The organism is Mesocryomonas lacus, assembly GCF_055730135.2.
In genome coordinates, this window is record NZ_JBUZWE020000012.1 from 113283 (window position 1) to 167926 (window position 54644).

The following is a 54644-nucleotide window of genomic DNA, read 5'->3' on the forward strand; positions in this document are numbered from 1 at the left end:
GGCCGCGGCCGTAGATCGTGCCATCGTCGACGAGGCCGAAGGGCGTGTCCTTCCAGCGGGTGGTGATGGCCGCTGCGGTGGCGTCGGCCTCCGCGTCCGAGCGCGGCGCGAGGCGCCAGACCAGGGCACCGGTCCGGGCCCGCGTGTCGGTAAAGCGGTTGGCGCGCACGCCGACGGTGATCACCGGAATGCCGGCGGCCGAGAGTTTGGGGAGCGCGGTGGTCAGCGCCTCGGTGCAGAGGAAGCCGACGGCGATCTCCACCTTATCGGCGATCAGCTGCTCGGCTGCCTTTGTGCCGCCGTCGCCGGAACAGTCGGTGTCCGCGCGGGTGACGTCGGTCGCGTCGTCGGCGGCGGTCCGCATGCCGGCGAGGATCTGCTCGCCGAGGATGGCGGACGTTCCGGAAAACGGTCCGGCAACCCCGATGCGCACCCGCTCCGCCGCCGGGGCGGCAGCTGTTGCGGCAAGGACGATAGCGAGGGCGAGGGACGTCCGGAAATGGGGCATGCCGGAACCTAGCCTCGTTCGCGGGAGAATTCGAGCCTTGTCGCCGGCGGGAGCCCGCCATCGCGCTGCGAAGATCTTCTTGGGTTTCACGTCGACAGTCATTTTGCTTGCGTCGGGCTGGCGGACCCGTCGGCGCCGCTGGCGGGGCGGTCTTGCGAAAGGGGCGGGACGGCGCCTATCTCAAGACAACATTATCGCATCGTCATGAGCTGAGCGGATACGGCGGCGAGCGAGACGCGGAACCTCCGAGCCGATCGTCACTTGCCGGTGCAGTGGTTTCTCGGGCCGTCTGCGCCGTGATTTCAGCGGGCTGATATCCACTGGTTGCGCTCATCCGGCGACGGGTTCGGCAATAAATGTACGACACGAAGGAGAGTGGGATGGACGGCACGATCGAGCTCGACGTTCTGGCGACGGCGGAAGCCTGGGCGAGGGACGGCCGGCGCCTGGCGCTGGCGACGGTGGTGCAGACCTGGGGCTCGGCGCCACGGCCGACCGGCAGTCATCTCGTGATCGACGCCGAAGGCAATTTCGAGGGCTCGGTCTCCGGCGGCTGCGTCGAGGGCGCGGTGGTCAGCGAGGCGATTGAGGTGATCGAGGCGGGAACGCCTCGAATGCTGGAGTTCGGGGTCGCGGATGAGACCGCATGGCGCGTCGGCCTTTCCTGCGGTGGGCGCATCCGGGTCCTCGTCGAGCCAATCCGGGCAGGCGCCTGATGGATCTTTCACTGCTGACCGAGCTGAACGCGGAAAGAACGGCCCGGCGGGCCGTCGCTGTTGTCACCGACATCGCGGGCGGCAGCCAGAGGCTGGTGCGCGAGAGCGAGGCTCCGGGCGATCCGCTGGCGTCGGCGCTTGCGACGGCGTTTCGAACCGGCAAATCCGGCATGGTCGACGCGCCGGAGGGGCAGAGCTTCCTCACCCTTTACGTGCCACCCGCGCGGATTCTGGTGATCGGGGCGGTGCACATCAGCCAGGCGCTGGCACCGATGGCGCGTCTTGCCGGCTACGACATCGCCGTCGTCGATCCCCGCACCGCCTTCGCGACGCCGGAGCGCTTTCCCGGCACCCCGCTGACGGCGGAGTGGCCCGAGGATGCGCTTAAGGCGCAGCCGCTCGACGCCTATACCGCCCTCGTCGCGCTGACGCACGACCCGAAGATCGACGACGTGCCATTGCTGGCGGCGCTCGAGGCCGGCTGTTTCTACATCGGCGCGCTCGGTAGCCGAAAGACGCATGCCGGCCGGCTGGCGCGGCTGGAGGCAGCGGGCGCGCGGCCGGAGGATCTCACACGGATCGAGGCGCCGATCGGGCTCGACATCGGCGCGGCGAGCCCCGCCGAGATCGCCGTTGCGGTTCTCGCCTCGGTGATCCAGGCGCTGCGCAAGCGACGCACCGGGACGGCCACGTGAGGTTCGGCCCGGTTCCGGTGGCGTCTGCCGAGGGCGCTATCCTCGCGCACGCGCTGCGCCTTTCCGGGCGGCGTATCGCCAAGGGCACGCGGTTGAGCGCTGCGGACGTTGCGGAGATTGGGGCGGCGGGCATTGCCGAGGTGATTGCCGCTGTCCTCGGTCCCGCCGATCTCACCGAGGATATGGCGGCGGCGCGCATTGCGGCCGTCGCCAGCGGGCCGGGCGTGACCGTCGGACCGGCAGCGACCGGGCGTGTGAATTTCTTCGCGGCGTCCGCCGGCTTGTTCCTGCCGGACCGCGGCATCGTCGACCGGCTGAACGCCATCGACCCCGCGATCACGCTGGCGACGCTGAAGGAGTTCGAGCCGGTGGTCGCCGGGCAGATGCTGGCGACCGTCAAGATCATCCCGCTCGCCGTCGCGGGCGACGCGGTGCTGGAAGCGTCCGCCTTGCTGGCCGAGCGGCCGGCGTTCCGCCTGTCGCCCTACCGCGCCCAGACGGTGGCGCTGATCCAGACGACGCTGCGCGGGGTGAAACCGAGTGTGCTCGACAAGACGCGGGAAGTCCTGAGCCGCCGGCTCGCCGTCGCCGGGGCGGTGATCGCCTCGGAAACCCGCTGTCCGCATGAGACCCTTGCCTTGGCCGATGCGATCCGTGCCGCCGGGACAGCCGACATCGTCATCGTCTTCGGGGCCTCGGCGGTGATCGATGCCGGCGACGTCATTCCCGCGGCGGTGGCGGCGGCCGGCGGTGCGGTGCTGCAACTCGGCATGCCCGTCGATCCCGGCAATCTCCTGCTGCTCGGCTCGGTCGCCGGCCGGCCGCTGATCGGCGCGCCCGGCTGCGCCCGCTCGCCGAAGGAGAACGGGTTCGACTGGGTGCTCGGCCGGCTGCTGGCCGATGTACCGGTCACACCGTCGGACATTCGCGGCATGGGCGTCGGCGGCCTGCTGATGGAGATTGCGAGCCGTCCGCAGCCCCGCGAGCGTCGGCCGGAGAAGCCGGCTCGGGCGGATGGCGGCCGGTCGACGCGGGCCGTCGCGGCGGCGCCGCTGGTCGATGCCGTGATCCTCGCCGCCGGACGGTCGAGCCGCATGGGCGGGCCGCACAAGCTGCTCGCGACCTTCGACGGCGTTCCGCTGATCCGGCTTTCGGTGCTGACGGCTCTGGCGAGCCAGGCGCGCCGCGTGCGCGTGGTGGTCGGCCATCGCTCGGCCGAGATCAAGCGGGCACTGGCCGGGCTCGACGTCGACATCACCGAGAATCCCGCCTTCGCCGAGGGCCTGTCGACCTCGGTCATCGCCGGCTGCGGCTCCGCCTTTGACGCAGGGGCGGACGGTGCGCTTGTGATCCTGGCCGACCAGCCAAGGCTCGGCAGTGGCGATCTCGATCGCCTGATCGCCGTTTTCGCGCGCGACGGGCGCGGCTCGCTCGTTGCCGCGACCGATAGCGGCCGCCTGGCCAACCCGGTGGTGCTCTCCGTGATCTACCGCAGCCAAATCGAGGCCCTGGTTGGCGACGTCGGCGCACGGCGCCTTTTGAGCGCGCATCCGGACGCCCTGCAGACCGTCGAGATCGGCGAGGCCGCCGGGATAGATGTCGATACGCCGGAGGCGATGGCGGCTGCAGGCGGCGTGTTGGTCGGGTGATGCGATGATTCCAGGCCGCGTTCTAAGCATCTGAATTCATCATCTTTTCTGCCGGCGGACTTAGCAGCCCGTAAGCCGCCCGAAAGGAATGGCCAGCCGCGCTCTCCTAGCCGTGTGTGCAGGAAACCCACCTTGCCCTTGAACCTCCGGTCCATCCGCGCATCTGCGCTGGAAAAGGAGAGTTTGAGCATGGGCAGATATTTGATCGTCGGTGGACAGGGCGGCATCGGCGAAGCTGCGGCCAAGCGCCTTGCTGCGGCCGGGCACGAGGTGGTCATTACCGGCCGCGATGTTGAAGGAATTGCGGCTACGGCGGCCGGTTTGCAGGCGACGGGCGTCGTGTTCGACGTGCTCGACGACAGCGCACAGGCTGTGCTCGCAGAGGCCGCAGGCGATCGTCTGGACGGGCTGATCTATGCCGCCGGGACGATCAACCTGAAACCTTTCGAGCGACTGACCGATCAGGATTTCCTGAACGATTTCAGCGTGAACGCGCTGGGAGCGGCGAAAGCGATTCAGGCTGTCCTGCCGGCACTGCGCAAGGCCGAGGCGGGGGCGGGCATTGTGCTCTTCTCCAGCGTCGCGGTCGACCAGGGCTTCGCCGCGCATGCTTCCATCGCCATGGCCAAGGGAGCGGTGGCGGCGCTGGTGCGCTCGCTCGCCGCCGAGTTCGCGCCGCAGATCCGGGTGAACGCCATCGCCCCGTCGCTGGTCGACACGCCGCTCGGGCGGAAGGTCGCGAGCAGCGACAAGATGGCCGAAGCCGTGGCGAAGATGCACCCCCTGCCACGGCTCGGCGATGCCGACGAGATCGCGGCGATGGCGGTGATGTTGCTGGGTGCCGAGGCTGGATGGATCACCGGTCAGGTCATCGCGATCGACGGCGGCCGGTCGACGCTGAGGATCCGCAGCTGAGGTGCTGTGCTTCGTCCGCCTCGTGGCTCGCCATGAGGCGGAGAGCGCGTCTTTCCAACGGATTGGCAGCGTTAACGCCCCGTTAACCAAACCGGCGCAGCATTTGCTAGCCGGCTTATGGCGCCGGCCCGATTTGGAGAGGCTCGATGCGCAGGCATGTTGCAGACCCGGATTTCCAGAAGATGCTCGGCGGCTACGGCCTGACCACCGCCGAGGTCCTATACCGCATGCCCGACCATCCGAGCTTCCTGCAGACGTTTCACTGGCAGTTCGCCGACGTCGCGCCCGACTACCCGCGGCTCAAGACATTTCTGGCGCACTGGGAGCGCGAGATCGAGGCGGTCATCCATTCCGTGCGGGTGATGCATTCCGGCCTGATCGGGCCGCGAGAGGTGCGGCTGGTGCGCGATCTCGGCCATCTTCACTGAGTTTGCTCGGGCTGCGTCAGGCGGTGAGCATACGAGGCGTCTTCCGCTGAGCTGCCCTACATCAGCTTCAGGCCCTTGAGGCTGGCATGGCCGGCGCGGCCGATGATGATGTGGTCGTGGACAGCAATGCCGAGCGGCTTGGCGGTGTCGACGACGGTGCGCGTCATCTCGATGTCGGCGCGCGACGGCGTCGGATCGCCCGAGGGATGGTTGTGGACGAGGATCACGGCGGTGGCGGAAAGCTCCAGCGCCCGGCGCACGACCTCGCGGGGATAGACCGGCGTATGGTCGACCGTTCCTTGCTGCTGGATTTCGTCGGCGATCAGCGTGTTGCGCTTGTCGAGAAACAGGATCCGGAACTGCTCGCGAGTCTCGTAGGCCATCGCCGCCTTGCAGTAGGCCAGCACCTGCGCCCAGGACGACAGGATCTCGCGGCTCTTCAGCGCGGAGAGCATTGCCCGCTCGTTGACGGCGGCGATCAGCTTGAGATCGAGCGCCGTGGCGGGGCCAATGCCCGACACTTCCGCCATACGGCGGGTCGGTGCGTTCAACACTTCCGGCAGCCCGCCGAAATGGGCGAGCAGCGCCTTGGCCAGCGGCTTCACGTCGCGCCGCGGGATGGTGCGGAAGAGCACCAGTTCGAGGAGCTCGTAATCGGCGAGCGCCACCGCGCCGGCCTCGGCGAAGCGCTCGCGCAGCCGGTCGCGGTGGCCGTCATGGTGCTTGGCGTCCTTGCGGGGGGCCGATGTGTCGGCTGCGGACGCGGCGCGGTCTCCAGCGGCGCGGGGAGGCTGGGTCTCGTCGAGGCCGGGAAGGGACGCCTCGTCGTGACCCATCGCCTCAGCCGACCGTCTGGGCAGGCCGGGAGAAGGCGATGCCCGGGGTGTCGAGGCCGCCGGGCGAACTGGTGAAGATCTCGAAGCCGGTATCTGTGACGCCGACGGTGTGCTCGTACTGCGCCGAGAGCGAACGGTCACGCGTCACCGCGGTCCAGCCATCCTTCAGCACCTTCACGTGCTGACGTCCGAGATTGATCATCGGCTCGATGGTGAACACCATGCCCGGCCGCATCTCCGCGCCATCGCCGCGGCGGCCGTAGTGCAGGACGTTTGGCGCATCGTGGAACAGCCGGCCGACGCCATGGCCGCAGAAGTCGCGCACGACCGAGCAGCGCTCGGCCTCCGCATAGGTCTGGATGGCCGCGCCGATATCGCCCATGTGCGCGCCGGGCTTCACCGCCTCCATGCCGAGGACCAGCGACTGATAGGTAATCTCGCACAGCCGCTCGGCCGCACGCTTGATCTTGCCGACCGGGTACATGCGCGAGGCATCGCCGTGATAGCCATCGACGATCAAGGTGACGTCGATGTTGACGATGTCGCCCTCGCGCAGCGGCTTGTCGTCGGGAATGCCGTGGCAGACGACGTGGTTGATCGAGGTGCAGACGCTTTTCATGTAGCCGCGGTAGTTCAGCGTCGCCGGCAGGGCGCCGTTGTCGAGCGCGAACTTGAAGACGTAGGCGTCGATCTCTTCCGTGGTCGTTCCCGGCTTCACGAGGCCGGCGAGATCGTCGAGGCAGCGCGCCGTCAGCTGGCAGGCCGTCCGCATGCCCGCAAAAGCCTCGGCATCGTACAGCCGGATGGCCCCGGTGTTGCGGGCGGGCTGGGTTTCGGCTTGCAGGTAGCTGGTCATGGTGGCGTCGGCGGTCCCGGGAGATGTTACTGTGCGTCCGTGCTGTCCGTTGATGTCGCACCGAAGCGGCGTGTCTTCAAGTCCAAAGCGGGGGCGGGCAGGGCGCGGGCCGTCGTCGACGCCCCCTGAGAAGCGGCGCAGCGCAAGGGGGGCTGGCACGGCGGGGCCAGATCGGGCTCACGCCTTGACCCTGACATAGGAGCCGGGGGCATCCTCGATCGGCTTCATCTTGCGCCCACCGGGCCTGCGTGGCTTCACGCGCGGCCCGCTGAGCGGCTCGATCCAGGCCTGCCAGTGCGGCCACCAGGAGCCCGGTGTCTCCACTGCCGTCGCCATCCAGTCGTCGAAGCTGATGTCATCCGTCGGTCTGGCGCCCGTCCAGTACTGGTATTTCCGCTTCTCCGGCGGGTTGACGACGCCGGCGATGTGACCGGAGCCGGCAAGCACGAAGGTGACGTCCCGCCCGAGCAGGCGACCGCCGACGAAGACGCTGAGCGCCGGGGCGATATGGTCTTCCTTGGTCGCGAGGCTGTAGACGGGAATGTCGATCAGCGAGAGATCGACCGGCATCCCCCCGATCTCCATCTCGCCCTTCGCCAGCCGGTTCTCGAGGTAGCAGTTGCGCAGATAGAACAGGTGGTTGGCGCGGGGCATGCGGGTCGAATCGGCATTCCAGTAGAGCAGGTCGAAGGGCAGCGGCGGTTTGCCCTTGAGGTAGTTGTTGACGAAATACGGCCAGATCAGATCGCCGGCGCGCAGCATGTTGAAGGCCGCGGCCATGCGGGCGCCGTCGAGATAGCCCTTCGTCGCCATGCTCTCGGCGAGCGAGCCCAGCTGGCCCTCGTCGACGAAGATTTTGAGATCGCCAGCATGGGTGAAGTCGACCTGGGTGGTGAGGAAGGTCGCCGACTGGATCCGGCTATCGCCCCGCGTCCTCAGATGGGCGACGGCCGCGGCGAGGAGGGTTCCGCCGACGCAATAGCCGATGGCGTTGACCGATGTCTCGCCTGTGGCCTTCGCTACCGTGTCGAGACCGAAGACGATGCCCTCATCGATGTAGTCGTTCCAATCCTTGTCCGCATGCCGCTCGTCCGGATTGACCCAGGACACCACGAACACCGTATGGCCGGCGGCGACGGCCCAGCGGATGAAGGATTTCTCGCGGTTGAGATCGAGGATGTAGAACTTGTTGATCCAGGGCGGCACGATCAGCAGCGGGCGCTTCAGCACGGTCTCGCTGGCGGCTTCATATTGCAGGATCTGACAGAGGGCGTTCTCGGCGATCACCTTGCCGGGCGTCACCGCCATGTCGCGGCCAACCTCGAACCTTGCATCGTCGGACTGCCGCAGCTTCAGCGTGCCGTGCCCGGCGGCGATGTCCTCGGCCAGCATCCGCATGCCGCGGACGAGGTTGGCGCCGTTGGTGGCGACCGTCTCGCGCGCCAGTTCCGGATTGGTCAGGACAAAATTCGAGGGCGACAACGCCGCAGTGAGCTGCCGGACGTAGAAGGCCGCCTTGCTGCGGGTGTGGGCGTCGAGACCCTCGGAATGCGCGACGAGATCGTCTGCCCAGCGCGAGGTCGAGAGGTACATCTGCTTCATGAAGTCGAACAGCGGATTGTTCGACCATTCCGGATCGGCAAAGCGCTTGTCGGCCGAAGCGTCCGGCGGGCCGGCCGGGTTGGCGGTGCCACCCTGCAGGCGCTGGAGCGACTGGTTCCAGATATCGAGATAGCTGGCAAAGAGCGTTGACTGCGCTTCGGCCGCACGGACAGGCGCGCCGAGCCAGAACTGCGATACCTGCGACAGCGTCGACATCATGTCGATGACGCCGACCGGACCATCATCGATCACCTCGCCCCGCTCGCGCGGTTCGATCCAGGCCGAGGCTGCCTTGCCGAGTTGCTCCAGCACTTCGGCCATGTTGCGCGCGAAGGCCTCGGGGTCGCGGACCACATAGGCAGCGTCCGCATCCTGTTGCGGTCCGCCGTTCGGCTCGGTTGGCGCCATGACGTCTCCTCCGCCGGACATCAAAGCACAAAGCATGGCGATTGTCCGTCGTCGCGCGATGGCGTCACTGCCGGGATGGAGTTTTTCTCGCATCCCGCCCGGCTTTCCGGGCCGGATCGTTTGGGCTATGAGGGGGATCATAGCGATGAAGGGTATCTGGACGATGACACACCCGCGCGACCTGCGCCTCGTGGCGGTTCTCGCCCTGATTCCGCTGATGGCTGGCTGCGGCTCGCTGGTGCCGGCGGAAGGTCCGTCGAAGCTCGCCCAGCGACCGAGGATCGACAGCGGGCCTTCGGCGCAGCGCCAGGATGCGGACGGCTATCCGGTGCTCGGGGCTTTTCCGAAATCGGCGTCCGCGCAGTTGACGGAGCCGGAGGTGATCGCCGAGCGCGGTTCGCTGAAGGCAACCGGCACCCGGCAGAACGTCGGCGTCGGCACGGCGGCCTCCGACTACCGGCGCAGCCTGGCCGAGGCGGCGGCGGTGCGGGCGCAGGCGCGCCGGCAGGTCGATGCCGCCGTGGCGAAGGGCGCCGGTGGCTCGGCCGCCGAGGCGGATGCCGATGGCGCGGACGTGCTTCGGCAGATCGAAGGCAATTAAAGCATAGACGATTGCCGGACTGACCCGATCGAGGAAAGATGCTCTAGTTTCAAAACGATGGAGCGTCCCTTGCGAGTCTTTCGGACGCAAGGCGCTCGAGGCACCCATGCGGACCGTTCAGGCCGGGATATGAGACAAGACGCGACAGCGGGAGAAGGCCGGGCGGGATCCTGGTCGGGGGACGAGAGATGACCGAGGAATTCCATAAGGTTCGCAGACTGCCACCCTACGTGTTCGAGGAGGTCAACCGGCTGAAGGCCGGCGCGCGCGCCCGCGGCGCCGACATCGTCGACCTCGGCATGGGCAATCCCGACTTGCCGACGCCGTCCTTCGTCATCGACAAGCTGTGCGAGGCCGTGCGCGACCCGCGCACCCACCGCTACTCCGCCTCCAAGGGCATTGCCGGCCTACGCCGCGCCCAGGCGGCGTATTATCTCCGTCGTTTCGGCGTGAAGCTCAATCCGGACACCGAGGTCGTCGCGACGCTCGGCTCGAAGGAAGGCTTCGCCAACATGGCGCAGGCGATCACCGCGCCGGGCGACGTGGTGCTCTGCCCGAACCCGACCTATCCGATCCACGCCTTCGGCTTCCTGATGGCCGGCGGCACTATCCGATCGATCCCGGCCAAGCCCGATGACGATTTCCTCGCGGCGATCGACCGCGCGGTGCGCCATTCCATCCCGAAGCCGCTGGCGATCATCCTGAACTATCCGTCCAATCCAACCGCTTATGAAGCCGATCTCGACTTCTACGCAGCGGTCGTGGCCTTCGCCCGCAAGCACGAGATCATCGTCCTTTCCGATCTCGCCTATGCCGAGATCTACTTCGACGGTGCTCCGCCGCCATCGATCCTGCAGGTGCCGGGCGCGATCGATGTCGCGGTCGAGTTCACCTCGATGTCGAAGACGTTCTCCATGCCAGGCTGGCGGGTCGGCTTCGCCGTCGGTAATTCCAGACTGATCGCGGCGCTCGCCCGCGTGAAGTCCTATCTCGACTACGGCGCCTTCACGCCGATCCAGGTGGCGGCAACGGCAGCGCTCAACGCAGACGACAGCGCCGTGCGCGAGGTGCGCTCGATCTACAAACACCGACGCGATGTGCTGGTGGATGCCTTCGGGCGGTCCGGCTTCAAGGTGCCGCCGCCGTCCTCGACAATGTTCGCCTGGGCGCCGATTCCGGACCCGTACAAGCATCTCGGCTCGCTGGAGTTCTCCAAGCTGCTGATCGAGAAGGCGGACGTCGCGGTCGCGCCGGGCATCGGCTTCGGCGAGCATGGCGATGATTTCGTCCGCATCGCGCTGGTTGAGAACGAACACCGGATCCGCCAAGCGGCGCGAAACATCAAGCGCTTCCTTGCGCCCTCGGCGGAAGCGGGGCAAAACGTCGTTCCGCTCAGCAAGACAGCCTAGTATCCCGGCGCCGCTTCTCCGCGCAACCGCACGTGGCGACGGCGCCACCCATTAACGTTTCCGGCGGTGCCCTCGACGGGCGCCGGCCCGAACACATCGAGACAAGAGGTAGTATGGCTCGCCCGATGAGACTCGGCCTTGCCGGTCTTGGCACCGTCGGCGCGTCGCTGGCGCGGCTGATCGACGACAAGCGCGACATCTTCACCAAGCGCACTGGCCGCACAATCGAGGTCGCGGCCGTCTCGGCGCGGGACCGGCAGAAGGACCGCGGCATCGACGTGTCCGGCTTCGCCTGGTTCGACGATCCGGTCGAGCTTGCCGCCAAGGCGGACATCGACGTCTTCGTCGAGCTCGTCGGCGGTTCGGAAGGGGCGGCGCTGGACTCGGTCAAGGCGGCACTGAACCGCGGCTTGCCGGTGGTCACCGCCAACAAGGCGCTGCTCGCCCATCATGGCGTGTCGCTCGCCAAGCTCGCCCAGCGCAAGAACACCACGATCCTGTTCGAAGCCGCGGTCGCCGGCGGCATCCCGATCATCAAGACTTTGCGCGAGGCCCTGCGCGGCAACACGGTGAGCCGCGTCTACGGCATCCTCAACGGCACCTGCAACTACATGCTGACCCGCATGGAGAAGGAGGGGATCGCCTTCGAGGACTGCCTCGCCGACGCCCAGCGCCTCGGCTATGCAGAAGCCGACCCGACCTTCGACATCGGTGGCTTCGACGCCGCGCACAAGCTGACTATCCTCACCTCGCTCGCCTTCGGCTGCGAGATCGATCTGGAATCGGTGTTCATCGAGGGAATTTCCTCCGTCACCAACGACGACATCGAGGCGGCGGCCGAGCTCGGCTTCCGGATCAAGCTGCTGGCGGTCGCACAGCGCACCGAGAGTGGCATCGAGCAGCGCGTGCATCCGACGATGATCCCTGCGCATTCGGCACTGGCGCAGGTCGACGGCGTCACCAATGCGGTCGCGGTCGATACCGACCTCCTCGGCTCGATCCTCCTCGCCGGGCCCGGTGCCGGCGGCAAGGCGACGGCGTCCGCCGTGCTCTCGGACATCCTCGACCTCGCCACCGGTGTGTCGATCCCGACGCTCGGGATCGCGCCGGCCGAACTGCAGCCCTACAAGCGGGCGCGGATGCGAGCGCACGAAGGCGGCTACTACATCCGCCTCACCGTGCTCGACCGCGTCGGCGCCTTCGCCTCGATCGCCCGGCGCATGGCCGAAAACGCGATCTCGCTGGACTCGATCGTCCAGCGGCGGCGCGCCGGCGAGGACGAGGGTGATACGGCCCCGGTGGTGCTGATCACCCACGAGACGACGGAGGCGGCGGTCCGTAAGGCGCTCGACGCGGTCTCGCGCGACGGACATCTGGCGGGCGAGCCAAGGATGATCCGGATCGAGACGCTAGACTGAGCCTGAAGGCCGCCGCGGGTCGCCAGGCCACCGGCGGCCCAGACCGCTGGCGGCATCGACCAATGCACAGCTGTCGAACGCGACATTGCGCTTTCACGGTCGCAGTGCATATGACCTTCCGGACGACGGAGACAGGGCGATGAACGAGACGACCACCGTGGCGGAACCGCTGGACCGCGTCCTGTCGATCGAGATCGCCCGGGTGACCGAGCGGGCAGCCGTCGCCGCGGCAACTCTTCGGGGGCGCGGCGACGAGAAGGCCGCCGACCAAGCCGCCGTCGACGCCATGCGCTCGGAGCTGAACTGCCTCGACATCGACGGGCGCATCGTCATCGGCGAGGGCGAGCGGGACGAGGCGCCGATGCTGTTCATCGGCGAGGAGGTCGGCACACGGCGCGGGCCGAAGGTCGACATCGCCCTCGATCCGCTCGAGGGCACGACGGTCTGCGCCAAGAACCTGCCGAACTCGCTCTCGGTCATCGCGGTGGCGGCGCGCGGCAGCCTCCTGAATGCCCCCGACGTCTACATGGAGAAGATCGCCATCGGCCCCGGCTATCCCGAGGGCACGGTGCAGCTCGGCTTGCCGGCAGCGGTGAACCTGGCGGCGCTGGCGAAGGCCAAGGGCGTGCCGGTCGGCGAGATCACCGCCTGCATCCTCGACCGGCCCCGGCATGCCCAGCTGATCGAGGAGATACGCGCGGCCGGTGCGGCGATCCGGCTGATCGGCGACGGCGATGTCGCGGGCGTCATCCACACGACCGATCCCGACGAGACCGGCATCGACATCTACATGGGCGTCGGCGGTGCGCCGGAAGGCGTGCTCGCGGCGGCAGCGCTCCTCTGCATTGGCGGGCAGATCCAGGGTCGGTTGCACCTTAACACCAACGAGAAGCGGGCGCGGGCCGAGCAGATGGGGATCAGCGACCCCTATCGCATCTACACCCTCGGCGACATGGCGTCGGGCGACGTGATCTTCTCGGCGACCGGCGTCACTGACGGCAATCTGCTGGACGGCGTGCGCTTCTACCAGGACCGGGTCGAGACCCACACGCTGGTGATGCGCTCGATGTCACGCACGGTGCGCGAGGTCCGCGCCCGGCACTATAACCGCGCCAAGCTCGGGCTCTGACGCACGACAGCGCCTCGCCCGCGAACAGTGCGGCGCGTCGCAAAGTGGCGCGGCATCGGTTGAAAGCAGTTGAACAGGCATGACCGGACGTACCTTCCTTGCCGTCGAGGCGTCGCTGAGCGGCCGTCGCTGGCTGCACGCGCTGGATAACCGCGCCGAGGCGGTGGCGCTCCGGATGTCGCAGGATCACGGGCTGCCGGACATCGTCGCACGGGTGCTGGCGTCGCGCGGCGTCGCGGCGGAACTGGCGCCCGGCTTCCTCGCGCCGACGCTGCGTGACCTGATGCCGGATCCCTCGACGCTGACCGACATGGACGCGGCCGCCAGCCGCATCGCCGATGCGATCGACCGCAGCGAACAGGTGGCGATCTTCGGCGACTACGATGTCGACGGCGCCTGCTCGTCGGCGCTGATGTGGCGCTATCTCGCGCATTTCGGCCTCTCGCCGGAAATCCGCATTCCCGACCGCATCACCGAGGGCTATGGCCCCAACGGCCAAGCGATCCAGGAGCTGATCGACGGCGGGGCAAGGCTGATCGTCACCGTCGACTGTGGCACCACGAGCCATGAGGCGCTCGACGTCGCCGCCAGGGCGCGCTGCGACGTCTTGGTGCTAGACCATCACCAGACCGCTGCCAGTCTTCCCACGGCCATCGCCATCGTCAACCCGAACCGACAGGACGATCTCTCGGGGCAAGGGCATCTAGCGGCGGTCGGCGTCGTGTTCCTGACCCTGGTGGCGGTGTCGCGCGAGCTGCGGCGGCGTGGCCGCCGGCAGAGCGACCTGCCGGACGTCCTCGCCATGCTGGATCTGGCGGCGCTGGCGACGGTCTGCGACGTCGTCCCGCTCGTCGGCTTCAACCGGGCACTGGTGGTCAAGGGCCTCGCCGTGATGCGGCAGCAGCGCAATACCGGCCTGCGGATGCTGGCGCAGGTGGCCCGCATTTCCGGGCCGATCGACGCCTATCATCTCGGTTTTATCCTCGGACCGCGGATCAATGCCGGCGGGCGGATCGGCGAGGCGCATCTCGGCGCGCGGCTGCTGACGGTCGACGACGAGAACGACGCGCGGGCGCTGGCCGACCAGCTGCATGTCCTCAACGAGGAGCGGCAGGCGATGGAACGCGCGATGCTGCTCGAGGCCGAGACCGAGATCGCTGCCGAGATCGGCGGAGGGGACGGGCCGCCGGTGCTGGTGACGGCCCGGCCAAGCTGGCATCCGGGCATCGTCGGCCTCATCGCCGCCCGCCTGAAGGAGCGCTACCGCCGCCCGGCCTTTGCCATCGCCTTCAACGCCGACGGCAAGGGCACCGGCTCCGGCCGGTCGATTCCCGGCTTCGACCTCGGCCGGCTGGTGCGCGGGGCACTGGAGGCCGGCATCATCGTCAAGGGCGGCGGCCATGCGATGGCAGCGGGCATCACCATCGAGCGCGACCGGCTCGGCGACTTCCGCGGCTATGTCGAGGAGAAGGCGGCCGCGACGGTCGGCGATCTCCGCAAGGTCGACGCGCTGAAGCTCGACGGCGCCGTCAGCGCCATGGGGCTGACGCGTGAACTGTTCGAGCGGCTGGAAAGCGCCGGGCCCTATGGCTCCGGCCATGCCCAGCCCATCCTGGCGCTGGCGCGGCACCGGATCGAATCCTCCGGCATCGTCGGCAACGGGCATGTCCGCGCGACGCTGAAATCCGCCGATGGCGCCGGCATCTCGGCGATCGCCTTCCGGGCAGAGGAGACCGAGATCGGCCGGCGGCTGCTCGAGCGCCGCGACCGTCCCGTTCATGTCGCGGGCACCGTGACGCTCGACCGCTACCGGGGCCGGGAAACCGTGGGCTTCCGGATCGTCGACGTAGCCGAGGCTTTCGATTGAGCGGCGGGCAGTTGGATTTATCGGGAACAGGCCCCATCTAGGGCTTTGGCATCCAGCCGAAGGAAAAGACATGAGCGTGGCATTCGTCCGGGAACCCAATGAACTCCAGTCGGTGGAAAGTCTGCCGGACCGGGAGCTCGGCACCGACCCGAACTTCGTCACGCAGCGTGGCCTCGGGCTCATCGACAAGGAGCTCGAAACGCTGCGCGCGGCATTGGCTGAGGCACAGAAGATCGACGACAAGAACCTGATCGCGACGGTCAACCGGGATCTGCGATACTGGAACGCGCGCCGCGCCTCCGCCGAGGTGATCGAGACGCCGGCGGATGCCGACGAGGTCCATTTCGGCAGCCGTGTGACAATCGAGCGCGATGATGGCCGGCGTCAGGAATATCGCATCGTCGGCCAGGACGAGGCGGACCCGACCAAGGGACTGCTCTCTTACGTCGCCCCGCTGGCGAAGAGCCTCGCCGGCAAGCATGTCGGCGATGTCGTGACGGCAGGCCCCGGCGAGGCCGAGATCGTCCTCATAAAGGGGTAACCCGCACACCCTTGTTGCGCTGCGCGCCGTTCACGGGCGCCCTATCGTAGTTACAAAGGCCGGGCCCAGCCCGGCCTTTGGCTTGTCAGCGGTTGCGGATTGCGAGGGGCGGGACCGGTGCCGTGAGCGTGGTGGGAACAGAGGCAGCCCGCGGCACCACGGCTGCCATGGTCTGCAGCGCCGGTGCCGCCAGCGATGCCGACTCGCCAGCCAGGAAGGTCCCGTCGACCCAGCCCTCGCCATCGTCGGCCCTGACATAGCGCCACTGGCCCGCGGCTCTCAGCACCTCAACCTGCATGCCCGCGACAACCGACCCGACATGCTTGCCGCTGTCGTCGGGCGCGTCACGGATGATCAGGAGCCGCGTCGCATGGCGCAAGCCCCCCGCTGGCGCCGCCGAGGGCGCCATGGCGACCGGCGCCGCCGGACGGGCGGCAGAAGGCGTCTCAGTCGGCGGCAGGACGCGCATCGGCCGACGGGGCTCTTCTCCGTCGCCCTCGCGCGGCATTCGCAGGGGTGACAGACGCGGCGCGGGCGATGGCGAGATCGCCGCCACATGGGTCGGCACGACGGCGGGTGGGCGGGGCGATCGCGCGGTAGGGGACGCCGAAGAATCATCCCGCATCGCTGGCCGTCTGGTTGGCTGCGCGTCCCGCGTGGAACGGGCGTCTGGATCGCGTTGCGTGATCTGGCGATGTTCGGTGTCCGGAGCGGGAGCAGCGCGGGCGGCTGCTTCGGGTGCCCAGGCCTCGGTGGCTTCCCGCTTGATGCCGGCGACATAGCTCGTGGCGGCGGGCATGAGCTTGTCGATATACCCCATTGCCCGTCCGTCGGAGGCGACCCAACCGACGGCGACAACGGCCGCTGCGGCCCAGCCGAGCTTTCCGAGAGAGCCACCGGATTTGGCGGCTGTCCGCCGCCGCACCGGTTTTTTGGTGGTCTTCTTGCGCGCCAAGGCTGTCATCCCAATCCTGTCGACGATGGCTGATCGTCGGGGATTAGAATTAAGATTTAATCATTCCGCTGGACGGCATCGGGGGCAACGGCTGCGGCATTCTGGGGAAAACCACGGCAAGGCCCGCAAAAAGGATGCGACCCAACGTGCGAGCGTCTCCCGGCATGGAGACGGCGCAGCAAACCGTGAAAGATTAAAGTAGTTCGTAAGCGAATCGCTGCGGTCTGGAAACCTGTCCATGACCGCGAAGGCAGGTCAATGGTACGCCCAAGGGGAGTCGAACCCCTCTCTCCACCGTGAAAGGGTGGCGTCCTAACCGATAGACGATGGGCGCAGCGCGAGGCGGTGTATAGAAAACTTCGGGGGGGTCCGCAAGGGCTTCCTGTGCTGATCTGTCAGGAAACCGACACAGCAGTAAATAAGGCAGAAGAATCAGTCTCTTGCGAAGCTTGCCTCGGTCGAAATTTGTTGGCGCGGCCGGGTTTGCCGTCCGAATCGTATGGCGTCCGAGCTCTGCTGGCTTGTATAGGATCAAGCCCGGCGGCGGCGGCAGGCCCAGTTCCAGTCGCGCTCGCGACCGATATCGACGTGGATCGCCGTGGTATGGCAGTAGGTGCCAACACCGCCGCGACCGGGCAGGCTGCGCAGGAAGGCGGCGACCTCGAGATTGTTGGCGCCGGGAACCTGGATGTCCGCCGCCTTGCAGGCCATGTGCATCGATTTTTGAGCACCGTTGACGCGCTTGTTGTAGCTCGGGCTGCGGTAGCCGGAGGTGACGACAGCCTTGGTATGGTAGCGCGCCTCGACGGCGCGGATCATCGAGACGAGCTTGGGCTCGAAGCAGCTGGTCTGGACGTCCGGACGCTGCACCAGAAGGCCGTTGGGCGCCATGCGGGCCATGCCCGACAGCGAGGCGACCTGGTAGGTGCCTTCGTCGCCATTGGCCTCTTCGAGGATCTCCGCATCATAGTCCGCCGAGGCGCGTTGTCCGATCTCGAACAGCGAGGCGCGGCTCTTCACGCCGGGGAGGGAAGCCATTTGTGTCGGTCCGCCGTCGGCCGGCTGCGGCGCGCCCTCGGGCTTCAGGATCACGCGGCGGCTTTTGCCGACATCGGCATTGCGAATGGGGGTCTTGGCTTCCGACTTCGCGAAGAGGGTAGCGAAAAGCGAGCTGTCGGCCTGCTTGGGGGCCTCGGCAGTGGTAATGGCCGTCTCGCTGGACTGGCCGACCGTCGCGCCGGCATAGGCGGCAATGGCAGTGCGCCCGGAGGCAAGCGGGAAGGGCTCTCGCGTCGTTGGCGTCGTGGAAGCGGTTTCTGTCGCTGGCTCGGCCGTGACGCGGGCGGTCTTGTCGGCGGCAGGCTCGCCAGTTTCTGCAGGGCCTGCCGAGGGGGTCGCACTGGCAGTCTGGCTGACCTCCTGGCCTTCCGCTGCGGGCTTAGCATCGGCCGAGGCGACAGGTGCAGTGTTGGTCGCGACGCCGCTGGTAAATCCGAAAGCTGGATCGTCGACGGCCGAGACGCAGGCGGTCAGAAGCGGTGCGGTGGCCATCACGGCCACCAGAATGCTGTGGCGACGAAGCCGTGTAGCCCAGGATTCCAGGAGCGTATTTGTCAAACCGGATCCACCCTCTCAGGGGAGGATCGGCACAGTGCCGACGGACCCCTCATGATTGAAGCCGTCCCCCGAACAGAAGAACGGCTTGAAGTGACGAACGAACACTCCCCAAGGTCCCCACCTTGCGTCGCCGTGCTATTTTGCGACTGGGAGATGTTCGTTAATCCAATTTTTGCACTATGGCTAGATTACGGCGCGAGAATGGCCGTTGAGCTTACCACTTGCCGGTATTCTGCATCGACGCCCAAGGCTCTGCCTTCGGCTTGGCAGGTCCCTTCTGCAACAGTTCGATCGACACGTTATCGGGCGAGCGGACGAACGCCATGTTGCCGTCGCGCGGCGGGCGGTTGATGGTGATGCCGGCATCCATCAGCGATTGGCAGGTCGCGTAGATATCGTCGACCTCGTAGGCGAGATGCCCGAAGTTGCGACCCTCTCCATAGGCTTCCGGATCCCAGTTGTAGGTCAACTCGAGCAGCGGGGCCTGCTCCGCGCGGCCAGAAGCCTCATCCTCGGAGGCCGCGAGGAAGATCAGCGTGAAGCGGCCGGCCTCGCTCTCGGTCCGGCGGACTTCCACCATCCCCATCTTGTTGCAGTAGAAGTCGAGCGACTTTTCGATGTCGCTGACGCGGACCATGGTGTGCAGATAGCGCATGAAACTCTCCTTGTGTGCGAGCACGATGTTCTAGTGCGGCACGGGGAAAGGCCAACCGCAAACGCGGTGTTGTCGCCGCGCATGCTGGCATTCGTTCCTTGCGCTGAGATGGGCGGGAACCTGCCTCGAAATAGCCGAGTTGAGGTAATGGGCACCGGATCAAAAAAGGATCCTTGGGATGACACGCGTTTCTATTCTGCTCTCTTCAGTCGCGCTTTCCTTCGCTTTTGCCGGGGTAGCCTCGGCCGATTGCGCCGCCGATATCGCCGCCTTGCGCGCCAACGACCTCAGCGCAACCGGCTCGACCAGTGCCGCCGACGGCAAAACCACCAATTTCGAGGCACCAGCCGGCTCGGCCGCGGCGCCGAAGACGGGGCCGATCGTCCAGGACGGCACCACGGCCCCTCTCGAACCAGCGGGCGCAGCCGCCAAGACCACGGAGGGCGCGGCCATGGCGGCGCCTGCCGGCGGCGGGACCACCACAACGCCGGGCCAGAGCGCGACGCCGGGCAAGGTTGTGCAGGATGGCACTACGGCGCCCTTGGCCCCCGAGGCCGGCGGCACTGATCCGCAAGTGGCGACGTCCGCACAGGACTCCTCGGCGCAGCAGGCAGGTGCGGCCACGGCGGCAACCACCGGAAAGGCGCTCGACGCGGCACAGAAGGCGGCCGATGCGGGAGACGAGGCGGCCTGCCAGAAGGCGCTCGAGACGATCAAGGGCTAAACTCCTTGCCAACGGAAGGCGGGCTCTACGCCCGCCTTCATCCCGAATGGCAATGCTCACTCTGGCGGAAAGATAGCCGGCACACAGGTCTTGAAATTTATCGCGGAGGCCCGAGTTTCGGCTTTATTCAAGTGGTCCCGTTAGTGCTATCGTCGGTGACGTCGATGATTCGTCGGGCGTGAGAGGCGGACCCCCCGCATGCCGGAAAACACCCTTGGCCGATTGCTGGACGAGCCGCACCTGTCCGATGGACCGGTAGAACTGGACGTCGCTTCCGGTCATGTCAAATGGTTCGATGCCTCCAAAGGCTTTGGCTTCGTCGTCCCTGATGAAGAGGGAGACGATATCCTTCTTCATGTGAGCTGCCTACGTCGCGGAGGATTTGCCACGGCGCTTGAAGGGGCCCGCATCGTGTGCGAGGTCCATCGCGGCCAGCGGGGTCTGCAGGTGTTGCGCATCCTGTCGCTCGATGCGTCGACGGCGGTTCACCCCTCGCAGCAGCCCCAGCGCACCCTCAATCCCGTGGAGGCGACGAGTGATCTCGAGCCGGCGACCGTCAAGTGGTTCAACCGTAGCAAGGGCTATGGATTTTTGTCGCGGGGCGAGGGGACGGCCGATATTTTCGTGCACATGGAAACGCTTAGGATATTCGGCATGACGGAACTTCGTCCGGGCCAGGCAGTCCTCGTCCGCTTCGGAGAGGGCTCCAAGGGCTTGATGGCCGCCGAAGTGCATCCGAGCGGCGGCCCTGACCTGCCGGCGTCGCACTGATGCGGACCGTTGTTCCGGGCCGGCGTTTGTCGCCCCGCTGGCTGGTGCTGGCGGTCTGTGCGCTCGCGCTCGTGGCGCTCGTCTTCTTTACCCTCCTGTCCTCCGGAGCGTCCTCGACCGGAAGGCTGCAGACAGCCAGCGGACCGCATGAGATCGTCGTCGAACTGGCGTCGACCGAGAAGGAGCGCGAGGTCGGGCTCATGAATCGCGACAGCATGCCGGCTGACCAGGGCATGCTGTTCGATTTCAAGGAGACACGGCTCGTCACCATGTGGATGAAGAACACGTATATTCCGCTCGACATGGTGTTTATGGACGAAGGCGGCCGCATCACGCATGTCGCCGCCAACGCCCAGCCTCTCTCGCTCGACATCATCTCGTCGCATGAGCCTGCCCGGTACGTGCTGGAGTTGAACGGCGGGGCGGCGGCGCGTTACGGTTTGAAGGCCGGCGACCGTCTCGAGCATCCCGTGATTCCGGAGGCCCCTAAGACCTAACGTTCGTCTGAGAGCAATGCCGCCAGCGGATGCTGGCAGCTCTCACAGTGCGGAAGCGTCATTGTCGCGTGCTGGGGTTAGAATTCAATCTTGCGTGGGACATAGCCGCCGCGCCGCAGGATCGCGGCGATGGCGATTTGCTCGTGTATCGGCTTGCTGAGGATCGGAAGGACGCGGCTTTCCCAGATGCCCCGCTGCGCTGAGTCGAGGCACGACTGACCCCGCTCCGCCACCAGTAGCGCGACCGCATATTCCTGCGATGACGGGTCGAGCAGCGCCGCATCGATCACCTCGTGGATCATCGCGCTCAATTCCTGATCTACCCCTCGGCCCATCCGATGTCTCCGCTTCAGCTGCAGCGCGGAGGTAGGCGAAGCGGGCGGCGCTTCAAAGGCTGACAAAAACATAATTTTTTCGGGTTGACCCTCGCCCGTCATCCCCTCAGCCGTCAAACCCGCCGCAGCGTCGCCAGACGACGTTCCGTCCATCCCGAAGATTTCGCGTTTCTTCCCGGCACCGTCGACCGACACCGTCACATCGATTGCGGCGCCCTGAAAGGCGCCTGCCGCGATGTCTCTCATTTCCGTCTCCCGTCCCATGCGAACGGGATAAGCGGAACGGCGCGCGTTGGTTGCGCAGCCGACGGCAGATCACACGGCTGTCATTGCGCGCGGGGACAGTGACGCTGTCCCCTTTCGGCAGGATAGCCGAGAGTTCTGCTCCCTCGTTGCCTTCGGCATTGGCGAGCGACGCGAATAGTCTGGACATGCGTTTCCGTCTACGCAACGTGGGTGCCCGGAATGCCCCGTCCGACGCTGCTTGTCGCTTGCATTCGGCCCAGCATCCACCGACACTCCAGGCTTGCGACAGCCCGCCTGGTCACCTTCGCGCGGCAAAGGAGTTGCGCATGCTAATGTTCCGTCTGGCACTGCTGTCCAGCCTCATCGCCACGGGTGCGCAAGCAGCCGAGCCGGCGCATCTCCTGTCGGCCCGGCGGACGGTGGCGCAAGGGATGGAGGCAGGGCTGCGCTTTGTCGGTTTGACCGATGCCGGCCTCCGGCACCCGATTTTCACGGATCGGAGCCTCAGTTGCGCCGACCTGTTTAGGCGCGACGTGATCGAGATCTGGTCGGAGACCACGCAATCGCGCTGGTTCCTCCTGGCCCCGCGGCGGCTCGGCAAGGCACGCGATCCCGCAGGGGTCTGACGCCTGTTCCGTTCAAGCAGCGTGCTATACAGGAAGGCTGCCGCTCAGGCGGCGCGCCGTTGCGGCGCCAGCGGCAGCGACGCCAGCTGCTGCAGCTCGTGCACGCCAAGGCTCGGCAGATTGGCCTCGAGATGGCGCCGGACCTCGCGCTGGATGAAGAGCGCGATCGCCTCGGGGGAGAGTTTCAGGCGCGTCTGGCCGTCGCGGCTGCGGCGCCGGCTCAGGCCCGCGACCCCGCAATGGTCGCGCATCGCCATCGGCGAAAGGCCGAGCAACTCGCCGGCTTCGGCATAGGTCATCCAGATCTGCGGCATCACGGTGCTCCTGCTGTTCCCCGCGCACCATCGCAGCCAGCCTTCACCCTTCGATTGCCCTGATCATTAAACTTCGACACAAGGGTCGTCTTTTCGTCAGCGGCCATGACGTTTTGTATGCTGCGGGCGAATTTCGAGCCTGCAGGCCGGCAATCGTCCCCCCGAACCAACTTCGCGCTTGCGCGGCCAGTCCAATCTCTCTAGGGCTTGCGGTCAACGGAGCGTAGCGCAGCCTGGTAGCGCATCTGGTTTGGGACCAGAGGGTCGCAGGTTCGAATCCTGCCGCTCCGACCATCTCACAGGACGCCGCGTTCCGGCGGCGCGACGGAGCCGAAATCATGGTTGCGCGCATCTATCGCCCCACCCGTACCGCCATGCAGTCCGGCAAGGCGCTGACGAGGGACTGGGTAATGGTGTACGAGCCGGAAATCGCCAAGCGCGTCGAGCCGCTGATGGGCTACACCTCCTCGAGCGACATGAACGCCCAGATCAAGCTCTCCTTCGAGACGCGCGAGATGGCGGTCGACTATGCCGAGCGCAACGCCATTCCCTACCGCGTGGAAGAGCCCGAGGAAGCCAAGCGGCGGAAGATTTCCTACGCCGAGAACTTCAACTGGAACCGCCAGCAGCCCTGGACGCATTGAGGACGCCTTGATCGCCGAGCCCTGTCCGTCCGCGCCTTGCGCGCGGTCCGCTGACCGGGCGACGATCCAAGCGTCACACGCTTCGGCCCCGTAGCTCAGAGGATAGAGCACCGGCCTTCTAAGCCGATGGTCGCTGGTTCGAATCCAGCCGGGGTCACCACTTCATCATCCCCTCTATGCCGGCGACCGCGCCCGGCGACGCGCCGGCGCCTTCCGCCGGTCAGCCACTCCCACGTCCACCGTCTGACGCCTTGCGGCCGTCAGCACGGGGACGCCTATGGGTGCGCCATGCCGCGGGCTCGCATTTCCCCATCGCCAACAGCTGCCGCCTTGCCGTCTTCGGCCGAGGCGTCCAAACGTCCCGCCTTAACCTGGCGGCGCACGGCGCGGCGGTCAGACCGCGCGGCGGGGCTCGGCGGGGGCCGGGGGCGGGCTGATCCGGTCGAAGGCGAACTGGTGGCCGTTCTGGCGGGTGATGCGGTGGCGTGTGTCGGGGAGGGCGTCGATCTCGCCGGCAGCAGTCTTCGCGGCGATCTGGCGGAGCGCGATCGCGGGCCTTGGCCAGTCGATCGGCGCGCCCCGCATCCGCGCGAGGTCGTAGCGCCACCAGGGCGCGCGCTGCAGGGCGGCGATGGTGGCTGCGTCGAACCGCCCGCGGATCACCTTGGCCGGAACCCCGCCGACGATGCTGTAGGGCGCGACGTCCTTCGTCACCACGCTGCCATAGCCGACGATCGCCCCGTCGCCGATGGTCACGCCGCCCATCACCGCCACCCGTGAGCCGATCCAGACGTCGTTGCCGATGGTGACGGGCGAGAGCTCGTCGTGCCGCTCCGAGGGCGGGAAGGCGGCACCGACGTTGAAGACGTCCTTGTAGGCGAGGGGGCTCGTCGTCAGCCAGTCGGCCGGATGCTGCGTCGGGCCGATCTCGCACTGCGCCCCGATCGAACAGTAGCGCCCGACATGGACCCGGTTCAGCGTCGACTGGGGGGAGACGTAGCTGTAGGCGCCGAGATGGCAGTCGAGGAGCCTGGCATTCGGGAACAGCCGGATGGTCGGCTCGAACTGCAGCTGTCCGGTTATCAACGGGTCGGAATCGGTGATCAGGCCACGCTGCAGAAACCAGTCGCGGTTCTTGTAAATGGGTGAGGGGGTCATCGGCAGCCTTGTCGGCATGAGCGTTCCTGTCGGCAGCAAGCCGACACAGGTGATCGAACGGCATTTCCCGCGGGCAAAAAAAAGGGCGGCCCGAAGGCCGCCCTCTCTCACTTCAAGTCCGATTACGCGAAGTCGGATGCATCCAACGTACCGGTGACACCGGTGACGTTGATCGCGAAGTCGGTCGCTGCATTGAACGTGGCGTGGTTCGCGCCGGTTTCGGCGATCAGGTAGGTCTGGCCGCCGATCGTGAACAAAGCGGCCTGGCCGGTTGTGGCGCTGGTCGACGTCGACATAGCCGCAATCGCGGCATCGAAGCTGGCAACAGCAACTGCTGACGCTGCGGTCACACCAACGGTCGTGCTGGCAACGCCAGCAGTACCCGCACCGGTGGTGAAAGTCGCGGTCGTTGGCAACTCCAGGACGTCGTTAGACGTGGTGGCAGTTGCGGTCGCGTTACCCAGATCGAGGTCGATGATCTGATCGACCGTCGATATCGTCGAACCGTTGTCGCCAGCAGCGAAGACGAAGGTGTCGTTGCCTGGGCCGCCGGACATTACGTCTACGCCCGTGCCACCGGTGATGCTGTCGTTGCCGGCGCCGCCGTAGATGGTGTCATTGCCAGCACCGCCACCGATGGTGTCGTTACCGCCGTTGCCGTAGATGAGATCAGAACCACCGCCGCCAGTGATGCTGTCCGAACCATCAGCAGCGTCAGTAACACCGTTCCCACCAAAAATGGTGGACGAGCCAAGACCGACAACCGATACCACGTCATTGCCATCGGCATCGACGTTAGTACCACCGTAAATCGTGGCGGTCGCGTCTGCGTTGCTCAGGGTGACGTTGATGATATCCGCATCAATGCCGCCGTGAACGAAGGTCGAGCCGTCGACTGCCACCGTGATGGCGTCTTCTCCAGCATTGCCGTACACAACGCTCGAGCCGCCAGAAATCTGGATCGCATCGCCGCCGTCAACAGAGTCGGTAATGCCGAGGCCGCCGTAAACAGTTGCCGATGCAGACGATGCCAGCGTCAGGTTGATGCTGTCGTTATCCTGGGTGCCGCCGTACACGACGATATCGCCGAGGGCCTGGTTGCCAGCGCCGCCAACAGTGATGTTGTCGTTGCCAACGCCGCCGTAAATTACCGACGATCCACCGGTCTGCGTCACGTTGATCGTGTCAGCACCAGCGTTGCCGTAGATGAAAGCCGTACCGGCATTGGTGATGTTGAAGATGTCAGTAGCGCCGCCCACGGTCGACGAATCGACGACGCCGCCACCGCCGAAGTAGGAGCTAACCTCGCCAGCGAGGACGCCGGCCGTGATGGTGTCATCGCCAGCGCCGCCATAGATGACGTCGTTGCCCGAGGTGCTGGAGATGCTGTCGTTGCCGCCGTTGCCGTAGATACGGTCATTGCCGGTGCCGGAAGTGATGGTGTCGCCGCCATCTGCCGAGTCGTTCACGCCCGAACCGCCGAGGATGAAGTTATCGCCGTTGCCGCCAACGATGGCGCCAGAAACGGTGTCCGAACGACCGATCAGGATGTCGCCACCCTCGCCGCCGCTTATCGTATCGGCACCACCTACGCCGAGCTGGATCACGCCGCCGTTGTCGGCTGCGAAGTTCAGGCTCTGAAGGCTCGAAAGGAGGACGCCGGTAAGGGTCAGCGAGCCGGTCGTCGTCGTGACGACAACATTGTTGCCGGACTGCGTGAAGTCGACGATTTCCGAAGCGGGAACCTGGAAGAGGACGGTGTCGGACGCCGGGTTAAAGGTCGGTGTCGTCAGGCTCTCGCCCGTAAATGTATAAATAGCCATGTAGTTCTCCTCGAGTCGTTTTTTAAGGACGGGTGCCGGCGTGCACGCCGCGCACCGCCCGTCTCAGATCTCTGCAACCCATTGGGGTCCAATGGTGACGCATGGGAAGGTATGCACGGCACTTGTTAGCTAAGCAATAAGAGGAACAGGCAAATTATTCCTCTACGGCAGCCTGATGCCGTTTGATCACAGCCGGCCTCGTCCATACTGTCTGCCTTACGAAGCGTAAGCCTTGCAACCTATGGCTTTGGGCGTCCAGGCGCTGCGATCGGCAGGCCGGCGGCGCGAAGGGCGATCGGCAAACTTTTTCGCGATGCCGCGGCTGGTGGGGTTCAGCGCCGGCGCTAAGCACCTGCAGAATGAGCACTTTGTGATTCGGCGTGCTGGCGGCACGGCGACTTGGCCAGCCATGATCAGAGCCTCACAGCCCAAAAGTTTTCCGAAGATGAAGCTGAGGATAGGCGTAAAAGTAAGTTCGCTATTGAAATCTATTGTGCGGCTGCCGCTAAAACCATAAATAAAAACTGGCTATTCATGCTTCAAAGAAGTCTCAAGTAAGTGAATTTGTAAGCAATAGATATAAAAGATATGGGAATGTATACATCGATATATTGATCAGTTTCGCTGTATAAATCAAGGAAAAGGAACCTTTAGGTGAACTTCCAATGGTGCGGCAGTGCGTATAGACTTTAATGTGTTGCTGCTGCTGGGCTGGGTGAGGCGCTCTATAGGGCGATGCGGCCGACGGGGACTTTTGCGCGCCGGACTGACGGCGAGGCTGGCCGCGCGGGACGGCCGGGTCGGTCGCCTGCTGGCCGTCGTCCACATTGTCTGTCCCGATCTGCTGCAGCCCGCTCTCGGTCCCGTGGCGTGGTCGGTGCGGGTGGGGAGAGGCATGGACTGATGGGGGCCGGAAGGTGGTGGGGTCGCCGGGCAGGGGCGCTGAGTGCCGGGAGGGCGTGCCGTCCGGGCGGCCGGGGTTTTGGCCTTGGCGGGCGGGGGGATTGTGCCGTGTGCAGCCGGGGCGCGTCTCTTCTATAGAGTGCGCGCCGGGCCAGCCCCGCCAGTCTCTCTGCGGGGCAGGTCTCAGGACGGGGTCAGCAGCGCCGTGCGGATTTTGTCGAGGGCCGCCTCGCGGGGTGCGCCGTAGGGGATCATGCCTTTCAGGCGGCCGTCCTTGCCGACCATCATCAGCGAGACCGTGTGATTCATCTGGTAGCCGCCATCGGGGAGCGGCACGCGCTCGGCGGAGATGCCCCATTTTTCGATCGCTTTGCGCATTTCCTCGGGGCGGCCGGTAATGCCCTCGATCCGGTCGGAGAAGGCCTCGACATAGTCGCGCAGCACTTCGGCGGTGTCGCGCTCGGGGTCGATCGAGAAGAAGTAGACCTTGATGTCATCGCCGGCGGGCCCGAGCACGTTCAGCCAGTCGGTGACTTCCATCATCGTGGTCGGGCAGGCTTCAGGGCAGCTGGTATAGCCGAAGAAGACCAGCGAGGGATGGCCGGTGAAGAGGGATTCGTCGACCGCCGCGCCGCGGTCGTCGATCAAGGAGAAGCTGTTGCGGAAGGCGCTGCGGTCGGGCTGCTGCAGGAAGACCGCGCCGAGGAAGCCGAGGAGCACCAGCATCAGCACGCCGACGCCGCCGGCGGCAAGAAGGGTTCCGGGGTTGCGCGCCATGCTGTTTCCTCGACCATGGGAGGGGCGGCGGCCTCGGCTGGTCCGGTCCTTCCCGTCCTGGCAGTGTGCCACAGGCGCGGGTGGCCGGTACTGGACAGTTTGTCCAAGCGTGCCGGTGGCGGCGCCTGCCGGCTCTTGGCGCTTGCAGTGGAGTTGCGGGAGCGACGCGGTAACGGTTTCGCGTGGCATGTCTCGCGGCGGGTTCAGCGCGGGCCTTGGGCTTAGTCCTGCCGGCCGCCCCGGCGGTGGGCGCCAGGTGCAGCGGAAGCCTCGGGCGGCGCGAAGGGGAGCGCGGCTATACTGTGCGTTCTGTCATGCAGCCGTCGCAGAGATTTGCCAGAGATCGCTCAATACATCGTCTCCCTCCAGTCGCGCTGTATTCTTCAAGGAGGCCCGCCATCGTCGATGGCGGGCCTTTTGTCGTGGAGATTGTAAGCCGTCGTCCAAATTGTCTTGAAACTGTCATGTAAGGATGTTGCGGTGATTCGCAGCAACTGAATGAATTGAGTTTTCTGATGTATATTGGTGGCACTTAATTCTCATTGCGTCTTAATTCTGTCTTTCACCATATTTCACTTGTTTGTGAATGTTGCCGGCGATACCGAGGCGGAAGGAGCGAATAATCGATCCTTGGCAAGAACGCGGGAAGTAGAGCCGATGGTTCTCCAGTAACCCGCGTCATTATTTTGTTAGCTGGAGAAATATCATGAACATTAAAGCTGTTCTTCTGGGCTCTGCGGCGGTTCTGATCGCGGTGTCCGGGGCGCGCGCTGCCGATGCGGTGGTGATGGTCGAGCCGGAGCCGGCCGAATACGTTCGCGTCTGCGACGTCTACGGCGCCGGCTTCTTCTACATCCCGGGCACCGAGACCTGCCTGAAGGTCGGCGGCTACGTCCGCATGCGCCTGCAGGGCAACGACCAGGAGAACAACAGCGATCTCGACGATGCCGACGACACCCGTTTCGGCACCCGCGTCCGCGCCCGCCTCGACTTCGATGCCCGCGAGGAGACCGAACTCGGCACCTTGCGCGCCAAAATGCGCGTCCAGGCGACCAATACCGGTGCCGGCTTCAACACCGGTGACGCTAACTACGGCATGGACGAGGCCTACATCCAGCTCGGCGGCCTGACCATCGGCTACCTCGACACCGTCTGGACCTCGAACGATGGCGGCTTCAGCGACGGCCTGCTGCTCGAAGAGGCCGACTGGGCCGCGGGCGATTCCCAGCAGAACCGCATCTCCTACACCTTCGCCAGCAACGGCTTCTCCGCGACGCTCTCGGCTGAAGACGACGGCACCGGCGACTTCGTCCCCGACGTCCTCGGCAAGCTCGCCTACAAGGGCAGCTTCGGCGGCATCTACCTGATCGGCGTCTACGACGAGGAATCGGCGAGCGGCCGCTATACCGGCTTCGACGGTCGCCGCCTCGGCTACACCGCGCTCGACGGCGTGGCTTTCGGCAACATCACCGCCAACGACTATGACGGCAGCGACAGCGCCTTCGCGCTGAAGGCCGGCATCCAGCTCGACAACCTCTTCGCCGAGAAGTCGATCCTGAAGATCGAGGGTCACTACGCTTTCGACCCGACGGAATATGCGGTGGTCGACGACGTGTTCCGCGCCGAGATCGGCGGCAACACGTCCGGGCTGCGCGACATTCCGAGCCAGTTCCAGATCGGCGCCGCCTATTCGCAGAAGTTCGGCAAGGTGACGGCCGCGCTGAACGGCGTCTACGGCCAGACCTTCGACCTCGACGTGACCTATCCCCGCGTCGCCTTCGTCGATCTCGACGGCGCCGACTATTACGGCGTCGGCGCGAACCTCTCCTACGACATCACCAAGAACTTCCAGGTTCTGGGCGAGGTGAACTACCGCGACGTCGACCTGCCGGCCGGCATCGACGACTTCGACGAGACGCAGGGCCTCATCCAGTTCAAGCGCACGTTCTAGGGCGCCGCTGGCGGGGTGGCGTCACGCCGTCAATGCTGGAGGGATCGCCGCATCGGCGAGACCAGATGAAAACAGAGAAGCCCGGCAGCGATGCCGGGCTTCTTGCGTTGGAAACGGGGAAGGGCGCGGCGCCGGCGGCGGGCGTCCCTATCAATCGGCGCTTTACGCCTTCTTCAGAAACTCGGTCCGCAGCACCAGGCCTTTGACCTTCTCGGCATTGCACTCGATTTCAGCGGGGTCGCCGGTAAGGCGGATGTTCTTGATCAGCGTGCCGCGCTTCAGCGTCACCGACGTGCCCTTCACCTTCAGGTCCTTGACGACGGTCACCTGGTCGCCGTCGGCGAGGATGTTACCGTTCATGTCCTTGACGTCGCTCATGCCAGTTCTCCGTGAGAGGGCGCATTACCTTGGCCGGCGACTGGGGCCATCCGTCCGCTGCCGGCGCTGCCGATGCCACGGAGGTGACGGAGGCCGCAGTTGGCGCTGTCGCCCGATAGCGCAAATCGCCGCCGCTGGCACGCGGTCACTGCCGCGGCGGCGGCGATCCGGAGCCTTTACGGGGCGACGTCTGCAGGCGGCAGGCTTGTGAGGGCCGCAAAGCCGCGCTCGAGGTCAGCCTGGAGGTCCGCGGTATCCTCGAGCCCGATCTGCAGCCGGATGACCGGCCCCTCCGCGGGCGCCTTGGCGTGGACGCGGTCGGAGAGGTCGACGAGCACGGCAAGGCTCTCGAATCCGCCCCAGGAATAGCCGAGGCCGAACAGCTTGAGGGTATCGAGGAAAGCTGCGGCCTCGCGAAAGCCGCCGCCGTTAAGGACGATCGAGAACAGCCCGCTCGCCCCGGTGAACTGCCGCTTCCAGAGATCGTGACCGGGAAAGGACGGCAGCGCCGGGTGCAGCACGCGTGCCACCTCGGGCCGGGTCTCCAGCCATTCCGCGAGCCGCAGCGCGCTCTCCTCGTGGCGCTCGAGCCGGAGCCCCATCGTCTTCAGGCCGCGCAGGACGAGATAGGTGTCGTCCGGAGCGGCGTTGACGCCGATCGCCATCTGCGTGTCGCGCAGCCGGTCGAACGTCGCCGCATTGGCCGAGACGCTGCCCATCATCACGTCCGAATGCCCGCCGGGATACTTCGTCAGCGCGTGGATCGACAGGTCGACGCCGTGGTCGAGCGGCCGGAAAAGGAGCGGCGTCGCCCAGGTATTGTCGATCATCGTCACCGCGCCGCCGGTATGGGCGATGGCGCAGGTGGCGGCGACGTCGATCATCTCGAAGGTGTTGGAGCCCGGCGCCTCCAGGAACACCACCTTGGTCTCCGGCCGCATCAGGCTGGCGAGCTCGCCGGCGCGGGACGGATGAAAATACTCGACGGCGATGCCCATCCGCCGCAGCACGGTGTCGGCGAAGAGCCGGGTCGGCGAATAGACGGAGTCGATGATAAGCACATGGTCGCCGCTGGACAGGAAGGCGAGCAGCGGAAAGGTGACGGCGGCAAGACCTGAGGGCAGAAGGATGGTGCCGGCCGAGCCTTCCAGATCGTCCAGTGCCGCTTCCAGTGCGTCGGTCGTCGGCGTGCCCCGCAGGCCGTAGATGTATTTGGACTTCCGGCTACGCATCGCCTGCGTGTCGGTGAAGAGCACGGTCGAGGCATGGTAAACCGCCGGATTCACGAAACCGTGCCGGTTTTGCGGGTCATCGCTGTGAATGAGCCGCGTATTCGGCCCGTTTACGCCGGCGTCAGAGCTTGAATCGTCCACGATAATGTCCTGAATTCGGGAAAGGGAACATCACAGGCTGTGGGTCCCTGAAATAAAAACTGTCATCTGCTTGACCTGCCAATTTTTATGGCATGAGATCACAACGCAACAAACCATCCGCTGAGCGGCCCACCCGGGGCGGCGGTCGGGACCAGGCCGACCGGCTCCTTTTCGGTTCGCAAGGCAGCCCGTGTCCAGCGCAAAAATCAAGAACCGAAACAGATAACGGGAAGGTATTCTTATGAAATTGAAGCTTCTGACAGCAGCGCTCGGACTTGTCGTCTGTGGCACCGCGGTGACCAGCGGGTCGGCTGCGACGCTTGACGACGTCAAGGCGCGCGGCACGCTCAGATGCGGCGTGAACACGGGCCTGCCGGGCTTCGCCTCGCAGAACGATAGCGGCCAGTGGCAGGGCCTCGACGTCGACTATTGCAAGGCTGTCGCCGCCGCCGTGTTCGGAGACGTCAGCAAGGTGCAGTACGTGCCGCTGTCGGCCGTGCAGCGCTTCCCGGCTCTGCAGAACAATGAAATCGACATGCTCGCCCGCAACACCACGTGGACGATGAACCGCGACACGGCCCTCGGCCTCGATTTCGCGGGCATCAACTACTACGACGGCCAGGGCTTCATGGTGAAGAAGGAGTTGAACATCAACTCCGCTTTGCAGCTGTCCGGCGCGACCGTCTGCGTGCAGAGCGGCACCACGACCGAGCTGAACCTTGCCGACTATTTCAAGTCGAACAACATGACGTTCAACCCGGTCGTCATCGAAGCCCAGAACGACGTGAACGCCGCTTATGACAGCGGCCGTTGCGACGTGCTGACCACCGACCAGTCTGGCCTCTACGCCTCGCGCCTCGAGCTCGCCAAGCCGGACGACAGCGTCGTCCTGCCGGAGATCATCTCCAAGGAGCCGCTCGGACCGGCCGTTCGCGGCGGTGACTCGCAGTGGCTCGACGTCGTCAAATGGACCCACTTCGCGCTGCTCGACGCCGAGGAGCTCGGCATTACCGCCGCCAACGTCGAGGAAATGAAGTCCTCGCCGAATCCGGAAATCCAGCGCATGCTGGGCGTCGGCTCGACCTTCGGTGCCGATGCCGGCCTGCCGAACGACTGGGTCGTCAAGATCGTTCAGGGCGTCGGCAATTACGGCGAGCTCTTCGAGCGCAACATCGGCGCCGCGACCCCGCTCGGGATTGCCCGCGGCCAGAACGCGCTGTGGACCAAGGGCGGCCTGCAGTACGCCCCGCCGATCCGCTGATGCGACTTCGGTCGGTCGGCCCGTTGACGGCCGGCTGACCATCGGGTGAAACGTGCCAGGGGTCCGCGCCGCAAGGGGCGGACCCCTGGATCTACCCTGATCAGCCATCGTGGTCTGGAGTGATACGTCCCAAGCTGGGGTATATCCGAATGATGGACTGATCTACCGATGCCCCGATTTTGCTCCCCTCGAGGAGGCTAGCGCCGCTTCATGACTGCCGAAACCCATTCCTTGCCGCATGCCGCCACCAAGGATTCCTGGCTGACTAATCCGACGGTCCGCAGCACGATCATCCAGATCGTCCTGATCCTTGCTGTCGTCGCCTTTGCCTGGTGGATCATCGACAACACCGCGCGGAACATGGCGCAAGCGCGGATGGCGTCGGGTTTCGGCTTCCTTGGCACCCGTTCCAGCTTCGAGATCGGTCAGGCCGCGATCCAGTATTCCAGCGATTCGACCTATGGCCGCGCCATCATCGTCGGGCTGTTGAACACGCTGATCATCGCGGTTTCCGGCATTATCTTCGCCACCATCGTCGGCTTCATCGTCGGCATCGGGCGGCTGTCGCGCAATTTCCTGATCCGAGGCCTTGCCACCGTCTATGTCGAGACGTTCCGCAACATTCCGCCGCTTTTGGTGATCCTGTTCTGGTATTTCGGCGTGCTCGGGCTGTTGCAAGCGCCGCGCAACCTTCCGGTATCGCCGATCGGCGTCTATCTCACCAACCGGGGCCTGCAGATCCCCGCAGCGATCTTCGAGCCGCTGGCGATCTCTATCCTCATCGCCCTGGTCATCGGTATCGCCGCGACCTGGTTTCTCGCCAGACGCAACCGGGCGCACCAGCTCGCGACCGGCGAACGGCGCCCGCTGCTGCTGCCGGCGCTCGGCCTGATCATCGGCCTGCCGGTGATCGCCTATGTCGCCACGGGCTTTCCGATCGGCCTCGAAGTGCCCGCGGCGACCCGCTTCAACCTCGTCGGCGGCTGGCAGGTGAAGCCGGAATACATCGCGCTGTTCCTGGCGCTGTCGATCTACACCGGCGCCTTCATCGCCGAGATCGTGCGCGCCGGCATCCTGTCGGTGTCGAAGGGGCAGACCGAGGCGGCGATGGCGCTCGGCCTGACGCGGGGCAAGCTGCTGCGGCTGGTGGTCGTCCCGCAGGCGTTCCGGGTGATCATCCCGCCGCTGACGAGCCAATATCTGAACCTTACCAAGAACTCCTCGCTCGGCTTTGCCATCGGCTATCCCGAGCTCTATTCGATCGGCTCAACGGTCGCCAACCAGGCGGGCCAGACCGTCGAGGTGGTCGCCATTTGGATCTGTGCCTATCTCGGCATCAGTCTCGCAGCCTCTTTCCTGATGAACATGTTCAATGCCCGCATGGCATTGGTCGAACGCTGAGCGGGAAGACAGAGACATGGAAGATCCCACCCTGCGTTTCGTTTCGACCGAGCAGAAGCAGCCTTTGCCGCCGCCGCCGGGGGAGACCGGCTGGCCCGCCCGGATCCGCCGCAGCCTGTTCGCGACGCCACTCGACACGGCGCTGACGCTCGTCGCGGCGCTGCTGATCGCCTACGTCGTCACCAACCTCCTGGAATGGGGCGTGTTCAACGCCGCCTTCGTCGGCGCGGACCGCACGGTCTGCTTGCCGAAGGACGGCCACGAGGCCGGCGCCTGCTGGGCTTTCGTCGGGGCAAAGTTCGAACTCTTCATGTACGGCATCTATCCCGATGCCGAGCGCTGGCGGATCAATGCGCTGCTGGTGATGCTCGTGCTCCTGGTGGTGCCGATCGCCATTCCGAGCGTGCCGTACAAGCGCCTCAACGCAATCCTGCTCCTCGCTGTCTACCCGTTCGTCGCCCTTGTGCTTCTGACTGGCGGCCAGTTCTCGATCTCCGGCGGCGGCATCGCCTTCTTCATGGCCGTCGCTGCCGCGATCACGCTCTACAGCGCCAGCGGCAAGATCGGCTTTCGCTGGAGCCATCCGCTGGTGCGGGTGGCCGGCGGGCTGCTTCTCCTCTCGCTGGTACTGGTGCTGATCGCGGGGATCGTTTCTTCCGATCAGGTCCTGTTCCTCGACCAGCGCTTCTCAGTGCTGTCGATCGCTGCCTTCGCCGCCGCGTTGCTCTCCGTAGCCGCCACGGTCGCGTCTGCCTTTGGCGGGCAGGGCGGCGCCAAGCGAGCCTTGTCGGACCTCGTGCCGTTCATCGCCGTCGTCGCGGCGTTGCTGGTGGTCACGGCCGATTTCGGTCTCGAGCCGGTGCGCACCAATTCATGGGGTGGTCTCCTTCTGACGCTGGTCGTCGCCATCTCCGGCATCGTCGCCTCGCTGCCGCTCGGCATTCTCCTGGCACTCGGCCGCCGCTCGCAGATGCCGGCGGTCAAGCTGTTCTGCGTCGCCTTCATCGAGTTCTGGCGCGGCATCCCGCTGATCACCGTGTTGTTCATGGCGAACTTCATGCTGCCGCTGTTCCTGCCGGCCGGCGTCAGTTTCGACCAGCTGCTGCGCGTGCTCGTCGGCGTCTCGCTGTTCTCGGCAGCCTACATGGCCGAAGTGGTGCGTGGTGGCCTGCAGGCGATCCCGAAAGGCCAGTACGAGGGTGCCGATGCGATGGCGCTGACCTACTGGCAGAAGATGCGGATGATCATCCTGCCGCAGGCGCTGAAGCTGGTCATTCCCGGTATCGTCAACACCTTCATTGGCCTGTTCAAGGACACCAGCCTCGTCGCCGCCGTCGGCCTCGCGGATCTTCTCGGTCAGGTCCGCCGCGGTTTCAGCGACCAGAACTGGTCGACCGAACAGACCCCGGCCACCGGTCTCGTCTTTGCCGCCTTTGTCTTCTGGCTCTTCTGCTTCTCGATGTCGCGCTATTCTGTCTATATGGAACGGCACCTCGACACCGGACACAAACGATAAGGATCTCCAGCATGTCTTCCGTCGAGCCCATCGCCGCCGCGCCGCGGCCTTCCATGACCATCTCCAACGAGGTCGCGGTCGAACTCGTGAACGTCAACAAGTGGTACGGCGAGTTCCACGTGCTGCGCGACATCAACCTGCGTGTTCGCCGGGGCGAACGGATCGTGGTTTGCGGCCCCTCGGGCTCCGGCAAGTCGACCATGATCCGCTGCATCAATCGGCTGGAAGAGCACCAGAAGGGCCAAATCGTCGTCGACGGCACCGAGCTCACCAGTGATCTGAAGAAGATCGACGAGGTCCGGCGCGAGGTCGGCATGGTGTTCCAGCACTTCAACCTGTTCCCGCACCTCACCATTCTCGAGAACTGTACGCTCGCGCCGATCTGGGTCCGCAAGATGCCGAAGGCCAAGGCCGAGGAGATCGCGATGCACTATTTGAAGCGCGTCAAGATTCCCGAGCAGGCGAACAAGTATCCCGGCCAGCTCTCCGGCGGCCAGCAGCAGCGCGTCGCCATCGCCCGCTCGCTCTGCATGAGCCCGAAGGTCATGCTGTTCGACGAGCCGACCTCGGCGCTGGATCCCGAGATGATCAAGGAAGTGCTGGACGTCATGGTGGGTCTTGCCGAGGAAGGCATGACCATGGTCTGCGTGACGCACGAAATGGGCTTTGCCCGTCAGGTCGCCAACCGCGTCATCTTCATGGATGCCGGCCAGATCGTGGAGCAGAACGAGCCGACCGCGTTCTTCACCAATCCTCAGCACGAGCGCACGAAGCTCTTCCTGTCGCAGATCCTGCACTAGGGGCACAGAGGTCGGGTCGCACACCCCGAAAAGGTATGTCGCTTCGGCGCTGAGGGGCTTTCAGCATTGCGCACATGCCGTGCGTACTTCCCCTCTGCATGCCTGCTGAGCGAGTGGGCTTCAGCGTAGTTCTTCAAAGCGGACGGTCCACGCCGTCCGTTTTTTGTTGGGCGGGTGCTTTGGCCCGTAGAGAGCGAAAGCGGCATAAAATGAGTCGTTTACAGCGCCTTGCTGTCGCTTTGATTCAAGGCACTGAAGCAGGACGGCAAGAAAAAAAGCCGGCGGTCCCATAAGGACCGCCGGCTTCGCTGTTTGTCTAGACCTATTGGATCAGCGCGCGGCCGATGTGACCGGCTTGACCAAGGCAGTGATGCGCCGGAGCGTCACGCGCCGGTTCTCCCGACTTTCCGTCTGGGTCGCGACCTTCAGGTCCTCCTCGCCATAGCCCTGAGTGATCAGGTTTTCAGCCGGAATGCTAAAATACTGCGACAGGGCGGTGGCGACGGCCTCGGCGCGCTGGTCGGACAGCGCGAGGTTGGCGACGTTGCTGCCGACCGCATCGGTATGGCCTTCGATCAGGAAGGTTTCACCCGGGTTGTCCTTGATGACGCGGGCGACCGCATCGGCGAGCGCCTGCAGGTTCTTCACTTCCGCTTGCGAGATCGACGCGGACCCGAAGTCGAAGTTGATCGTGTTCACGTCGATGCGCCGGACCTTGTTGCGGATACGGGCTGAACGGCGAACTTCGTCGACCGAGTAAATCCGCTCGACGGTCTCCACCGGCGGCGCGACGATGGTGTCGAAATAGAGCTCCTCATCCGGCTGGTCGACATCGACGATGTAGCGGTCTCGCGGGATGCGGATGTCGAGCGGCGGCAGGTCCTCGCCCGGGTCGTCGTAGTAGTCCGGGCGCGGACCGTCGTCCTCGGAGTAGGGGTCGTAGAACAGCACGACCTCGCGGCCGTCCGGGTCGATGCGGGAGCGCTGAACGACGTCGCCATACTCGTTGGTAATGGTCACCACCTGCGATCCGTTGCCGCGCACGATCGTGTCGCGCGTCCGGCCGCGGGGCAACCGCTCGCTGTACTGTTCGCGTGAATCCACCGCGAGGCGGTTGTCGTCGTTCGACCGGATGAAGTAGCCGGCTGCAGCACCGACCGCCACGCCCGCCGCCGCCGCACCGACAATCGAGATGATGTCGCGGTCGCCGACACGCTGGACGACCTCGCTTTCCGGCCGCTGGCGGTAACGGGGCGCCTCCTGCAGGCGCTCGCCGCGCTCGCTGGTGATGGGCTGCTCAACGATAGGACGCGACAGCGTCTGGACGCGGGCATCGCTCTGATCGATGCGGCCTTGCTCAACCGGCGCATTCTGCACCTCGACCGGAACGGGCTTCGGGGCCTCTACCGGCGGAGCGGCCGCCGCGGGTGCTGGTGCCGCGGGAGCACCGGGCTGTGCACCGTCTGCCGCAGGGGCCGGTGCCCCGGGCGTCGGCGGGACCTCCGCAGGCGCCGGAGCCGTAGCTCCTGGCTGCGCGGCTGCTGGCGCGGCCGGCGCAGCGGTGCCAGGAGCTGGCGCTGCTGGTGCTGCGGCATCCGGTGCTACGGCAGGTGCTGCAGCGTCGGGCGCGGCAGCGGGTCTTCCTTGGCCGGGCGTGCGGGCGCGGCGCTCGGCAGGGGCGGCGGGTGTCGCCGACGGTTCAGCCGCAGCGGGGGCTGGCGCGGTTTCAGCGGGTGCCGGCTCTACAGCAGCCGGCGGTGCGGTCGGGGCAGACTCGGCGGGCGCTGGCGCAGGCTCTACTGGTGGGCTTGGCTCTGCTGGCGCAGGCGTCGGAGAAGGCTCCGCGGGCGCTGCCGGCTCGGGGGCTGCCTCTACCGGAGGTGTGGGCTCTGGCGCTTTCGGCTCAGCAGCTGGCGCTTCCGGTGCCGGCTCGCGGGCTGGCGCGGGCGCTTCGACCTCGGGAGCCGGCGCTTCGGGTTCGGCGGCCGGTGCGGGTTCAGGAGCGGCCTCTGGTGCCGGCGCAGGCTCCGGTGCTGGCTCGGGCGCTCGTTCCGGTTCGGGCGCCGGAGCGGCCTCGGGCTCGGGTGCGGTATCTGCCGGCGGCGCGGCTTCAGCCGGCGCTTCCTCCGCCTGCGCCATGCGGAGCGCGGCCTTCTGCTGCGCGTAGGCGAAGGAAGGACCGGACAAGGTGGTTGATGCAGCCAGCGCCGCGACCGTCAGAAGGCGTCCAGTGTTTCTCATCAAAGGCATCGATTATCCTCTTTGGTGCCGTCGAACATGACGGTGAGAGTTCCGACCTATGGCCCTGTCATGGTGCGGGGCGTCGGAACTAGGATGGTACCGTTGAAGTCGGTCGGCCCGTTATCCGTTCCGTGAAATGTCCGAAACCGTGCCGCGCGGACCGTCGATGGCGGGTGGCCGCCAGTCGTAGAGCCAAGCGAGATCGCGGGCGAGGGTGGCTTTCGGGCGGAAGCTCAGCGCAAGGTCACGGGCGAGCGAAAACGGAAAAGGCAAATGGTAGACGCGGCGGTGGAAGGCGACACGGCCGAGAACTTTTGCGATGCGGGGAATGCGCTGCGCGTCGAAGCTTTGTCGGGCGGTCTCGAGCATGGCGTGCGTCGCCACGCAGTGCGCGGCAACGCACGCATCCTCGATGGCCATCGCCGCTCCTTGCGCCGCATAGGGCAGCATGGCGTGCGAGGCATCGCCGATGACGAAAAGGCCTGCCGGCACCCCGTCATGATCGACCGGCGCGCGCGTCGACAGCGGCCAGGCGGTGGCCGGTCCTGCCGAGGCGATCAATTCGAGAAGCGCAGGGTCCCAGCCGGCGAAGCGGGCGAGCAGCTGGTCCTTGGCGGACGCGGATGCGGGATCCCCCGTCACGTCGCTGGCGCGGCCGATGAGAACGAGGTTCGTCTCGCGGCCACCACGGATGGGATAGGCGACGGCATGGCGCCGCGGCCCGAGCCAGGCCGCGATCCCGGCCGACGGGCGGGGGGATGTGCCCCCCGGCGGCGTGCTGGCGGTCATCCGCCAGGCGATATCGCCGGAGGGCGCGGCGGCGGGGTGGCCGAGCAGGCGGGCGATCGCCGAGCCGACACCGTCGGCGGCGATGACGATGTCCGCTTGCCGGTTCAGCTTACCGCCGGTGGCGCTGGAGAATTGCAGATGCCAGCCTTGGCCGTCATGCTGTGCAGCAGTGCACGCGGCGCCGAGGGTCAGGACGATCCGCGTTTGTCGCCGGACGGCGGCGAAGAGGGCAGCCTGAAGGTCGGCGCGGTGCAGCGAAAGGTAGGCCGTGCCATCGCTCGCCGTGACAGGTACCTCGGCGATGCAACGGCCGCTCGGTCCAGACCGCAAGGTGACGCTGGTCGCGGCGACGCCGTTCAACTCCGCGGTCTCGATGCCGAGGGCCGTCAGGGTGCTGAGGGCGTTGGGGGACAGTTGCAGCCCGGCGCCGGCCTCCTGCAGCCGTTCGGCACGCTCGAGGACCTCGACGGAAAATCCGGCCTTGGCGAAGGCCAGCGCAGCCGTCAATCCGCCGATGCCGCCCCCGACAACCACAACGGCGCGCGGGGCTTCGGTGCGGTGATCCGGTGCCGTCAGCACCGCCGGCGCCGCCTCAGGCGGCGTTCCGGTCCGTGGCTTCAAGAAACAGGCAGCCGGCCGGAAGGGTGTCGGTGCCGTGCAGCGCCGCGTTGAAGCGGTAGAGCGTTGAGCAGTAGGAGCAGACCTTCTCGCCATCGTCGCCAAGGTCGACATAGACATGCGGGTGGTCGTGCGGCGGGTTTGCGCCGACGCACATGAACTCGGTCACCCCGATCTCGATCACATCGTGGCCGGCATCGTTCTGAAAATGCGGGATGATATGTCCGGCCATCGCTTGTCGTCTCCGTGCTCTAGCAATTGCGCGGGACCATAGTGTCCGCCGTTCGGAAAGGCCAGAGGCCGGCGCGGGCGCACGCAAAACCGGCGCCCGCCCTTGCGCTCGGCGCACGGAGGCGGTTAGCCAGAGCAGAAATGCGACAGAGGACGATCATGGATTTCTTCGAGAACGATGGCCTGCGGCTCGCCTTTCGCTCCGACGGCGATCCCGCTGCGCCAGCGGTGATGCTGCTGCACGGCTTCGCGTCGAGCATGGCGGTGAACTGGGTAGATCCGGGCTGGGTCTCGACCTTGACGGCGGCGGGATATCGCACCGTCGCCTTCGATCACCGCGGTCATGGGGCGAGCGACAAGCCGCATGACGGCGCGGCCTACATGCCGCAGAAGATGGCGGGCGATGCGGCGGCCCTGATGGCCCATCTCGGCATCGCCGAGGCCACCCTCTTCGGCTATTCGATGGGCGCCCGGGTCTCCGCTTACGCCGCGCTTGCGACACCGGCGCTGTTCCCGCGGCTGGTCTTCGGCGGGCTCGGAATCGGCCTCGTCGATGGCGTTGGCGATTGGGATCCGATCGTTGCAGCCTTGCTGGCGCCCTCGCTGGACGCGGTCGAGGACCCCAAGGGCCGGATGTTCCGCGCCTTTGCGGATCGCACCAAGAGCGACAAGGTAGCGCTGGCGGCCTGCATCCAGACCTCGCGCACCGAGCCGACGCGAGAGGAGGTCGGACGCATCCTGCAGCCGACGCTGATCGGCGTCGGAACCGAGGACGATATTGCGGGTTCGGCGGCCGAACTCGCAGCCTTGATGCCGCATGCCACCGCTTTCGACATTCCGGGCCGGGATCACATGCTGGCCGTCGGCGACCGCCGGTTCAAGGCGGAGGTGCTGCGCTTTCTCGGCGAGGACCCGGCGTCCGCCGCAGCGGCGCGGACACATGGGGACGCCTGAAAGGATCGGCGTTGCGGGCGCCAAAAGATGGCGGCTGGCGCCGGCTTGTTCAAACCCGGTCTGAACGCTATTTTACCGAACAGTAGGATTGGCCGAGATGCCAGCGAAGGAAGTTCCGATGAGCGTCACCAGGCAGGCCCATGAGCGGCTGCTCGCCGTCGATCCGATCTGGGCGCGGGTTCGGGAGGAAACGCTGGAGGCTGCTGAGCGCGAGCCGATGCTGTCCGGCTTTCTCTATGCCACCATCCTCAACCATGCGAGCCTTGAAGCCGCGGTCATCCACCGCGTGTCGCAGCGCCTCGACCATCCCGACGTGCCGGCAGTGTTGATCAGTCAAGCCTATGAGGGTCTGCTTGGCGACACCTCGCAATGGTCGGAGACGCTGCGCAACGACATCCAGGCAGTGTTCGACCGCGATCCGGCCTGCGAGCGCTATATCGAGCCGCTGCTGTACTTCAAGGGTTTCCACGCCATCCAGACCCACCGGCTGGCGCACTGGCTGTGGCACGAAGGGCGGCGCGACTTCGCGCTCTATCTCCAGGCGAGATCGTCGGCGGTGTTCCAGACCGATATTCACCCGGCGTCCAAGATGGGCCGCGGCATCTTCCTCGACCACGCGACGGGCCTCGTCGTCGGCTTCACCGCGGTGATTGGCGACAATGTCTCGATCCTGCAGGACGTGACGCTTGGCGGCACAGGCAAGGAGTTCGGTGACCGGCATCCGAAGATCGGCGACGGCGTCCTGATCGGCGCGGGGGCGAAAATCCTCGGCAACATCAAGGTCGGCAACTGCTCGAAGATCGCGTCGGGCTCGGTGGTCCTGAAAGAAGTCCCGCCGCACGTCACCGTCGCCGGCATTCCGAGCCGGATCGTCGGCACCACCGACGATTGCGGCCGCGAGCCGGCGCGGGCGATGGACCACATGTTCGGCCGAGACGAGTAGGGCCGACGAGGAGGGCTATTGCTTTCGCCGCTCGGGTGCTAGCTACACGCACCCCCGACATTGGCTGCAGGAGATGCCCATGAAGCCCGACGAGATCAAGAAGCTCGAGACGTACCTCAAGACCCTGTTCAAGGGCTCCGCGGTCAGCGTTCGCGCGCTGCCACGCAAGAATGACTCTGCCGAGCTCTACGTCAACGACGAGTTCGTCGGCACGGTGTCGAAGGATACCGACGAGGGTGAGCTCTCGTACCACGTGACGATGACGATCCTTGAAATGGATTTCGAGGCCTAACGTCCTCGACCCGATTGCGCCCGATGCGGGCGGATCGTGGGGGCCGGGCAGATGCCCCGGCTCCACTCAGGCGAAGCCGGCACTGCCGCCGCCGAACAAATCCCAAACGCCTCACCGCTGACCCAGGCCGCCACGCAGCGAGGACACATTCTGCGCTTATCCGCGCCGTTGGACCGTTCCGCGAGTTAACGAAGTCTGAATTCCGGCGCTTCGGGCGTTAAGCTTTGACGGTCTCGGCGCCGGGCTCTCGAAATTTTCTTCGCAAGCCTTGGCAAGATGGTTAGCGAGATTCCTTCTCCAGAGGGGCTTCCGGCGGACGTCAGACACAAAAAAACCGACCCTCTTGCGAGGGCCGGTTTCGGCAGGTCGGGGACGGAGAGGTCGAAGATCCTGCCGCTAGGCCCTACTTGACGCTGCCGACCAGCATGTCGCGGTCATCGGCGATGCTGACCCACTTGGCCGAGTTCTTCTCGGACTGGCGCTTGAGGTAGCGGTATTCGGTTTCCTTCCAGTCCTTCACTTCGTCCTTGAGGTTATCAAGGACGAAGTCGCCGCGGTCGGTACGCACGGTGAGAACGGCATGGCCGTCGCCATTGGGCTGGCGGACGACGGTGACGAGGAGGGCTGAGCGCGGCAGATCCGCCCGTTCCAGCATGTACTGCTTCAAGAGGACGTAATCCTCGCAGTCGCCTTCGGTCTTCGGGTAGGTCCAGTATTCGGCCTGGCCGTAGAGGTCGAGGTCGGTGCGCGGCAGGATGCCGGTGTTCACGGCGTTGTTGACCTCGACGATCTTGTCCCAGGTGCTGCGGGTCAGCTTGACCACGGAGGGGGCATCGTTCTTCTGGCATTCGTCGGGGTAGCGCTTGCAGAAGTCGTAGTGACCGACCGGCTGCGAGGTTCCACCCATCACCGGCATCGGCAGGTTGTTGGCAGAAGCGCTCCCGCCCGACAGCGCCGCGGTCAGTGCAACCGCCATGGTCATCAGTAATCTTTTGATCATTGTTTCTCTCCGTCTCTGGAGTTGACAATGACGATGGGATTTTACTTCTGCGGCAAATTGAGATCGGCAAATTAAGTCAAATTATCTGCATCTCGTTCAGGTCCTATACTTGCAGATTTCTCGCTGGAAACCGGAGAATTCGCTGGATCAAAAGCGTCGCTTATTAACCCTTTCGGGCTGCTTATCGTTAAGCATAGCAAGGCCGCCGATGCGCGCGGCATCGGCGGCCAACGGTTCCGGCATGTCGAGGTGGCTGGGCGGCGCATCGCTGGCGAGCACTACCCTCAGGCAAAGCACCAGGCAGAGGGGAAGGGAGGGGCGGATGACGCGCCGTGACGCGTGTCGACGCCAGCTTCGGCCCGGCATCCGAGCCGAGCCACGACTGTTCGATGCGGAAATGCCGGGAGCGCTTTTAGCGTGCGACGGATCGCACGCTGCTCGATCAGAGCTGTTCGAGCGTCTCACGCTGCTGGACGGCGGCGAACTCGATGGCGAGGCCTTCTTCCAGGTGGCGAACCACGCGGCCCTGCATCGTGCCGATGACGATGCGCGAACCGATGGCGGGGCGGACGGTCGATTTGACGGCGGCGCCCGAGAGCGAGAGATCGATGATCCGCACCTTGTACTGGCGGCCGTCGTCGAGGGTGATGTCGATGAACGGATTGCGCGGCTGGATACGGTCGTGGCGCCGGTCTTCCGGCAGGTCGAGCTCGTGCCGGTTGGCCAGCCAGGTCAGCTGCGCCGCCAGTTTTTCACGCTTGCGGTCGGTGCCTTGCACCGTCATGGCGAAGCCGCCGGCATAGCCGCGCGTGACGTCGCCCTCGATCCGGCCGATATGGTCGACGTAGAGGATGACCCGCTCGCCGGCCGCGGGCGTGATGGGCGTGACGACAGAAACGTCGCCCGGCGACATGTTGTCGACCCGGCACGGAAACTCGGTGCGGTTTTCCAGCATGAAGCGGCCGAGCAGATCAACGGCGACGCGGCTGAAGCGGCGGCGTTCTTCGGAATCCATGGACTGGACAGGTGCTGTGTTTTGCATGTCTGACCCGTGGCTCCGAGCCGCGCGCAGGCGGATTCATCATCTGACACGCTATGCGACGAAACTTAACGTGAAATGAGCGAAGCCGCCAGACGGAAGAATTCTCTTAACCTTAGTCAGCGGCAAGTCTTAAAGGCGTCGTCTCCACTCTCGGTCTGGCTCTCGGTCCTCTGATCTCGTAGCGCTATCGGCAGCCTGCTGTCTTTTCCGGCGATTGCGGGTAAGAGGGCCGGCGAGGTGGCTATCGGACCGCCGCCAAGCCGCCACGCGGCCCGGGAGATGTGACTTGACCCTCGACGAAGACACGCAGCCGCCTGTCCGGCGGGTCAACCCGCCAGCGTTCAACGTGCCGGGCGTCGTTCTCCTGCTGCTGGTCGTGCTGGCACTGGTCCAGGCGCTGCGCAGCTTTGTACTGACACCGGAAACCGACGATTGGGTGCTGACGCAGTTCGCTTTCATTCCCGGCTGCTACGCCGAGTCCTGCGGCCTGTTCCTCGACCGCAATCCGGGCGCGGAGATCTGGTCGCCGCTCAGCCATGCGTTCCTGCACGGCGACTGGACGCATCTCGGGCTCAACACCGTCTGGCTGCTGGCTTTCGGGACGCCCGTGGCGCGCCGGTTTGGCGCGGAACGCTTCCTCATTTTCTCGGCGCTTGGCGCCGTGGCGGGCGCTGCGACGTTCTATGCCTTCAACACCGGGCTGATCGTGCCGGTCATCGGTGCATCCGGCACTGTCTCTGCACTGATGGGCGGTGCCTGCCGCTTCGCCCTCGGCTCGATCAGCCGGTCGGGCGTCCCCGCCGACCGCGCGCCCCTTCTGTCGTTCCGCCAGGCGCTCGGGGATCGGACCATCCTCTTCTTCATCCTGATCTTCCTCGCCACCAACATCCTGACGGCGACAGGCTATTCGGCCTTTGTCGATGGCGGCGCGTCGGTCGCCTGGGAGGCGCATGTCGGCGGGTTCCTGTTCGGCTTCATGACGATCGGGCTGTTCGGTCGCCGCATCTGACAGGCTGTCGTCGCCGGCAAGATCGCTTGCGGTCCGCTTCAGAGTGACGCACCATCCGGTCGGGCGACCGTACGGGAGGAATGGTCATGAGCGTAAAGCAGATCCTGGAAGAGAAGGGCCACGACGTCTTCACCCTCAGCGATGGCGCAACGCTAGGCGATGCGGCGCAGGCCTTGGCGACGCGGCGGATCGGCGCGCTGATCCTGCTCGATGCGGAGGGCAAGCTGGCGGGCATCCTGTCGGAGCGCGACGTGGTGCGGATGATCGGCACCAAGGGTCCGGACTGCCTGACGCAGAGCGTCGCCGACGTGATGACGCGGACGGTGACGACCTGCGGCGAGAATGCCACCGTAAACGAGGTGATGGAGCTGATGACCAATGGCCGCTTCCGGCACATTCCGGTGGTCGAGCGCGGCAAGCTGATCGGTCTCATTTCGATCGGCGATCTCGTCAAGCGCCGCATCGAGGATGCCGAGCGCGAGGCCGAGGACATGCGCACCTACATCGCGGCAGCAGGCTAGGGGCGGGACGGCGCGTTCAGCCTTCAGCGCATCAGTCTGGCGGACAGGTCCGTCTGGCGGACGATACTGCCGGGAACGCGTCAGCTCTGCACATAGCCCTCGGTGACCCGCTCGATCTCTGGAAGGCGGCGCATCGTCTCCTCGTAGCCGAACTGGATCGCCTCGGCCGCGCGATAGAATTCCGACAGCCCGATATCGCGGACCTTCGGCTGCAGCGAGAGGTCTGGCGGATCACCGGCGAGGCGCGACCGCGAGATGCGGTCCTGCACGATGTTGAAGGCGTCCGCCATCGAGCGGGTGATGCCGATCTTCTCGCGCCGGCGTATCGCCTCCAGCGCGGGCAGGTCCAGTTCCTCGTCGATCGGCATGGGCGTGGTCTTCAGCCGTATTGCCGGCTGGGTCGCCCGCATTCGCAGCACCGCAGCCCGGCCGAAAAGGTCGTAGTTGAGATTCACGGCGACGACGAGCTGCGCCTCGTAGGCGCGGCAGACCGAGACCGGCACCGGATTGACCAGCGCGCCGTCGACCAGGCGGCGGTCGCCGACCATCACCGGCTCGAACACGCCCGGCAGCGCGTAGGACGCGCGCATGGCAAGGACCAGCGATCCCGAATCCAGCCAGACCTCGTGGCCGCTGCGGGCTTCGGTGGCCACGCAGACCAGTGGCCGGTCGAGATCCTCGATCTGCGCGTTCTCCAGCGTCTCGATCAGCCGCCGCGTCAGCCGCATGCCGCCGAGGAGGCCCGCCCCGCCAAAGCGCACGTCGAGAAAGCGCACCAGGCCGCGCCGGGTGAGCGAGCGTGCAAAATCCTCGAGTTCGTCGAGGCGCCCGGCGAGATAGCAACCGCCGACCAGCGCGCCGATCGAGGTGCCAGCGATCATCGAGACGTGGATGCCGGCTTCGTCAAGCGCCTTCAGGACGCCGATATGCGCCCAGCCACGGGCCGCGCCGCCGCCCAGCGCCAGGGCGATCTTGAATTTCGTCCGGGGCGCGGGGTCCACGGGGACGGCCGATGCGGGGTTGCGCGGCTTTTGTTCGCTACGTCTGAAAACCCGATCCAACATTGCATGAGGTCCTGGTTCGCCGTGTGAGAGCCACGTGTCCCGCGCGGCGCGCGAAGAACGCGTGGTCTGTCGCCGCCGACATGGCTCCCCGTCTCGGGAACGCCCGAGGGAGAGCGCCGCGCCAGCGACATCAAACCAGCTTAGCGCAAAAGCTTTGCCGCTTTTTAAAGGCCTGAATTGCAGTGGTGCGGGGGAGAGCGCCCGTTCTCGAGAACGGGAAAGTGCTTCAACTCTCTGATTCCAAACCCGGTCTGATCGCTGATCAGGACGAGTTTCAGCGCAGATGTCTCAGGTTGACGGATCCGTCACGAGCGTAAGCTTGGCATCGGGACCATCCACGCGGCGGTAGAAGCAGGTCTCGCGGTGCGTGTGGCAGGTTTCTTCCGGCTTGGACACGTCGACCTTTAGCCAGACGGCATCCTGATCGCAGTCGACCCTGATCTCCCGGACGGTCTGGAGGGCACCCGAGGTTTCGCCCTTCTTCCACAGGCTCTGGCGGGACCGGCTGAAATAATGCGCGATGCCGGTCGAAATCGTGAGGTCGAGCGCCTGCCGGTCCATATGCGCCACCATCAGCAGGGTGCCGGAGGTCGCGTCGGTGACGACCGCCGTGACCAGCCCGGCCGCGTCGAAACGCGGCGCCAGGACGTCGCCTTCCTCCTGGTCGGCGGCCTTGTCGAAGGGCGGATGGAAGTCCGCCATCAGCGGTGTCTGATCATGTCGAGGAAGCGGACGCGCTCGGTGCCGTCATCGGCAAAGACGCCGAAGAAGCTCGTGGTAAGTGTCGTCGAGCCCTTCGTCTTGATGCCGCGCATCGACATGCACATGTGCTCGGCCTCGATCATCACAGCGACGCCGCGCGGCTTCAGCACGTCCTCGATCGTCGAGGCGATCTGCGCGGTCATCGTCTCCTGCGTCTGCAGGCGGCGCGCGAAGATGTCGACGACGCGGGCGATCTTCGAAAGGCCGAGAACCCGGCCGGCCGGGAGGTAGGCGACATGCGCCTTGCCGATGATCGGCACCATGTGGTGTTCGCAGTGCGAATGGAAATCAATGTCGCGCACCAGCACCACGTCGTCATAGCCGGCGACCTCGCCGAAGGTGCGGCCGAGAATATCGGTCGCATCCTGGGCATATCCGCCGAAGAGTTCTTCATAGGATTTCACCACGCGCGCCGGCGTCTCGATCAGGCCCTCGCGGCTCGGATCGTCACCCGCCCAGCGGATCAAGGTGGACACCGCGGCCTGCGCTTCCTCGCGGCTCGGACGGCCGTGCCGCTTTTCCGCATGCCCCTCGGCGATCTTCCTGACGATGGCGTCCATCACATACTCGCTACAAGGCGTTCCAAACGGGGCGGCATGCTGCGTGCCGCGCCATTCCCTACATCGAAGGGTCGTCTTCGTGAACCGGCTTCCTGCATTATGCTTTCACATCCCGTCTGGGACGAAGGCCGGCTTTATCTTTCGGGATCATGGTCGCGCTCCTATATAGTCAGAGCGGCTTCGCCTTGTAGACCGCACCCGACCACCATCCGCAGGACGAAGACGTGCTCGACGATATCTACAATGCCCGGATCCTCGACTATGCCGGCAATATCAGCCGGATCGGTCGGCTGGAGTCGCCCGACGCTTCGGCCACCGCTCATTCGAGGCTTTGCGGCTCCACGGTGATCGTCGATCTGAAGCTCGACGGGGGCGTGGTCAGCGAATTCGGCCATGTGGTGAAGGCTTGCGCGCTGGGTCAGGCCTCGTCCGCGATCATGGCGAACAGCATTCTCGGCGCGACGCCAGACGAACTGCGCGCCGTTCGTCTCGAGATGCAGCGGATGCTGAAGGAAAACGGCACGCCGCCGACCGGTCGCTTCGAGGATCTGAAGTATCTGGAGCCAGTGCGCGACTACAAGGCGCGACATGCCTCGACGCTCTTGACCTTCGACGCCGTGGTCGATGCGCTCGACCAGATCGCGGCGAAAGCCGCGGCAAGTGACCCAGTCTCCGCCTGATGTGCAGCGACGCGCCTGAGATCCGCGAAGGGAAAGCGCCCACGCCACGGCGCCATTTCTCGTCGCGCAATTACACCGGCCCTTGGCAGCGGACGCCCGCAAGGCTTCTCGGGACAGGGCTCGTCCGACTTTATCAGTTGACGCTATCCGGCTTCGTCGGCGGAAACTGCCGGCACCTGCCGACCTGTTCGGAATATGCCTACGAGGCAGTCGCCCGGCATGGGCTCTTCGCAGGGAGTTGGTTGACGGCGCGGCGCGTCGCCCGATGCGGACCTTTCGGTGGTGCGGGGATCGATCTGGTTCCGCCGCCAAAGCCGTAGGCGGCGACGCTTCCCATTATGAAGAAGGCCCATTAGGGCAGAGCAGCATAGCGCCAGCGCAATTTTCGCCGCTGCGCTTGTCTGGGCGCGGGTGGATGCTATGACGCCACCTCCGGCTGAAGGCCGGTCCAGTTCAATCGATCTTCAGGGCTTTCCCGCGTGGTATGCGGGGGTGAGCGGAAAGGAACAGAGATGATCGACGTCATTTTTCCCGATGGCTCAATTCGCCAGTTCACGGCCGAGACGACCGGCGCCGAGATCGCCGGCGGGATTTCCAAATCGCTGCTGAAGAAGTCCGTGGCCTACGCCTTCGAGGGCGAGCTGCGCGACCTCGCCGATCCCGTCGGCGCCAGCGGCAAGATCGAGATCGTCACCCGCGACGACCCGCGCGCCCTCGAGCTGATCCGCCACGATGCGGCGCATGTCATGGCCGAGGCCGTGCAGGAGATCTGGCCGGGTACGCAGGTGACCATCGGCCCGGTCATCGAGAACGGTTTCTACTACGATTTCGCCAAGGAAGTGCCGTTCACCCCCGACGACCTGCCGGTGATCGAGAAGAAGATGGCGGAGATCATCCGCCGCAACGCGCCGTTCAAGAAGGACGTGTGGTCCCGTGCGAGGGCGCGTGAAGTGTTCGCTGCCAAGGGCGAGACCTACAAGCTCGAGCTGATCGACGCGATCGGCGAGGAGCAGGACCTCAAGATCTACAGCCAGGGCGACTGGTTCGATCTCTGCCGCGGGCCGCACATGGCCTCGACCGGCCAGATCGGCGAGAACTTCAAGCTGATGCGGGTGGCCGGAGCCTATTGGCGCGGCGATTCCAACAATCCGATGCTGTCGCGCATCTACGGCACGGCCTGGGCGACCGCAGAGCAGATGCAGAACTACCTGCACATGCTGGAAGAGGCGGAGAAGCGCGACCACCGTCGGCTCGGCCGGGAAATGGATCTCTTCCATTTTCAGGAGGAGGGGCCCGGCGTCGTCTTCTGGCATCCGAACGGCTGGTCGATCTTCCAGGAGCTTGTGGCCTACATGCGCCGCCGCCTCGTCGGCGCCTATCAGGAGGTCAACGCCCCGCAGCTGCTCGATAAGTCGCTCTGGGAGATCTCCGGCCACTGGGGCTGGTACCGCGAGAACATGTTCGCGGCGACCTCGGCCGGCGACGACACCGAGGACGAGCGCGTCTTCGCCCTGAAGCCAATGAACTGCCCGGGCCATGTGCAGATCTTCAAGTACGGCCTGAAGTCGTACCGCGACCTGCCGATCCGCCTGTCGGAGTTCGGCGCAGTGCACCGCTACGAGCCGTCCGGCGCAATGCACGGGCTGATGCGAGTGCGCGGCTTCACCCAGGACGACGCCCACATCTTCTGCACCGAGGCGCAGATGGCGGCCGAGTGCCTTGCCATCAACGACCTCATTCTCTCGGTCTACCGCGACTTCGGCTTCGAGGACGTGATGATCAAGCTGTCGACCCGGCCAGAGAAGCGGGTTGGCTCGGACGACCTCTGGGATACGGCCGAGACCGTGATGATGCGCGTGCTCGAAGAGATCGAGCAGCAGTCGGGCGGGCGTATCACCACCGGCATCAATCCGGGCGAGGGCGCCTTCTACGGCCCGAAGTTCGAGTACACGCTGAAGGACGCGATCGGCCGAGAATGGCAGTGCGGCACGACGCAGGTCGACTTCAACCTGCCTGAGCGTTTCGGCGCCTTCTACATCGATGCCGATTCTAACAAGACCGTCCCGGTAATGATCCACCGGGCGATCTGTGGCTCGATGGAGCGCTTCCTCGGCATCCTGCTCGAGAACTTCGCCGGCCACCTGCCGCTCTGGATGGCGCCCGTGCAGATCGTCGTCGCCACGATCACCTCGGAAGCCGACGGCTATGCCGAACACGTCGTGCAGCAACTGCGCGAGGCAGGCCTGCGGGTGAAGCTCGACGTCCGCAACGAGAAGATCAACTACAAGGTCCGCGAGCACAGCCTCGCCAAGGTCCCGGTCATGCTCGTCTGCGGCAAGCGCGAGGCGGAGGAGAAGACGGTCAACATCCGGCGTCTCGGCTCGCGGGACCAGCAGTCGGCGACGCTGGCCGAGACCGTGGAGAACCTCGTCGCCGAGGCGGTCGCACCCGACCTCAAGCGCAGCCGCGAGGAACGCCTGGCCCGCAGCACAGCGGCCTGAAACGCAGTGGACCCGGCCGCAAGGCCGGGTCCACGACCCACGTGCAACGGCGTCATATCCCTGTCACCTCCGGGCTGATATAGCCGGACATCTCCACGGGGATGGGCGATGACAAAGCGTTATGCGGAACTGACCTATGCCCGGCCGGACGACCGGCTGTTTCGCCGCTGGGCCATCCGGTCGATTGAGCAGCTGTCCGGCAAGCGCAAGCTCGCACGCCTCTATGGCGTCTGGCGCCAGGACCTCGCGGCCGGCCGCAAGGACGCCTTCAACGCCATGCTCGACCTGATGCGGATTCGCCTCGACATCGGCGGTTTCCTGCCGGCCGGCGAGGCGCTGCCGGCGCGTCTGGTGATGGTGGCGAATCATCCTTTCGGCATCGGTGACGGCGTCGCGATCCTGGCGCTCGCCGAGCGCCTCGGACGACCCTTCCGCATCCTCATCAACAACGACCTGATGAAGATCCCGGAAATGTCGGCCTACGGCCTGCCGGTCTCCTTCGAGGAGACCAAGGCGGCGCTGGCGATGAACATGGAAACCCGCAAGGAAGCGACGCGGCTCCTGGCCGAGGGGACGACCATCATCGTCTTTCCGGCCGGCGGCGTCGCGACGGCGCCGACCATGTTCGGCGCGGCCGACGACCTGCCCTGGAAGCAGTTTACCGCCCGCCTGATCCAGACCGGACGGGCCGCGGTGCTGCCGATCCATTTCGAGGGCCAGAACGGGCCGCTGTTCCATCTCGCCAGCCGCCTGTCGCTGACGCTGCGCATCGGCCTCCTGATCGGCGAGTTCCGCCGGCAATACGGGCGGGCGATCCGGGTCAGCGTCGGGAACGTCCTGGAATTCGAGGAACTGTCGCGGATTTCCGACCGCCGGCTTCTGACCGAGCGACTGCGCGACGCGGTGTTCTCGCTGGCGGGTGTTGCGACGCCGGTGCTCGCGCCACTGCTCGAGGCCTGAGCAACGCACACGACGCGCTCCGCCGGCTTCCCACTGGGCGATCGGCTCAGTCGCCGGAGCCCTGGCTATTGTCCGGTGCCGTCATGACGTCCGAGGTCAGCACTTCGACGTCGGTGTTGACGCCGGCCTCGACGGTGAAGTCGCGCTGATAGGAGCGATCCTTGTTCTTGGCGACGATCGTGTAGGCGCCCTCGGCCAGCACCATCGATGGAAAGGCGCCGACGCTCTCGCGGATCACGTCGCCCGAGCCGTTCGAGATCGACCAGGCAGTGTCGGCGATGGCCTCGCCACCTTTTTCGCGGACCAGCTTCATCGTCAGTTGCGCCGCGCGCTGCTGCAGCGTCACGTCGGTGATCTTGCCCGGCTCCACCTTGACGTCGGCCTTCACCACGGCGTTGACCGAGCCGAAATTCGAGACGACGTGATAGGTGCCGGCATTCAGCTGGACGACCTTGCGGGGGGCGATGTCCTCGGCCACCAGCTGCCGGTCGCGCTCTTCGGGCGCATCGCTGTAGATGTCGAAGGTCAGTGATTCCGGCGGGATCGGCACGTCGTCGGCGGCGACCGCGTTCAGCTTCAGGCCCCCGGCTTCGAGCACCACCACCTCCCGGGTCTGTTCGCCGCCGAAATCCACCCGCTTGGTGATGCCGGCGCGGCCGAAGCCGACATGCAGCAGATAGGCGCCCGACGGCACCTCGAAGCTTGCCGTGCCGCCATGTGCCGAGGCGACCAGCGGCAGCTTGCCGTCGATCGCGGGGATCGGCGAGAACAGGCGCCAGATCAGGCCGTTCGGGATGGGGGCGCCATCGGCCGCAAGCTTTGCCTCCAGCACCAGCGTCTTGCGGCTGCGCAAGAGGTCGAGCGAGGGAAGCTGGCGCGGCGCGTAGGCCGGCAGGCCGGGGAGGTCGATGCGCGGATTGGCAAGGTTCGGGGCGAGGTCGGGGAGGGCGATCGGGTTGAGTTTTTCGAGCGCACGGGCACCGGTGCGGGGCAAGGCATCACCGGACGGAATGCTGTCGGGCGAGACGTAGGCGCCGCTCGGCCGGTCGCCGCCGCTGCCCCCGCCAAAAATGCCCTTCAAGCCGTTGCCGAGAAAGCCGCCGCCGCCGCCATTGCTTTCCTGCGCCACGGCCGGCGCACTCGCCAGAACGGCAAGGCAAAGCAGCGCGCAAGCTGCCGGTCGCAAGGGGATGAGGCGGGGGGAATGACGCAACATGATGACTGTTTGAACGGCAGATCATGGCCGAATTCAAGGCGTGGTTCCGCCGAACGCTGCATCTCCTTCGCTGAGCGAGAGGATTTGCGGGGAAAGGCTTTGCATTCCGGCTGGCGAGAGCTAGCTCAGGCCGCAGAACAGGGGACATTGTCATGACCGAGATCACGCGCTACCTCGAATCGCGCCGCTCCATCCCGATCCCGGCCCTCGGCCTTCCGGCGCCCGACGCCGGCGAGGTCGAGGCGATGCTGACCATCGCCGCGCGGGTGCCAGATCATGGCAAGCTCGCGCCCTGGCGGTTCATCCTCTACCGCGGCGAGGTCGCGGTGAAGATCGGGAAGGCCTTGGCGGATCTTGCTGAGACGCGCGACGGTCCGCTCAGTGTCGCGCGCCGGGCCATGGAGGAAGGCCGTTTCAGCCGCTCGCCGCTGGTTGTTGGCGTGGTCTCGACCGCCCAGCCCCACGTCAAGATACCGGAGTGGGAACAGGTGCTGTCGGCCGGGGCCGCCGCGATGAACCTCGTACATGCCGCGCATTCGATGGGCTTTGCCGCCAACTGGGTGAGCGAATGGGTCGCCTATGACGATGCGGCCAAGGCCATCCTCGGCATCTCGCCGGCGGAAAAGACCGTCGGCTTCATCCACATCGGAACACCCACGACGCCACCTGTCGACCGTCCGCGGCCGGCGCTCGCCGATATCGTCACCGAGGCCATCGCGCCGGCAGGGATCTGAGCCATGTTCTACCGCACCGACACCAACCAGCACGGCCTTCCGCACGACCCGTTCAAGGCGATCGTCTCGCCGCGGCCGATCGGCTGGATCTCGACGCGCTCGAAAGACGGCGCCGTCAATCTCGCGCCCTACAGCTTCTTCAACGCCGTCTCCGACGGGCCGAAGCTGGTGATGTTCTCGTCCGCAGGCATGAAGGACAGCGCGGCCTTTGCGATCGAGAGTGG

The 54644-nt window shown here is 65.8% G+C and carries 55 protein-coding genes and 3 tRNA genes (2 of these 58 cut by a window edge); 34 read left to right on the forward strand and 24 right to left on the reverse strand.

Annotated features, from left to right (window positions below; genetic code table 11):
* Positions 1–508, reverse strand: the beginning of a protein-coding gene (locus ACZLZY_RS18600; protein WP_472935056.1) for an ABC transporter substrate-binding protein. It extends 554 nt beyond the left edge of the window; the window shows 508 of its 1062 coding nt (coding positions 1–508); it begins with the start codon at positions 506–508; its stop codon lies off the left edge, out of view.
* Between the two features lie 380 nt (positions 509–888).
* Here ACZLZY_RS18600 and ACZLZY_RS18605 point away from each other — a divergent pair, with 380 nt between their 5' ends.
* The 5 genes from ACZLZY_RS18605 to ACZLZY_RS18625 all read left to right on the forward strand — a co-directional run bounded on the left by ACZLZY_RS18605 (position 889) and on the right by ACZLZY_RS18625 (position 4911).
* Entirely contained in the window at positions 889–1224 is a 336-nt protein-coding gene (locus ACZLZY_RS18605; RefSeq protein WP_472935057.1) for an XdhC family protein, read from the forward strand.
* Positions 1224–1919, forward strand: a complete 696-nt coding sequence (locus ACZLZY_RS18610; protein ID WP_472935058.1) for an XdhC family protein — start codon at positions 1224–1226, stop codon at positions 1917–1919. Before ACZLZY_RS18605 ends, ACZLZY_RS18610 begins: the two co-directional genes overlap by 1 nt.
* The gene (locus tag ACZLZY_RS18615; protein WP_472935059.1) at positions 1916–3568 is read left to right on the forward strand and encodes an NTP transferase domain-containing protein; all 1653 of its coding nucleotides are present in this window, start codon (positions 1916–1918) and stop codon (positions 3566–3568) included. Before ACZLZY_RS18610 ends, ACZLZY_RS18615 begins: the two co-directional genes overlap by 4 nt.
* Positions 3569–3757: 189 nt before the next feature.
* Positions 3758–4483 (forward strand): SDR family NAD(P)-dependent oxidoreductase, encoded by a 726-nt coding sequence (locus ACZLZY_RS18620; RefSeq protein WP_472935060.1) that lies wholly within the window; start codon positions 3758–3760, stop codon positions 4481–4483.
* A gap of 146 nt (positions 4484–4629) precedes the next feature.
* Positions 4630–4911, forward strand: a complete 282-nt coding sequence (locus tag ACZLZY_RS18625; protein ID WP_472935061.1) for an usg protein — start codon at positions 4630–4632, stop codon at positions 4909–4911.
* A 56-nt stretch (positions 4912–4967) separates the two neighbouring features.
* On the opposite strand, the gene radC is transcribed toward ACZLZY_RS18625, so the two are convergent.
* The 3 genes from radC to phaC form a co-directional block, all read right to left on the reverse strand.
* Positions 4968–5747, reverse strand: coding sequence for a RadC family protein (radC, locus tag ACZLZY_RS18630; RefSeq protein WP_472935062.1), 780 nt, complete (start codon positions 5745–5747; stop codon positions 4968–4970).
* A gap of 4 nt (positions 5748–5751) precedes the next feature.
* On the reverse strand, positions 5752–6603 hold the full coding sequence (gene map, locus ACZLZY_RS18635; RefSeq protein WP_472935063.1) for a type I methionyl aminopeptidase: 852 nt from the start codon (positions 6601–6603) through the stop codon (positions 5752–5754).
* 177 nt (positions 6604–6780) lie between these two features.
* The gene (gene phaC / locus ACZLZY_RS18640; protein ID WP_472935064.1) at positions 6781–8613 is read right to left on the reverse strand and encodes a class I poly(R)-hydroxyalkanoic acid synthase; all 1833 of its coding nucleotides are present in this window, start codon (positions 8611–8613) and stop codon (positions 6781–6783) included.
* Positions 8614–8758: 145 nt separating this feature from the next.
* Between phaC and ACZLZY_RS18645 the strand changes: the two genes are divergently transcribed.
* From ACZLZY_RS18645 to greA, 6 genes are all read left to right on the forward strand, one after another.
* Positions 8759–9214: a hypothetical protein gene (locus ACZLZY_RS18645; RefSeq protein WP_472935065.1), complete on the forward strand. Its 456-nt coding sequence runs from the start codon at positions 8759–8761 to the stop codon at positions 9212–9214.
* Between the two features lie 188 nt (positions 9215–9402).
* On the forward strand, positions 9403–10623 hold the full coding sequence (locus tag ACZLZY_RS18650; protein WP_472935066.1) for an LL-diaminopimelate aminotransferase: 1221 nt from the start codon (positions 9403–9405) through the stop codon (positions 10621–10623).
* A 113-nt stretch (positions 10624–10736) separates the two neighbouring features.
* A complete protein-coding gene (locus ACZLZY_RS18655) occupies positions 10737–12041 on the forward strand; it encodes a homoserine dehydrogenase (protein ID WP_472935067.1) in 1305 nt (434 codons plus the stop codon).
* Between the two features lie 139 nt (positions 12042–12180).
* Positions 12181–13170 carry a class II fructose-bisphosphatase gene (gene glpX / locus ACZLZY_RS18660; protein WP_472935068.1) on the forward strand — a complete coding sequence of 330 codons (990 nt, stop codon included), beginning with the start codon at positions 12181–12183 and terminating at the stop codon, positions 13168–13170.
* A 79-nt stretch (positions 13171–13249) separates the two neighbouring features.
* Positions 13250–15037 carry a single-stranded-DNA-specific exonuclease RecJ gene (recJ, locus tag ACZLZY_RS18665; protein WP_472935069.1) on the forward strand — a complete coding sequence of 596 codons (1788 nt, stop codon included), beginning with the start codon at positions 13250–13252 and terminating at the stop codon, positions 15035–15037.
* Between the two features lie 70 nt (positions 15038–15107).
* Positions 15108–15578, forward strand: a complete 471-nt coding sequence (gene greA / locus ACZLZY_RS18670; protein ID WP_472935070.1) for a transcription elongation factor GreA — start codon at positions 15108–15110, stop codon at positions 15576–15578.
* An 85-nt stretch (positions 15579–15663) separates the two neighbouring features.
* Here greA and ACZLZY_RS18675 read toward each other — a convergent pair whose 3' ends face one another.
* The 4 genes from ACZLZY_RS18675 to ACZLZY_RS18690 form a co-directional block, all read right to left on the reverse strand.
* Complete coding sequence (locus ACZLZY_RS18675; RefSeq protein ID WP_472935071.1) at positions 15664–16047, reverse strand: SH3 domain-containing protein; 384 nt, start codon at positions 16045–16047, stop codon at positions 15664–15666.
* A 745-nt stretch (positions 16048–16792) separates the two neighbouring features.
* A tRNA-Glu gene (locus ACZLZY_RS18680) sits at positions 16793–16867 on the reverse strand.
* 197 nt (positions 16868–17064) lie between these two features.
* Positions 17065–18150 (reverse strand): YcbK family protein, encoded by a 1086-nt coding sequence (locus ACZLZY_RS18685; RefSeq protein ID WP_472935072.1) that lies wholly within the window; start codon positions 18148–18150, stop codon positions 17065–17067.
* Positions 18151–18364: 214 nt separating this feature from the next.
* The gene (locus ACZLZY_RS18690; protein ID WP_472935073.1) at positions 18365–18805 is read right to left on the reverse strand and encodes a VOC family protein; all 441 of its coding nucleotides are present in this window, start codon (positions 18803–18805) and stop codon (positions 18365–18367) included.
* Between the two features lie 178 nt (positions 18806–18983).
* Here ACZLZY_RS18690 and ACZLZY_RS18695 point away from each other — a divergent pair, with 178 nt between their 5' ends.
* From ACZLZY_RS18695 to ACZLZY_RS18705, 3 genes are all read left to right on the forward strand, one after another.
* Positions 18984–19529, forward strand: a complete 546-nt coding sequence (locus ACZLZY_RS18695) for a hypothetical protein (protein WP_472935074.1) — start codon at positions 18984–18986, stop codon at positions 19527–19529.
* A gap of 198 nt (positions 19530–19727) precedes the next feature.
* A complete protein-coding gene (locus tag ACZLZY_RS18700) occupies positions 19728–20300 on the forward strand; it encodes a cold-shock protein (protein WP_472935075.1) in 573 nt (190 codons plus the stop codon).
* A complete protein-coding gene (locus tag ACZLZY_RS18705; RefSeq protein ID WP_472935076.1) occupies positions 20300–20797 on the forward strand; it encodes a DUF192 domain-containing protein in 498 nt (165 codons plus the stop codon). Before ACZLZY_RS18700 ends, ACZLZY_RS18705 begins: the two co-directional genes overlap by 1 nt.
* A gap of 77 nt (positions 20798–20874) precedes the next feature.
* Here ACZLZY_RS18705 and ACZLZY_RS18710 read toward each other — a convergent pair whose 3' ends face one another.
* Positions 20875–21378, reverse strand: coding sequence for a hypothetical protein (locus ACZLZY_RS18710; RefSeq protein ID WP_472935077.1), 504 nt, complete (start codon positions 21376–21378; stop codon positions 20875–20877).
* A 326-nt stretch (positions 21379–21704) separates the two neighbouring features.
* On the opposite strand from ACZLZY_RS18710, the gene ACZLZY_RS18715 reads away from it, so the two are divergent.
* A complete protein-coding gene (locus tag ACZLZY_RS18715) occupies positions 21705–22004 on the forward strand; it encodes a hypothetical protein (protein WP_472935078.1) in 300 nt (99 codons plus the stop codon).
* 44 nt (positions 22005–22048) lie between these two features.
* On the opposite strand, the gene ACZLZY_RS18720 is transcribed toward ACZLZY_RS18715, so the two are convergent.
* On the reverse strand, positions 22049–22318 hold the full coding sequence (locus ACZLZY_RS18720; RefSeq protein WP_472935079.1) for a hypothetical protein: 270 nt from the start codon (positions 22316–22318) through the stop codon (positions 22049–22051).
* A gap of 217 nt (positions 22319–22535) precedes the next feature.
* On the opposite strand from ACZLZY_RS18720, the gene ACZLZY_RS18725 reads away from it, so the two are divergent.
* From ACZLZY_RS18725 to ACZLZY_RS18735, 3 genes are all read left to right on the forward strand, one after another.
* Positions 22536–22612 (forward strand) — tRNA-Pro (locus tag ACZLZY_RS18725).
* Positions 22613–22656: 44 nt separating this feature from the next.
* Complete coding sequence (locus tag ACZLZY_RS18730) at positions 22657–22962, forward strand: ETC complex I subunit (protein WP_472935080.1); 306 nt, start codon at positions 22657–22659, stop codon at positions 22960–22962.
* 84 nt (positions 22963–23046) lie between these two features.
* Positions 23047–23122 (forward strand) — tRNA-Arg (locus tag ACZLZY_RS18735).
* Between the two features lie 233 nt (positions 23123–23355).
* Here ACZLZY_RS18735 and ACZLZY_RS18740 read toward each other — a convergent pair.
* The 3 genes from ACZLZY_RS18740 to ACZLZY_RS18750 all read right to left on the reverse strand — a co-directional run bounded on the left by ACZLZY_RS18740 (position 23356) and on the right by ACZLZY_RS18750 (position 27623).
* Complete coding sequence (locus ACZLZY_RS18740; protein WP_472935081.1) at positions 23356–24120, reverse strand: CatB-related O-acetyltransferase; 765 nt, start codon at positions 24118–24120, stop codon at positions 23356–23358.
* Between the two features lie 122 nt (positions 24121–24242).
* Positions 24243–25943, reverse strand: coding sequence for a bluetail domain-containing putative surface protein (locus ACZLZY_RS18745; protein WP_472935082.1), 1701 nt, complete (start codon positions 25941–25943; stop codon positions 24243–24245).
* Between the two features lie 1086 nt (positions 25944–27029).
* Positions 27030–27623: an SCO family protein gene (locus tag ACZLZY_RS18750; protein ID WP_472935083.1), complete on the reverse strand. Its 594-nt coding sequence runs from the start codon at positions 27621–27623 to the stop codon at positions 27030–27032.
* Positions 27624–28329: 706 nt separating this feature from the next.
* Between ACZLZY_RS18750 and ACZLZY_RS18755 the strand changes: the two genes are divergently transcribed.
* Positions 28330–29574: a porin gene (locus ACZLZY_RS18755; RefSeq protein WP_472935084.1), complete on the forward strand. Its 1245-nt coding sequence runs from the start codon at positions 28330–28332 to the stop codon at positions 29572–29574.
* 162 nt (positions 29575–29736) lie between these two features.
* Here ACZLZY_RS18755 and ACZLZY_RS18760 read toward each other — a convergent pair whose 3' ends face one another.
* Positions 29737–29952, reverse strand: a complete 216-nt coding sequence (locus ACZLZY_RS18760; protein ID WP_472935085.1) for an alkylphosphonate utilization protein — start codon at positions 29950–29952, stop codon at positions 29737–29739.
* Positions 29953–30128: 176 nt separating this feature from the next.
* Positions 30129–31325, reverse strand: a complete 1197-nt coding sequence (gene metC, locus ACZLZY_RS18765; protein ID WP_472935086.1) for a cystathionine beta-lyase — start codon at positions 31323–31325, stop codon at positions 30129–30131.
* A gap of 241 nt (positions 31326–31566) precedes the next feature.
* Between metC and ACZLZY_RS18770 the strand changes: the two genes are divergently transcribed.
* From ACZLZY_RS18770 to ACZLZY_RS18785, 4 genes are all read left to right on the forward strand, one after another.
* Positions 31567–32586, forward strand: coding sequence for an amino acid ABC transporter substrate-binding protein (locus ACZLZY_RS18770; RefSeq protein ID WP_472935087.1), 1020 nt, complete (start codon positions 31567–31569; stop codon positions 32584–32586).
* A 210-nt stretch (positions 32587–32796) separates the two neighbouring features.
* On the forward strand, positions 32797–33987 hold the full coding sequence (locus ACZLZY_RS18775) for an amino acid ABC transporter permease (RefSeq protein ID WP_472935088.1): 1191 nt from the start codon (positions 32797–32799) through the stop codon (positions 33985–33987).
* A 16-nt stretch (positions 33988–34003) separates the two neighbouring features.
* A complete protein-coding gene (locus ACZLZY_RS18780) occupies positions 34004–35503 on the forward strand; it encodes an amino acid ABC transporter permease (protein ID WP_472935089.1) in 1500 nt (499 codons plus the stop codon).
* Between the two features lie 53 nt (positions 35504–35556).
* Positions 35557–36303, forward strand: a complete 747-nt coding sequence (locus ACZLZY_RS18785) for an amino acid ABC transporter ATP-binding protein (RefSeq protein WP_472935179.1) — start codon at positions 35557–35559, stop codon at positions 36301–36303.
* Positions 36304–36633: 330 nt separating this feature from the next.
* Here ACZLZY_RS18785 and ACZLZY_RS18790 read toward each other — a convergent pair whose 3' ends face one another.
* From ACZLZY_RS18790 to ACZLZY_RS18800, 3 genes are all read right to left on the reverse strand, one after another.
* Entirely contained in the window at positions 36634–37680 is a 1047-nt protein-coding gene (locus tag ACZLZY_RS18790; protein WP_472935090.1) for an OmpA family protein, read from the reverse strand.
* 984 nt (positions 37681–38664) lie between these two features.
* The gene (locus ACZLZY_RS18795; RefSeq protein WP_472935091.1) at positions 38665–39954 is read right to left on the reverse strand and encodes an FAD-dependent monooxygenase; all 1290 of its coding nucleotides are present in this window, start codon (positions 39952–39954) and stop codon (positions 38665–38667) included.
* Positions 39926–40183, reverse strand: coding sequence for a zinc-finger domain-containing protein (locus tag ACZLZY_RS18800; protein ID WP_472935092.1), 258 nt, complete (start codon positions 40181–40183; stop codon positions 39926–39928). Before ACZLZY_RS18800 ends, ACZLZY_RS18795 begins: the two co-directional genes overlap by 29 nt.
* 158 nt (positions 40184–40341) lie before the next feature.
* Here ACZLZY_RS18800 and ACZLZY_RS18805 point away from each other — a divergent pair, with 158 nt between their 5' ends.
* The 3 genes from ACZLZY_RS18805 (at position 40342) to ACZLZY_RS18815 (ending at position 42371) form a co-directional block, all read left to right on the forward strand.
* Positions 40342–41136: an alpha/beta fold hydrolase gene (locus ACZLZY_RS18805; protein ID WP_472935093.1), complete on the forward strand. Its 795-nt coding sequence runs from the start codon at positions 40342–40344 to the stop codon at positions 41134–41136.
* A gap of 118 nt (positions 41137–41254) precedes the next feature.
* Positions 41255–42079: a serine O-acetyltransferase gene (cysE, locus tag ACZLZY_RS18810; RefSeq protein WP_472935094.1), complete on the forward strand. Its 825-nt coding sequence runs from the start codon at positions 41255–41257 to the stop codon at positions 42077–42079.
* A 79-nt stretch (positions 42080–42158) separates the two neighbouring features.
* On the forward strand, positions 42159–42371 hold the full coding sequence (locus ACZLZY_RS18815) for a DUF3126 family protein (RefSeq protein ID WP_472935095.1): 213 nt from the start codon (positions 42159–42161) through the stop codon (positions 42369–42371).
* A gap of 403 nt (positions 42372–42774) precedes the next feature.
* On the opposite strand, the gene ACZLZY_RS18820 is transcribed toward ACZLZY_RS18815, so the two are convergent.
* Positions 42775–43371, reverse strand: coding sequence for a transglutaminase-like cysteine peptidase (locus ACZLZY_RS18820; protein ID WP_472935096.1), 597 nt, complete (start codon positions 43369–43371; stop codon positions 42775–42777).
* A 442-nt stretch (positions 43372–43813) separates the two neighbouring features.
* On the reverse strand, positions 43814–44413 hold the full coding sequence (locus ACZLZY_RS18825) for a PilZ domain-containing protein (RefSeq protein WP_472935097.1): 600 nt from the start codon (positions 44411–44413) through the stop codon (positions 43814–43816).
* Between the two features lie 286 nt (positions 44414–44699).
* Between ACZLZY_RS18825 and ACZLZY_RS18830 the strand changes: the two genes are divergently transcribed.
* A complete protein-coding gene (locus ACZLZY_RS18830) occupies positions 44700–45422 on the forward strand; it encodes a rhomboid family intramembrane serine protease (protein WP_472935098.1) in 723 nt (240 codons plus the stop codon).
* An 86-nt stretch (positions 45423–45508) separates the two neighbouring features.
* Positions 45509–45943, forward strand: a complete 435-nt coding sequence (locus ACZLZY_RS18835; RefSeq protein ID WP_472935099.1) for a CBS domain-containing protein — start codon at positions 45509–45511, stop codon at positions 45941–45943.
* 80 nt (positions 45944–46023) lie between these two features.
* Here ACZLZY_RS18835 and ACZLZY_RS18840 read toward each other — a convergent pair whose 3' ends face one another.
* The 3 genes from ACZLZY_RS18840 to folE form a co-directional block, all read right to left on the reverse strand.
* A complete protein-coding gene (locus tag ACZLZY_RS18840; protein ID WP_472935100.1) occupies positions 46024–47007 on the reverse strand; it encodes a patatin-like phospholipase family protein in 984 nt (327 codons plus the stop codon).
* A gap of 288 nt (positions 47008–47295) precedes the next feature.
* Positions 47296–47709, reverse strand: a complete 414-nt coding sequence (gene hisI / locus ACZLZY_RS18845; RefSeq protein WP_472935101.1) for a phosphoribosyl-AMP cyclohydrolase — start codon at positions 47707–47709, stop codon at positions 47296–47298.
* Complete coding sequence (folE, locus tag ACZLZY_RS18850; protein ID WP_472935102.1) at positions 47709–48329, reverse strand: GTP cyclohydrolase I FolE; 621 nt, start codon at positions 48327–48329, stop codon at positions 47709–47711. Before folE ends, hisI begins: the two co-directional genes overlap by 1 nt.
* 224 nt (positions 48330–48553) lie before the next feature.
* Here folE and ACZLZY_RS18855 point away from each other — a divergent pair, with 224 nt between their 5' ends.
* The 4 genes from ACZLZY_RS18855 (at position 48554) to ACZLZY_RS18870 (ending at position 52470) form a co-directional block, all read left to right on the forward strand.
* Positions 48554–49009 carry an iron-sulfur cluster assembly scaffold protein gene (locus ACZLZY_RS18855; protein ID WP_472935103.1) on the forward strand — a complete coding sequence of 152 codons (456 nt, stop codon included), beginning with the start codon at positions 48554–48556 and terminating at the stop codon, positions 49007–49009.
* Complete coding sequence (gene yidD, locus ACZLZY_RS18860) at positions 49009–49329, forward strand: membrane protein insertion efficiency factor YidD (protein WP_472935104.1); 321 nt, start codon at positions 49009–49011, stop codon at positions 49327–49329. The genes ACZLZY_RS18855 and yidD overlap by 1 nt, the downstream gene beginning before the upstream one ends.
* A 192-nt stretch (positions 49330–49521) precedes the next feature.
* Complete coding sequence (thrS, locus tag ACZLZY_RS18865) at positions 49522–51510, forward strand: threonine--tRNA ligase (RefSeq protein ID WP_472935105.1); 1989 nt, start codon at positions 49522–49524, stop codon at positions 51508–51510.
* A gap of 108 nt (positions 51511–51618) precedes the next feature.
* On the forward strand, positions 51619–52470 hold the full coding sequence (locus ACZLZY_RS18870) for a lysophospholipid acyltransferase family protein (protein WP_472935106.1): 852 nt from the start codon (positions 51619–51621) through the stop codon (positions 52468–52470).
* Between the two features lie 46 nt (positions 52471–52516).
* On the opposite strand, the gene ACZLZY_RS18875 is transcribed toward ACZLZY_RS18870, so the two are convergent.
* Positions 52517–53686 (reverse strand): RgsD C-terminal domain-containing protein, encoded by a 1170-nt coding sequence (locus tag ACZLZY_RS18875; protein WP_472935107.1) that lies wholly within the window; start codon positions 53684–53686, stop codon positions 52517–52519.
* 152 nt (positions 53687–53838) lie between these two features.
* On the opposite strand from ACZLZY_RS18875, the gene ACZLZY_RS18880 reads away from it, so the two are divergent.
* Both ACZLZY_RS18880 and ACZLZY_RS18885 read left to right on the forward strand, forming a co-directional pair.
* On the forward strand, positions 53839–54420 hold the full coding sequence (locus ACZLZY_RS18880; protein ID WP_472935108.1) for a nitroreductase family protein: 582 nt from the start codon (positions 53839–53841) through the stop codon (positions 54418–54420).
* A gap of 3 nt (positions 54421–54423) precedes the next feature.
* On the forward strand, positions 54424–54644 hold the 5' end (the start) of the coding sequence (locus tag ACZLZY_RS18885; RefSeq protein WP_472935109.1) for a flavin reductase family protein. 400 nt of this gene lie beyond the right edge of the window; 221 of the gene's 621 nt are visible here — the first part of the coding sequence; its start codon is at positions 54424–54426; its stop codon lies beyond the right edge, outside the window.

Bases quoted from the DNA above. Each gene is read 5' to 3' on its own strand.
- ACZLZY_RS18605 (WP_472935057.1), top strand. From the start codon at position 889: ATGGACGGCACGATCGAGCTCGACGTTCTGGCGACGGCGGAAGCCTGG.
- ACZLZY_RS18610 (WP_472935058.1), top strand. From the start codon at position 1,224: ATGGATCTTTCACTGCTGACCGAGCTGAACGCGGAAAGAACGGCCCGG.
- ACZLZY_RS18620 (WP_472935060.1), top strand. From the start codon at position 3,758: ATGGGCAGATATTTGATCGTCGGTGGACAGGGCGGCATCGGCGAAGCT.
- ACZLZY_RS18625 (WP_472935061.1), top strand. From the start codon at position 4,630: ATGCGCAGGCATGTTGCAGACCCGGATTTCCAGAAGATGCTCGGCGGC.
- radC (WP_472935062.1), bottom strand. From the start codon at position 5,747: ATGGGTCACGACGAGGCGTCCCTTCCCGGCCTCGACGAGACCCAGCCT.
- map (WP_472935063.1), bottom strand. From the start codon at position 6,603: ATGACCAGCTACCTGCAAGCCGAAACCCAGCCCGCCCGCAACACCGGG.
- phaC (WP_472935064.1), bottom strand. From the start codon at position 8,613: ATGGCGCCAACCGAGCCGAACGGCGGACCGCAACAGGATGCGGACGCT.
- ACZLZY_RS18645 (WP_472935065.1), top strand. From the start codon at position 8,759: ATGAAGGGTATCTGGACGATGACACACCCGCGCGACCTGCGCCTCGTG.
- ACZLZY_RS18650 (WP_472935066.1), top strand. From the start codon at position 9,403: ATGACCGAGGAATTCCATAAGGTTCGCAGACTGCCACCCTACGTGTTC.
- ACZLZY_RS18655 (WP_472935067.1), top strand. From the start codon at position 10,737: ATGGCTCGCCCGATGAGACTCGGCCTTGCCGGTCTTGGCACCGTCGGC.
- glpX (WP_472935068.1), top strand. From the start codon at position 12,181: ATGAACGAGACGACCACCGTGGCGGAACCGCTGGACCGCGTCCTGTCG.
- recJ (WP_472935069.1), top strand. From the start codon at position 13,250: ATGACCGGACGTACCTTCCTTGCCGTCGAGGCGTCGCTGAGCGGCCGT.
- greA (WP_472935070.1), top strand. From the start codon at position 15,108: ATGAGCGTGGCATTCGTCCGGGAACCCAATGAACTCCAGTCGGTGGAA.
- ACZLZY_RS18675 (WP_472935071.1), bottom strand. From the start codon at position 16,047: ATGCGCGTCCTGCCGCCGACTGAGACGCCTTCTGCCGCCCGTCCGGCG.
- ACZLZY_RS18690 (WP_472935073.1), bottom strand. From the start codon at position 18,805: ATGCGCTATCTGCACACCATGGTCCGCGTCAGCGACATCGAAAAGTCG.
- ACZLZY_RS18695 (WP_472935074.1), top strand. From the start codon at position 18,984: ATGACACGCGTTTCTATTCTGCTCTCTTCAGTCGCGCTTTCCTTCGCT.
- ACZLZY_RS18700 (WP_472935075.1), top strand. From the start codon at position 19,728: ATGCCGGAAAACACCCTTGGCCGATTGCTGGACGAGCCGCACCTGTCC.
- ACZLZY_RS18705 (WP_472935076.1), top strand. From the start codon at position 20,300: ATGCGGACCGTTGTTCCGGGCCGGCGTTTGTCGCCCCGCTGGCTGGTG.
- ACZLZY_RS18710 (WP_472935077.1), bottom strand. From the start codon at position 21,378: ATGAGAGACATCGCGGCAGGCGCCTTTCAGGGCGCCGCAATCGATGTG.
- ACZLZY_RS18715 (WP_472935078.1), top strand. From the start codon at position 21,705: ATGCTAATGTTCCGTCTGGCACTGCTGTCCAGCCTCATCGCCACGGGT.
- ACZLZY_RS18720 (WP_472935079.1), bottom strand. From the start codon at position 22,318: ATGCCGCAGATCTGGATGACCTATGCCGAAGCCGGCGAGTTGCTCGGC.
- ACZLZY_RS18730 (WP_472935080.1), top strand. From the start codon at position 22,657: ATGGTTGCGCGCATCTATCGCCCCACCCGTACCGCCATGCAGTCCGGC.
- ACZLZY_RS18740 (WP_472935081.1), bottom strand. From the start codon at position 24,120: ATGACCCCCTCACCCATTTACAAGAACCGCGACTGGTTTCTGCAGCGT.
- ACZLZY_RS18745 (WP_472935082.1), bottom strand. From the start codon at position 25,943: ATGGCTATTTATACATTTACGGGCGAGAGCCTGACGACACCGACCTTT.
- ACZLZY_RS18750 (WP_472935083.1), bottom strand. From the start codon at position 27,623: ATGGCGCGCAACCCCGGAACCCTTCTTGCCGCCGGCGGCGTCGGCGTG.
- ACZLZY_RS18755 (WP_472935084.1), top strand. From the start codon at position 28,330: ATGAACATTAAAGCTGTTCTTCTGGGCTCTGCGGCGGTTCTGATCGCG.
- ACZLZY_RS18760 (WP_472935085.1), bottom strand. From the start codon at position 29,952: ATGAGCGACGTCAAGGACATGAACGGTAACATCCTCGCCGACGGCGAC.
- ACZLZY_RS18770 (WP_472935087.1), top strand. From the start codon at position 31,567: ATGAAATTGAAGCTTCTGACAGCAGCGCTCGGACTTGTCGTCTGTGGC.
- ACZLZY_RS18775 (WP_472935088.1), top strand. From the start codon at position 32,797: ATGACTGCCGAAACCCATTCCTTGCCGCATGCCGCCACCAAGGATTCC.
- ACZLZY_RS18780 (WP_472935089.1), top strand. From the start codon at position 34,004: ATGGAAGATCCCACCCTGCGTTTCGTTTCGACCGAGCAGAAGCAGCCT.
- ACZLZY_RS18785 (WP_472935179.1), top strand. From the start codon at position 35,557: ATGACCATCTCCAACGAGGTCGCGGTCGAACTCGTGAACGTCAACAAG.
- ACZLZY_RS18800 (WP_472935092.1), bottom strand. From the start codon at position 40,183: ATGGCCGGACATATCATCCCGCATTTTCAGAACGATGCCGGCCACGAT.
- ACZLZY_RS18805 (WP_472935093.1), top strand. From the start codon at position 40,342: ATGGATTTCTTCGAGAACGATGGCCTGCGGCTCGCCTTTCGCTCCGAC.
- cysE (WP_472935094.1), top strand. From the start codon at position 41,255: ATGAGCGTCACCAGGCAGGCCCATGAGCGGCTGCTCGCCGTCGATCCG.
- ACZLZY_RS18815 (WP_472935095.1), top strand. From the start codon at position 42,159: ATGAAGCCCGACGAGATCAAGAAGCTCGAGACGTACCTCAAGACCCTG.
- ACZLZY_RS18820 (WP_472935096.1), bottom strand. From the start codon at position 43,371: ATGATCAAAAGATTACTGATGACCATGGCGGTTGCACTGACCGCGGCG.
- ACZLZY_RS18825 (WP_472935097.1), bottom strand. From the start codon at position 44,413: ATGCAAAACACAGCACCTGTCCAGTCCATGGATTCCGAAGAACGCCGC.
- ACZLZY_RS18835 (WP_472935099.1), top strand. From the start codon at position 45,509: ATGAGCGTAAAGCAGATCCTGGAAGAGAAGGGCCACGACGTCTTCACC.
- ACZLZY_RS18840 (WP_472935100.1), bottom strand. From the start codon at position 47,007: ATGTTGGATCGGGTTTTCAGACGTAGCGAACAAAAGCCGCGCAACCCC.
- hisI (WP_472935101.1), bottom strand. From the start codon at position 47,709: ATGGCGGACTTCCATCCGCCCTTCGACAAGGCCGCCGACCAGGAGGAA.
- folE (WP_472935102.1), bottom strand. From the start codon at position 48,329: ATGGACGCCATCGTCAGGAAGATCGCCGAGGGGCATGCGGAAAAGCGG.
- yidD (WP_472935104.1), top strand. From the start codon at position 49,009: ATGTGCAGCGACGCGCCTGAGATCCGCGAAGGGAAAGCGCCCACGCCA.
- thrS (WP_472935105.1), top strand. From the start codon at position 49,522: ATGATCGACGTCATTTTTCCCGATGGCTCAATTCGCCAGTTCACGGCC.
- ACZLZY_RS18870 (WP_472935106.1), top strand. From the start codon at position 51,619: ATGACAAAGCGTTATGCGGAACTGACCTATGCCCGGCCGGACGACCGG.
- ACZLZY_RS18875 (WP_472935107.1), bottom strand. From the start codon at position 53,686: ATGTTGCGTCATTCCCCCCGCCTCATCCCCTTGCGACCGGCAGCTTGC.
- ACZLZY_RS18880 (WP_472935108.1), top strand. From the start codon at position 53,839: ATGACCGAGATCACGCGCTACCTCGAATCGCGCCGCTCCATCCCGATC.